46 protein-coding genes are annotated in these 48933 nt (G+C 63.2%); 24 read left to right on the top strand and 22 right to left on the bottom strand.

The annotated features are described in order from the left end of the window. Positions 1-40: 40 nt before the first annotated feature. Both erpA and argC read right to left on the bottom strand, forming a co-directional pair. Positions 41-391 carry an iron-sulfur cluster insertion protein ErpA gene (erpA, locus tag HU729_RS08715; RefSeq protein ID WP_186667571.1) on the bottom strand — a complete coding sequence of 117 codons (351 nt, stop codon included), beginning with the start codon at positions 389-391 and terminating at the stop codon, positions 41-43. Between the two features lie 144 nt (positions 392-535). Then, on the bottom strand, positions 536-1570 hold the full coding sequence (gene argC, locus HU729_RS08710; protein WP_186709561.1) for an N-acetyl-gamma-glutamyl-phosphate reductase: 1035 nt from the start codon (positions 1568-1570) through the stop codon (positions 536-538). 141 nt (positions 1571-1711) lie between these two features. Between argC and hemJ the strand changes: the two genes are divergently transcribed. The 6 genes from hemJ (at position 1712) to HU729_RS08680 (ending at position 6138) form a co-directional block, all read left to right on the top strand. Next, entirely contained in the window at positions 1712-2137 is a 426-nt protein-coding gene (hemJ, locus tag HU729_RS08705) for a protoporphyrinogen oxidase HemJ (RefSeq protein WP_186709560.1), read from the top strand. A gap of 29 nt (positions 2138-2166) precedes the next feature. Then, positions 2167-3114: a nitronate monooxygenase family protein gene (locus HU729_RS08700; RefSeq protein ID WP_186709559.1), complete on the top strand. Its 948-nt coding sequence runs from the start codon at positions 2167-2169 to the stop codon at positions 3112-3114. A gap of 74 nt (positions 3115-3188) precedes the next feature. After that, positions 3189-3971: an SDR family oxidoreductase gene (locus tag HU729_RS08695; RefSeq protein ID WP_186667568.1), complete on the top strand. Its 783-nt coding sequence runs from the start codon at positions 3189-3191 to the stop codon at positions 3969-3971. 64 nt (positions 3972-4035) lie between these two features. Next, a complete protein-coding gene (locus HU729_RS08690; RefSeq protein WP_003255518.1) occupies positions 4036-4374 on the top strand; it encodes a histidine triad nucleotide-binding protein in 339 nt (112 codons plus the stop codon). A 66-nt stretch (positions 4375-4440) separates the two neighbouring features. Beyond that, positions 4441-5088 carry a 2-polyprenyl-3-methyl-6-methoxy-1,4-benzoquinone monooxygenase gene (gene coq7 / locus HU729_RS08685; RefSeq protein WP_112897195.1) on the top strand — a complete coding sequence of 216 codons (648 nt, stop codon included), beginning with the start codon at positions 4441-4443 and terminating at the stop codon, positions 5086-5088. Between the two features lie 9 nt (positions 5089-5097). Next, on the top strand, positions 5098-6138 hold the full coding sequence (locus tag HU729_RS08680; protein WP_186709558.1) for a DUF2157 domain-containing protein: 1041 nt from the start codon (positions 5098-5100) through the stop codon (positions 6136-6138). A gap of 30 nt (positions 6139-6168) precedes the next feature. Here HU729_RS08680 and HU729_RS08675 read toward each other — a convergent pair whose 3' ends face one another. Next, positions 6169-6591, bottom strand: coding sequence for an OsmC family protein (locus tag HU729_RS08675; RefSeq protein WP_028689009.1), 423 nt, complete (start codon positions 6589-6591; stop codon positions 6169-6171). 187 nt (positions 6592-6778) lie between these two features. Here HU729_RS08675 and crp point away from each other — a divergent pair, with 187 nt between their 5' ends. Further along, entirely contained in the window at positions 6779-7423 is a 645-nt protein-coding gene (gene crp / locus HU729_RS08670) for a cAMP-activated global transcriptional regulator CRP (RefSeq protein ID WP_054925379.1), read from the top strand. Here crp and HU729_RS08665 read toward each other — a convergent pair. From HU729_RS08665 to HU729_RS08650, 4 genes are all read right to left on the bottom strand, one after another. Next, positions 7420-8124, bottom strand: a complete 705-nt coding sequence (locus HU729_RS08665; protein WP_186709557.1) for a lipoate--protein ligase family protein — start codon at positions 8122-8124, stop codon at positions 7420-7422. The two genes, crp and HU729_RS08665, sit on opposite strands and share 4 nt — an antisense overlap. Before the next feature lie 92 nt (positions 8125-8216). Beyond that, entirely contained in the window at positions 8217-9050 is an 834-nt protein-coding gene (gene trpC / locus HU729_RS08660; protein WP_186667565.1) for an indole-3-glycerol phosphate synthase TrpC, read from the bottom strand. Continuing rightward, entirely contained in the window at positions 9047-10096 is a 1050-nt protein-coding gene (trpD, locus tag HU729_RS08655) for an anthranilate phosphoribosyltransferase (RefSeq protein WP_186667564.1), read from the bottom strand. Before trpD ends, trpC begins: the two co-directional genes overlap by 4 nt. Before the next feature lie 9 nt (positions 10097-10105). Continuing rightward, the gene (locus HU729_RS08650; RefSeq protein ID WP_186709556.1) at positions 10106-10699 is read right to left on the bottom strand and encodes an aminodeoxychorismate/anthranilate synthase component II; all 594 of its coding nucleotides are present in this window, start codon (positions 10697-10699) and stop codon (positions 10106-10108) included. Positions 10700-11062: 363 nt separating this feature from the next. Between HU729_RS08650 and estP the strand changes: the two genes are divergently transcribed. After that, the gene (gene estP, locus HU729_RS08645; RefSeq protein ID WP_186709554.1) at positions 11063-12952 is read left to right on the top strand and encodes an esterase EstP; all 1890 of its coding nucleotides are present in this window, start codon (positions 11063-11065) and stop codon (positions 12950-12952) included. 145 nt (positions 12953-13097) lie between these two features. On the opposite strand, the gene trpE is transcribed toward estP, so the two are convergent. From trpE to HU729_RS08600, 9 genes are all read right to left on the bottom strand, one after another. Next, positions 13098-14579 (bottom strand): anthranilate synthase component I, encoded by a 1482-nt coding sequence (gene trpE / locus HU729_RS08640; protein ID WP_186709552.1) that lies wholly within the window; start codon positions 14577-14579, stop codon positions 13098-13100. A gap of 70 nt (positions 14580-14649) precedes the next feature. Beyond that, the gene (locus HU729_RS08635) at positions 14650-15468 is read right to left on the bottom strand and encodes a phosphoglycolate phosphatase (protein WP_186667561.1); all 819 of its coding nucleotides are present in this window, start codon (positions 15466-15468) and stop codon (positions 14650-14652) included. Further along, positions 15465-16139, bottom strand: a complete 675-nt coding sequence (rpe, locus tag HU729_RS08630; RefSeq protein ID WP_054892234.1) for a ribulose-phosphate 3-epimerase — start codon at positions 16137-16139, stop codon at positions 15465-15467. Before rpe ends, HU729_RS08635 begins: the two co-directional genes overlap by 4 nt. A gap of 229 nt (positions 16140-16368) precedes the next feature. Continuing rightward, a complete protein-coding gene (locus tag HU729_RS08625; protein WP_054892233.1) occupies positions 16369-17196 on the bottom strand; it encodes an ABC transporter permease in 828 nt (275 codons plus the stop codon). Between the two features lie 11 nt (positions 17197-17207). Next, complete coding sequence (locus tag HU729_RS08620; RefSeq protein WP_186709551.1) at positions 17208-18455, bottom strand: ABC transporter permease; 1248 nt, start codon at positions 18453-18455, stop codon at positions 17208-17210. A 67-nt stretch (positions 18456-18522) separates the two neighbouring features. Next, the gene (locus HU729_RS08615) at positions 18523-19557 is read right to left on the bottom strand and encodes an ABC transporter substrate-binding protein (protein ID WP_054892231.1); all 1035 of its coding nucleotides are present in this window, start codon (positions 19555-19557) and stop codon (positions 18523-18525) included. 40 nt (positions 19558-19597) lie between these two features. Beyond that, positions 19598-20710 (bottom strand): ABC transporter ATP-binding protein, encoded by a 1113-nt coding sequence (locus HU729_RS08610; protein ID WP_186709550.1) that lies wholly within the window; start codon positions 20708-20710, stop codon positions 19598-19600. Positions 20711-20984: 274 nt separating this feature from the next. Continuing rightward, a complete protein-coding gene (locus HU729_RS08605) occupies positions 20985-21614 on the bottom strand; it encodes a response regulator transcription factor (protein WP_054892229.1) in 630 nt (209 codons plus the stop codon). 14 nt (positions 21615-21628) lie between these two features. Next, positions 21629-24013 carry a sensor histidine kinase gene (locus HU729_RS08600; RefSeq protein ID WP_186709549.1) on the bottom strand — a complete coding sequence of 795 codons (2385 nt, stop codon included), beginning with the start codon at positions 24011-24013 and terminating at the stop codon, positions 21629-21631. A 94-nt stretch (positions 24014-24107) separates the two neighbouring features. Between HU729_RS08600 and HU729_RS08595 the strand changes: the two genes are divergently transcribed. Beyond that, on the top strand, positions 24108-25109 hold the full coding sequence (locus HU729_RS08595) for an alpha/beta hydrolase family protein (RefSeq protein WP_186667557.1): 1002 nt from the start codon (positions 24108-24110) through the stop codon (positions 25107-25109). Between the two features lie 42 nt (positions 25110-25151). Here the strand turns inward: HU729_RS08595 and HU729_RS08590 are convergent, their stop codons facing one another. Genes HU729_RS08590 through HU729_RS08580 form a run of 3 tightly spaced genes read right to left on the bottom strand, consistent with a single transcriptional unit; the run spans position 25152 to position 27605 of the window. Then, positions 25152-25916, bottom strand: a complete 765-nt coding sequence (locus tag HU729_RS08590) for a TerB family tellurite resistance protein (RefSeq protein ID WP_186709562.1) — start codon at positions 25914-25916, stop codon at positions 25152-25154. 1 nt (position 25917) lies between these two features. Next, complete coding sequence (gene murU, locus HU729_RS08585; RefSeq protein WP_186709548.1) at positions 25918-26589, bottom strand: N-acetylmuramate alpha-1-phosphate uridylyltransferase MurU; 672 nt, start codon at positions 26587-26589, stop codon at positions 25918-25920. After that, positions 26586-27605, bottom strand: a complete 1020-nt coding sequence (locus HU729_RS08580) for a phosphotransferase (RefSeq protein ID WP_186709546.1) — start codon at positions 27603-27605, stop codon at positions 26586-26588. The genes murU and HU729_RS08580 overlap by 4 nt, the downstream gene beginning before the upstream one ends. Before the next feature lie 131 nt (positions 27606-27736). Here HU729_RS08580 and HU729_RS08575 point away from each other — a divergent pair, with 131 nt between their 5' ends. The 11 genes from HU729_RS08575 to HU729_RS08525 all read left to right on the top strand — a co-directional run bounded on the left by HU729_RS08575 (position 27737) and on the right by HU729_RS08525 (position 41736). Next, positions 27737-30574: an LPS-assembly protein LptD gene (locus HU729_RS08575; RefSeq protein ID WP_186667554.1), complete on the top strand. Its 2838-nt coding sequence runs from the start codon at positions 27737-27739 to the stop codon at positions 30572-30574. Next, a complete protein-coding gene (surA, locus tag HU729_RS08570) occupies positions 30555-31874 on the top strand; it encodes a peptidylprolyl isomerase SurA (RefSeq protein ID WP_186667553.1) in 1320 nt (439 codons plus the stop codon). Before HU729_RS08575 ends, surA begins: the two co-directional genes overlap by 20 nt. Continuing rightward, positions 31871-32860 (top strand): 4-hydroxythreonine-4-phosphate dehydrogenase PdxA, encoded by a 990-nt coding sequence (pdxA, locus tag HU729_RS08565; RefSeq protein WP_186709543.1) that lies wholly within the window; start codon positions 31871-31873, stop codon positions 32858-32860. Before surA ends, pdxA begins: the two co-directional genes overlap by 4 nt. Continuing rightward, positions 32857-33657, top strand: coding sequence for a 16S rRNA (adenine(1518)-N(6)/adenine(1519)-N(6))-dimethyltransferase RsmA (rsmA, locus tag HU729_RS08560; RefSeq protein WP_186709542.1), 801 nt, complete (start codon positions 32857-32859; stop codon positions 33655-33657). Before pdxA ends, rsmA begins: the two co-directional genes overlap by 4 nt. 166 nt (positions 33658-33823) lie before the next feature. Continuing rightward, on the top strand, positions 33824-34204 hold the full coding sequence (gene apaG / locus HU729_RS08555; protein ID WP_186667550.1) for a Co2+/Mg2+ efflux protein ApaG: 381 nt from the start codon (positions 33824-33826) through the stop codon (positions 34202-34204). Beyond that, positions 34204-35070: a symmetrical bis(5'-nucleosyl)-tetraphosphatase gene (locus tag HU729_RS08550; protein WP_186709541.1), complete on the top strand. Its 867-nt coding sequence runs from the start codon at positions 34204-34206 to the stop codon at positions 35068-35070. Before apaG ends, HU729_RS08550 begins: the two co-directional genes overlap by 1 nt. Positions 35071-35084: 14 nt before the next feature. Then, positions 35085-35414: a thiosulfate sulfurtransferase GlpE gene (gene glpE / locus HU729_RS08545; RefSeq protein WP_186667548.1), complete on the top strand. Its 330-nt coding sequence runs from the start codon at positions 35085-35087 to the stop codon at positions 35412-35414. A gap of 284 nt (positions 35415-35698) precedes the next feature. After that, positions 35699-37621, top strand: coding sequence for a PrkA family serine protein kinase (locus HU729_RS08540; protein WP_186667547.1), 1923 nt, complete (start codon positions 35699-35701; stop codon positions 37619-37621). A 129-nt stretch (positions 37622-37750) separates the two neighbouring features. Continuing rightward, positions 37751-39022, top strand: coding sequence for a YeaH/YhbH family protein (locus HU729_RS08535; RefSeq protein ID WP_054892216.1), 1272 nt, complete (start codon positions 37751-37753; stop codon positions 39020-39022). Further along, positions 39019-40587, top strand: a complete 1569-nt coding sequence (locus HU729_RS08530) for a SpoVR family protein (RefSeq protein WP_186667546.1) — start codon at positions 39019-39021, stop codon at positions 40585-40587. The genes HU729_RS08535 and HU729_RS08530 overlap by 4 nt, the downstream gene beginning before the upstream one ends. Positions 40588-40638: 51 nt before the next feature. Further along, positions 40639-41736 (top strand): multifunctional CCA tRNA nucleotidyl transferase/2'3'-cyclic phosphodiesterase/2'nucleotidase/phosphatase, encoded by a 1098-nt coding sequence (locus HU729_RS08525; protein ID WP_186709540.1) that lies wholly within the window; start codon positions 40639-40641, stop codon positions 41734-41736. A gap of 47 nt (positions 41737-41783) precedes the next feature. On the opposite strand, the gene folK is transcribed toward HU729_RS08525, so the two are convergent. Then, on the bottom strand, positions 41784-42293 hold the full coding sequence (gene folK / locus HU729_RS08520) for a 2-amino-4-hydroxy-6-hydroxymethyldihydropteridine diphosphokinase (protein WP_186667544.1): 510 nt from the start codon (positions 42291-42293) through the stop codon (positions 41784-41786). After that, positions 42284-42640, bottom strand: coding sequence for a dihydroneopterin aldolase (gene folB / locus HU729_RS08515; protein ID WP_186667543.1), 357 nt, complete (start codon positions 42638-42640; stop codon positions 42284-42286). Before folB ends, folK begins: the two co-directional genes overlap by 10 nt. Positions 42641-42714: 74 nt before the next feature. Here folB and plsY point away from each other — a divergent pair, with 74 nt between their 5' ends. Further along, positions 42715-43284 (top strand): glycerol-3-phosphate 1-O-acyltransferase PlsY, encoded by a 570-nt coding sequence (gene plsY, locus HU729_RS08510; RefSeq protein ID WP_186667542.1) that lies wholly within the window; start codon positions 42715-42717, stop codon positions 43282-43284. A 24-nt stretch (positions 43285-43308) separates the two neighbouring features. Here plsY and tsaD read toward each other — a convergent pair whose 3' ends face one another. Continuing rightward, positions 43309-44334: a tRNA (adenosine(37)-N6)-threonylcarbamoyltransferase complex transferase subunit TsaD gene (gene tsaD, locus HU729_RS08505; protein ID WP_186709539.1), complete on the bottom strand. Its 1026-nt coding sequence runs from the start codon at positions 44332-44334 to the stop codon at positions 43309-43311. A 204-nt stretch (positions 44335-44538) separates the two neighbouring features. Between tsaD and rpsU the strand changes: the two genes are divergently transcribed. The 3 genes from rpsU to rpoD all read left to right on the top strand — a co-directional run bounded on the left by rpsU (position 44539) and on the right by rpoD (position 48888). After that, the gene (gene rpsU, locus HU729_RS08500; RefSeq protein ID WP_003255575.1) at positions 44539-44754 is read left to right on the top strand and encodes a 30S ribosomal protein S21; all 216 of its coding nucleotides are present in this window, start codon (positions 44539-44541) and stop codon (positions 44752-44754) included. A 230-nt stretch (positions 44755-44984) separates the two neighbouring features. After that, a complete protein-coding gene (dnaG, locus tag HU729_RS08495) occupies positions 44985-46967 on the top strand; it encodes a DNA primase (protein WP_186709537.1) in 1983 nt (660 codons plus the stop codon). 67 nt (positions 46968-47034) lie between these two features. Next, the gene (rpoD, locus tag HU729_RS08490; protein ID WP_054892208.1) at positions 47035-48888 is read left to right on the top strand and encodes an RNA polymerase sigma factor RpoD; all 1854 of its coding nucleotides are present in this window, start codon (positions 47035-47037) and stop codon (positions 48886-48888) included. Positions 48889-48933: the final 45 nt, after the last annotated feature.

The following is a 48933-nucleotide window of genomic DNA, read 5'->3' as shown; positions in this document are numbered from 1 at the left end:
CCCCCGCCGCGGGGGGGGGTTTTTTTCGTTGAAGCCGGACTCAGATCGAGAACGACGAACCGCACCCGCAGGTGGTGGCGGCATTCGGGTTCTTGATCACGAAGCGCGAGCCTTCCAGACCTTCCTGGTAGTCCACTTCAGCACCGGCCAGGTACTGGAAGCTCATTGGATCGACGACCAGCGAAACGCCTTCGCGCTCGACAATGGTGTCGTCATCGGCCACGTCTTCATCGAAAGTGAAGCCGTACTGGAAACCCGAGCAACCGCCGCCTGTGACGAACACACGCAGCTTGAGGCGATCATTGCCTTCCTCGGATACCAGGGTCTTCACCTTGTGCGCAGCCCCTTGGGTAAACTCCAAAGCGGTGGGGGTGAAGGTTTCGACGCTCATGTTGGTTCTCCCGGCGTAAGCCGCCATAAAACTCGATGACGCGCATTATCCGCTTCTCCGAGAAAATTGGTCAAGAATTGTGCGGCTTTGGTCGAGACAAACCAAAAGGCCCGCACGGGGCGGGCCTTTTCACCTGCTTGACGATTAAGGCAGCAGCCCCGCGTGGGAAAGGCCCATGCGCTCATCCAGCCCGAACAGGATGTTCAGGTTCTGCACTGCCTGGCCGGACGCGCCCTTGACCAGATTGTCGATCACCGACAGCACCACCACCAGATCACCACCCTGCGGGCGATGAACGGCAATACGGCAGACGTTGGCGCCGCGCACGCTGCGCGTCTCTGGGTGGCTGCCGGCCGGCATCACGTCGACGAACGGCTCGTTCGCGTAGCGCTTTTCGAACAGCGCCTGCAGGTCGACCGAGGTGTCGACCACATTCGCGTAGAGAGTGGCGTGAATACCGCGGATCATCGGGGTCAGGTGAGGTACGAAGGTCAGGCCGATATCCTTGCCCGCCGCCAGGCGCAGGCCTTGGCTGATTTCCGGCAGGTGACGGTGGCCTTTGACCGCATAGGCCTTCATGCTTTCGCCAGCCTCGCAGAACAGCGAGCCCACTGCAGCACCGCGGCCTGCGCCACTGACACCCGACTTGCAGTCGGCAATCAGGCGCGACGGATCGGCCAGACCCGCTTCGAGCAGTGGCAGGAAACCAAGCTGGGTCGCGGTCGGGTAGCAGCCTGGCACGGCGATCAGACGCGCCTGGCGGATCTTCTCGCGGTTCACTTCAGGCAGGCCGTAGACGGCATCCTTGAGCAGTTCCGGCGCGCCATGCGGCTGGCCGTACCACTTGCCCCACTCGACGGCGTCCTGCAGACGGAAGTCGGCAGACAGGTCGATGACTTTGGTCCCGGCGGCCAGCAGCTCGCCGGCCAGGGCATGGGCAACGCCATGCGGTGTGGCGAAGAACACCACATCACAGGCACCGAGAGCCTTGCTGTCCGGGACGCTGAACTGCAGGCCGTCATAGTGGCCGCGCAGGTTCGGGTACATGTCGGCCACCGCGACACCCGCCTCGGAGCGCGACGTGATGACCGCTACCTCGGCCTGTGGGTGCTGTGCCAGCAGGCGCAACAGTTCGACACCGGTGTAACCCGTGCCGCCGACGATACCGACCTTGATCATAACGCTTGCCCCTCATCAACGAGACCACTGGAAAGCGCACGATAATAGGGTTACGTGACGCCTGTAACAACTCTTGGGTACCCCTTCGCAGTGCCGGACCACTACTATCTGACCACCGTGAAAACCTGAAGGAACTCCCCCATGCTCTATCTCTGGATCAAGGCGCTGCATATCGTCAGCGTGGTCTGCTGGTTCGCCGGCCTGTTCTACCTGCCGCGCCTGTTCGTCTACCACGCCCAGAGCCAGGACAGCATCAGCCAGGAACGCTTCGTCACCATGGAGCGCAAGCTGTACCGCGGCATCATGAACCCGGCGATGATCGCAACCTACGTGTTCGGTATCTGGATGCTCTACCTGACGCCCGGCTGGCTGAGCCAGGGCTGGCTGCACGCCAAGCTGACCCTGGTGATCCTGCTGACCGGCTACCATCACGTATGCGGCGCACAGCGCAAACGCTTCGCCGCCGGACAGAACACCCGCAGCCATGTGTACTACCGCTGGTTCAACGAAGTACCGGTGCTGATCCTGCTGGCCATCGTAATTCTGGTGGTGGTCAAACCGTTCTGAGCATAACCCCTGAGCGAAGGAGCCTTGCCATGTCCCTGCCTGCAACACTCGAACACCGCCTGCGACTGCCCGTGGTCGCCGCGCCGATGTTCCTGATCTCCAATCCGCAGCTGGTACTGGCTTGCTGCGCCAACGGTGTGGTGGGTAGCTTTCCGGCGCTGAACCAGCGCGACAGCGCCGGCTTCAAGGCCTGGCTGGAGGAGATCGAGGCGGGCCTTGCGCAATTGCAGGCACCTGCGCCTTATGCCGTGAACCTGATCGTGCACCCGAGCAACCCGCGCCTGCAGGCCGACCTCGCCCTGTGCGTGGAGCACCGGGTGCCGATCGTGATCACCAGCCTGGGCGCTGCGAAGGAGGTGGTAGACGCGGTGCACGGCTATGGCGGCCTGGTGTTCCACGATGTCACCACCCGTCGTCACGCCGAGAAAGCCGCCGAGGCCGGCGTTGATGGCCTGATCGCCGTGGCTGCGGGTGCCGGCGGTCATGCCGGGACCTGGAGCCCCTTCGCCCTGGTCGCGGAGATTCGCCAGTTCTTCGACAAGACTCTGCTGTTGGCCGGTTGCATCAACCACGGTCACGAAATCCTCGCAGCACGTCTGCTGGGCGCGGACCTCGCCTACATGGGCACACGCTTCATCGCCACTCGCGAGAGCCAAGCCCAGGACGCCTACAAACAAATGCTGCTCGATGCCCACGCCGCCGACATCGTCCACACCCCGGCGGTCTCGGGTGTGCCGGCCAGTTTCCTGCGCCAGAGCCTCGAGCAGGCCGGTTACGACATGGCCGCGCTCAAGCACAACCTGGGCGAGGTGAAGCTCAAACCGCTGGATGAAGAGGCCAAGGCCTGGAAAACCGTGTGGTCGGCGGGCCAGGGCGCGGGCGGTATCCATGACCTGCCCGATACGGCAGCGCTGATCGAGCGCCTGCGTGACGAATACCGAGCCGCCCAGCTTCGCACCGCTGAACTGGCGCGCTGAAGCCCTGCAAAAGACCACAACAGCCCCAGCCAAGCTGTACACTAGGCGCCCTCTTCCGCCCCCAGGAGCCTTGCATGACCCGTTACGCCATGATCACCGGAGCTTCCAGCGGCCTGGGCCTGGCCCTGGCGGAGGCCCTGGCGCGGCGCGGGCGCAACCTGATCCTGGTGGCACGCCACCGCGAAACCCTTGAGCCAATCGCGGTCGAGCTGACCCAGCGCTTCGGCGTCGAGGTCTTGCTGCGCGCCTGCGACCTCAGCCAGCCTTTGCGCCTCTCGGGGTTCGTACTCGAGCTGGAAGAGGGCGAGCGGCGCATCGACCTGCTGGTCAACTGTGCCGGGCAGCGCACCTATGGGCCCTTCCTGGCCCATGAGTGGGCCGACGAACAAGACCTGCTGGAGGTCAATATCCTCGCCCTCACCCGCCTGTGCCACGCCATCGGCAACCTGATGGCGGTGCACGGTGGCGGCCAGATCCTCAACGTGGCGTCACTGGCCAGCGCCGCGCCGGGTCCGTGGATGGCGTGCTACAGCGCCAGCAAGGCCTATGTACTGAATTTCTCGGAAGCCCTGCGCGAAGAACTGCGTCGTACCGGGGTCAAGGTGTCGGTTTTGTGCCCGGGCCCGATCCACTCGGCAAAACGACACATCCCGCGCCTGGAGGGCAGTTCGCGCTGCCTGAGCGCCGAAGAAGTGGCGCTCTACACCGTGCGCGCGCTGGACAAGAACCGCGCCCTGATCATGCCGGGCCGACGCAATCGCTGGCTGGCCTTCGCCCCACGCCTTCTGCCGCGCTGGTTGAGCCGCAAGCTGGCGGGCGTGATCCATCGTCGCTACTGCCCGATCGGCGCCGAATGACCTCTGTCCGAGCAGCGCCTCGCTGAGTACACTGCGCTTCGACCCTCACCAAGGAGCAAGTGACGTGGACGATCTATTCCTCAAGATCATCAACCGGGAAATCCCGGCGGATATCATCTACGAAGACGACCAGATCCTGGCCTTCAAGGATATCGCCCCTGCAGCGCCGGTACATTTTCTGGTCATCCCGAAAAAGCACATCCGGACCCTCAACGACCTGACCGAAGAGGACAAGGCCCTGGCTGGCCACATCCTGTTCACCGCCCAGCGCCTGGCCGTCGAGCAGGGCTGCGAGGAAGGTTTCCGCGTGGTCATGAACTGCAACCCCAAGGGTGGGCAGACGGTCTACCACATTCACATGCACGTGCTCGGCCAGCGTCAGATGAACTGGCCGCCGGGCTGACCCAAGGCAAGCCCATCCGGCATGATTGAGTTAAACTGTCGGGCATCACTTTAGTGGAGGTGCCCGATGGCTACCGAACGTCACTATTCGCCGCTCGACCGCTTGTTGCTGCAGGCTGATACCGCCATGCGCACCCTGCTGCCCTTCAGCGGCCAACCTTCCCGTCCCTCGCCTGCGATCATCCAGCCGGATGCCGAGCTGGACGAGTCCCAGACCCGCCATATTGCCGGCCTGATGCGCATCAACCATACCGGTGAGGTCTGCGCCCAGGCGCTCTACCAAGGTCAGGCCCTGACCGCCAAGCTGCCGCAGGTACGCAAGGCCATGGAGCATGCCGCCGAGGAAGAAATCGACCACCTGGCCTGGTGCGAGCAGCGCATCCGCCAACTGGGCAGCCACCCAAGTGTGCTCAACCCGCTGTTCTACGGCATGTCGTTCGGCATCGGTGCCCTCGCCGGCCTGGTCAGCGACAAGGTCAGCCTGGGCTTCGTCGCCGCCACCGAGCACCAGGTCTGCAAGCACCTGGACGAGCACCTCGAACAGATCCCCGAAGAAGACGAAAAATCCCGCGCCATTCTCGAACAGATGCGCGTCGATGAAGAGCAACACGCCGAATCCGCTCTGGAAGCCGGCGGCTATCGTTTCCCGGCCCCGGTGCGTTTCGGCATGAGCCTGCTGGCCAAGGTGATGACCAAGAGCACCTACCGCATCTAGGCCCCACCGATGACCGAGCGCTTCGATGCCAAGGATCTGGCCAGCGCGGTAAGCGCCGGCGTCCTCCAGCCAGGCCAGGATCGGGCACTGCTCGAATTCCTGCGCCAGCAACCGCAGCAACAGGGCCGGTTCCAGTTGGCCCATGTCGCCTTCTACTTCGGCGCACTGCTGATCATGGCGGCCATGGGCTGGCTGCTCACCGAGGCGTGGATGCGCATTGGTGACTCGGCCCTGCTCGCCATCGCCCTGCTCTATATCGCCAGCCTTACCCTGTTCGCCCTGTCACTCCAGCGTCGCGGGCAGGCCATTGCCGCCGGGGTTCTGGCCGCCGTCGCCGTGAGCATCGTACCGCTGGCAGTGTTCGCCCTCGAACGCCTGCTCGGCTGGTGGCCGCTGGATGACGTGCAGTTCGACTACCACCAGTACTACACATACGTGCAAGGCGGCTGGCTGCTGATGGAAGCGGCAACCGTCGTCGCCGGGCTGGCGATGCTGCGCCTGGTGCCTTTCCCCTTCATCGTGATGCCAATCGCGGTGGCCCTGTGGTTCATGTCCATGGACCTCAGCGAATGGTTCTACGGCGAAGTGTTCAGTTGGGAGCAGCGCCAGAACGTCTCGGTGTGGTTCGGCCTGCTGTTGCTGGCCGCGTTCCTGGCAGTGGACGGTCGCACGCGCCGCGACTACGCCTACTGGGGTTACCTGGCAGGGCTTCTGGCCTTCTGGGGCGGGCTGACTTCGATGAACAGCGACAGTGAAGTGGGCAAGGCGCTCTATTGCCTGATCAACCTTGGCCTGATGGGATGTGCAGTGCTGCTGCGCCGCCCGATGTTCATGGTATTCGGTGCCATGGGCGTGGCTGCGTACCTGGGCTACCTGTCGTATGACGTGTTCGCCGAGTCGCTGCTGTTCCCGGTGGTGATCACATTGATCGGGCTTGGCGTGATCGGCCTAGGCCTGGCCTACCAGAAGCGTCGTGAACGACTGAGTCAATCGTTGCGGGCAAAACTGCCGCAATGGCTACTGGACGCGCTGCCAGCCCTGCGTGACTGAAAACCGGGGCCGCCAGGCGGCCCCACAGTCTCAACCCAGCTCCACGATCTCGTAGCCATGGGTGATTTCCACGCCCGCCCGATCAAGCATGATCGAGGCCGAGCAATATTTCTCGGCCGACAGCTCCACTGCCCGCTTGACCTGCGCTTCCTTCAGCCCGCGGCCTTTGACCACGAAATTCAGGTGGATCTTGGTGAACACCTTCGGATCTTCGCTGGCTCGCTCGGCCTCAAGGAAGGCTTCGCAGCTTTCCACCGCCTGTCGGGACTTCTTCAGGATGCTGACCACATCGAAACTGCTGCAGCCACCCAGGCCGAGCAGCAGCATCTCCATCGGGCGGACGCCCAGGTTACGACCGCCAGCCTCGGGAGGACCGTCCATGACCACGACATGCCCACTCCCCGACTCACCGAGGAACATGGCCTCACCGGCCCACTGGATGCGCGCCTTCATCTATCCGGACTCCTGATTTCGTAAAAGGCCGTCAGCTTAGACCTTGTAGCGCCGTCGGAAAAGCTCAAGACGTTAGGGTTTCATGCCGATAAACCCAAAGTGTCTGATAAGCTGACGCCAAATCACTGGCGCCCCTGTCAGTAACCTCCTACAAAATGCCTCTGCGTCGCTCGAACAGGATTTCGTGATGGTAGCCTCAGCACTCCCTGCCAAGATCAAGAATATCGACAAGCTGCTGGTGCACTGCCAACGCCGCCGCTATGCCGCCAAGAGCAACATCATCTGCGCCGGCGACCGAGCCGAGACGCTGTCGTTCATCGTCAAGGGTTCGGTGACCATCCTGATCGAGGACGACGAAGGTCACGAGATGATCATCGCCTACCTCAACAATGGTGATTTCTTCGGTGAGCTGGGGTTGTTCGAACCGGCGGGCCCCGAACAGCAGCGCAGTGCCTGGGTACGGGCCAAGACCGAATGCGAGGTGGCCGAGATCAGCTACGACAAGTTCCGCGAGCTGGCCCGCCACGATCCGGACATTCTCTACGCCCTTGGCAGCCAGATGGCCCAGCGCCTGCGCAACACCACGCGCAAGGTCGGCGACCTGGCCTTCTTCGACGTCACCGGCCGCGTCGCTCGTTGCCTGCTCGACCTGTGCAAGCAGCCAGATGCCATGACCCACCCCGACGGTATGCAGATCAAGATCACCCGTCAGGAAATCGGTCGGATCGTCGGCTGCTCGCGCGAGATGGTCGGCCGCGTGCTCAAGGATCTCGAGGAACGCAGCCTGGTGCAGGTCAAGGGCAAGACCATGGTGGTCTACGGCACCCGTTAATCCTCGGGCAGCGCCGCGATCACCTCGGCGTAGGCCTGGGACAGCCGTTCGAACCAAGGGACTGCGGGCGCCACTTCATGCAAGGCAATATGGCTGTCGGCACGGCAGCGTTGCTCCAGCCCACAACATTCGTTGAAACGATTGACCGCCGCCACCATCGACTCACGCTCGTTGTCCAGCAGCAGCGCCCCATGCACCAGCACCACCGGGCGCTTGCCGCCCAGCCCCTGGCGCCAGCGCTGGGCAGTGCCGACCAGCTTGCGGCCGTTGAGATTGACGTTGTAGCGACCATCGCAGAACGCACCTTCGATCTCCCCGACCGACGCCACACCACCCCATTCGCGCAAGACATCGCACAGCGGCAGGCACAAGCGCTCGTATGCGTTCTCGATGCGTCCGTGATCGCCTTCGCTGCGCGGTGCGACGTAGACCAGCGCCACGTTCACCGTCGAATGGGATTGCGGCACGGGTTCACCACCGGTTTCACGCAGCAGCACGGGCCAGCCGGCAATCGCCAGCTCCGCACAGGCAGCTTCGAAATTATCGACCCGGCTCATGCGCCGTGGCATGACCAGCGCATGGTCGGTGGGGCGCCAGAAGAGCACACCAGATTCACGCTCGCCACGGCAGACGGCGGCGAGCAGCTCCTGTTCGGCGTGCAGGCCCTGCTCGACGGTGAGGGCCAGGGGTTGATCGGTCATTGATCCACCTTGGAAGTTAGGTCCACTTGCCCACGAAAGGGCCAGAACAGGCATACAAAAAAGCCGGCATCAAGCCGGCTTCCGTATCTTGATCAGTCCAGAGGCTGAACAGTCTTCTTCACCTGATCCGGGAAGAACAGCCGCTGCAGTTCCAAGCCCGGCTGCTCGGCCCGCATGAAGGCCTCGCCCACCAGGAACGAATACACTTCGTTGATTTCCATCAGCTCCACGTCGGCGCGGTTGAGGATACCGCTCTCGGTGATCGCCAGGCGGTCACGCGGAATGCGCGGCAGCAGGTCGAGTGTGGTATCCAGGCTGACCTCGAAGGTGTGCAGGTTGCGGTTGTTGACCCCCACCAGCGGCGTGTCGAGGGTTTTCAGCGCGCGCTCCAGCTCATCGCCATCGTGCACCTCCACCAGCACATCGAGACCGACATCCTTGGCAGTGGCGGCAAGCTCGGCCATCTTCACATCGTCCAGTGCCGAGACGATCAGCAGCACGCAGTCGGCGCCCAGGGCGCGGGCTTCGACGATCTGGTAGGGATCGACCATGAAGTCCTTGCGAATCACCGGCAGCGACACGGCGGCGCGGGCCTGTTGCAGGTATTCGTCAGCGCCCTGGAAGTAATCCACGTCGGTGAGTACCGACAGGCAGGTCGCGCCGCCCTTCTCGTAGCTGACCGCGATTTCCGCAGGCACGAAGTGCTCGCGGATCACGCCCTTGCTCGGCGAGGCCTTCTTGATTTCAGCGATGACCGCCGGCTGCTTGCGCTTGGCCTGTTCGATCAAGGCGTTGGCAAAGCCGCGCGGAGCATCGGCGACCTTGGCCAGACGCTCCAGCTCGGCGAGGCTCACGCGCGCGCTGCGCTCGGCCACTTCCTGAAACTTGCGGGCGATGATTCTTTCCAGTACCGTCGGTACGCTCATGCTCCGTTCTCCTGCTTGAATACCGCGGTAAAGGCGCCCAGCTCCTGGAGTTTTTCCCAGGCAAGGCCGGTGTGCAGTACATCGTGGGCGAGTTCGACGCCCGATTTCAGGCTCATCGCGTGGTCGGCGGCATACAGCGCGGCGCCGGCGTTGAGCACGATCATTTCGGCAGCTTTCTGGCCATTTTCGGTCTTGCGGCGGCCCAGGGCGTCACGGATCAGCGCCAGCGAAGCCTGCGGATCCTCGACCGCCAGGCCGTGCAGGCTCTGGCTCTTCATGCCAAGGTCTTCCGGTTCTACCCAGTACTCGGTGATCTCACCGTTCTTCAGTTCCGCAACGAAGGTCGGTGCGGCCAGGCTGAATTCGTCCAGGCCATCCTTGGAGTGCACCACCAGCACATGCTTGCTGCCCAGGCGCTGCAACACTTCGGCCAGCGGGCGGCACAGGGCCTGGGTGAACACGCCAACCACCTGGTGCTTCACACCGGCCGGATTCGTAAGCGGGCCGAGCATGTTGAAGAGCGTGCGCAGGCCCAGGTCGCGGCGCGGGCCAGCGGCATGCTTCATTGCGCTGTGGTGAGTCTGGGCGAACATGAAACCGATCCCCAGGCTATCGATGCAGCGGGCCACCTGTACCGGCGTAAGGTTCAGGTAGATACCGGCCGCCTCCAGCAGGTCGGCGCTGCCGCTCTTGCCGGACACCGCCCGGTTGCCGTGCTTGGCCACCGGGCAACCGGCCGCGGCGAGCACAAAGGCCGAGGCCGTGGATACGTTGAAGATGTTGGCCCCGTCGCCGCCGGTGCCGACAATGTCGACCACGCCGTCGAGGCTCTTGAGCTCGACCTTGTCGGCCAGCTCACGCATGACCGAAACAGCACCGACGATCTCGTCGATGCTCTCGCTCTTCATGCGCATGCCCATCAGGAAGGCGCCGATCTGCGCCTCGGTGCATTGTCCTGTCATGATCTGACGCATGACATCGCGCATTTCTTCTGTGGACAGGTCCAGGTGGCCGACGATGCGGCTCAGCGCGCTCTTGATATCCATGATCGGTCCTTAGCGGCGGCCGCCGGTCTGCTTGAGGAAATTGGCGAACAGCTCGTGACCCTGCTCGGTGAGGATGGACTCGGGGTGGAACTGCACCCCTTCGATGTTCAGGGTTTTGTGACGCAAGCCCATGATCTCGTCGACCGAACCGTCTTCATGGGCAGTCCAGGCGGTAACTTCGAGGCAGTCCGGCAGGGTTTCGCGCTTGACCACCAGCGAATGGTAGCGGGTCACGGTCAACGGGTTGTTCAGGCCGGCGAACACGCCCAGGTCGCGGTGTAACACTGGGCTGGTCTTGCCGTGCATTACCTGGCGGGCCCGCACCACGTCACCGCCGTACGCCTGGCCGATGGACTGGTGACCCAGGCACACGCCGAGGATCGGCAGCTTGCCGGCAAAGTGCAGGATGGCCTCGATGGAAACGCCTGCCTCACTGGGCGTGCAAGGGCCGGGCGAGACGACGATGCGCTCCGGGTTGAGGGCTTCGATCTGGGCGATGGTCAGTTCGTCGTTGCGAATGACCTTGACCTCGGCACCCAACTCGCCGAGGTACTGGACGACGTTGTAGGTGAAGGAGTCGTAATTGTCGATCATCAGTAACATCTGGGGGCAACCTCTTGAATCTACTGACTGTGCTTTCGAACCTTCCTGCGTCGGCCATGGGCGCGGTTCTGCCGCGACGGCGAAACTGGAACGACAGGAGGGCAAACGGGGACGGGCCGGACAGGACCGGCAGGAGAAAGAGTCAGGCGCGCCAACGCCAACGGGCGTGAGCCTTGATAACGCGCATCAGGAGTTTGCTGACGATCAACACGGGGTAGTTCTCGCTCATACGTCCCGGCACAGTAGCCTACCGCGACGAGAGGCGCAATACGCCGTAAATACCGGGAAACGAACGGACCGCGCGCTTTTTTGCTAAGGTCTTCGGGCTTGTCTCCATAAAAACAATGAAAAGGAACTTCACACATGCGACAGCCACCTTTCCTGCGCACGGCCCTGTGCCTGCTCACCCTCGCCTGCAGCCAGGCCATGGCAGCACCCTCGCCATACTCTTCGCTGATCGTGTTCGGCGACAGCCTCAGCGATGCCGGGCAGTTCCCTGACCTCACCGGTGGCACCGAGGGCCGACGCTTCACCAATCGTGATGCCAATGGCAACTTCGCCCCGGTATCGCCAATGATCCTCGGCGGGCGCCTCGGCATCGACCCGGACCAGCTCAACCCGTCGACCTCCCTGGGAATTCGTCCGGACGGCAACAACTGGGCAGTCGGCGGCTACCGGACCGACCAGATCCTCGACTCCATCACCGACTCTTCCGAGCTGATCGTACCGCCGGGCAACCAGGGAGCCGGGACCGTCCTGCGCGAACGCCCGGGCTACCTGGCCAATGGCCTGCAGGCCGATCCGAATGCCCTTTATTACATCACCGGCGGCGGCAACGACTTCCTTCAAGGCCGCGTCAACAGCGCCGCCGATGCAGCCGCCGCAGGTGCGCGCCTCGCCGCCAGCGCCCAGGCCCTGCAACAGGGCGGGGCGCGCTACATCATGGTGTGGCTGCTGCCCGACCTGGGGCAGACCCCGAACTTCAGCGGTACACCACAGCAGGGGCCGCTGTCGCAGCTCTCGGGCGTGTTCAACCAGTCGCTACTCAACCAATTGCGCCAGATCGATGCCGAAATCATCCCGCTGAACATCCCCACCTTGCTCGGCGAAGCACTGCGCAGCCCGGCGGAGTTCGGCCTGGCCGCAGACCAGAATCTGGTCGGCACTTGCTACAGCGGCGACAGCTGCGTGCAAAACCCGGTCTATGGCGCCAACGGCAGCAACCCCGACCCAACCCGGCTGCTGTTCAACGACTCGGTACATCCAACCATTGCTGGCCAGCAACTGATCGCCGACTACGCCTACTCCATCCTCGCCGCCCCTTGGGAACTGACGCTGCTTCCGGAAATGGCCCACGCCAGCTTGCGTGCTCACCAGGATGAGCTGCGCAACCAGCGGCAGACACCCTGGCAGGCGGTCGGCCAGTGGCAAGCCTTCGTCGCCACCGGCGCCCAGGACCTGGATTTCGGCAGCCAGCGCAGTTCGGCAAGTGGCGATGGCCGCGGCTACAACCTGACCCTCGGCGGCAGCTACCGGCTCGATGATGCCTGGCGCGTCGGTCTGGCAGCGGGCGTCTACAGACAGAAACTGGAGGCAGGCCAACAGGACTCGGACTACAAGCTCGACAGCTACCTGGCCAGTGCCTTCGCCCAGTTCCGCCAGAACCGCTGGTGGGCCGATACGACGCTGACTGCCGGCCACCTGGACTACAGCGACCTCAAGCGCAGCTTTGCCCTCGGCGCCAGCGAACGCACCGAGAAAGGCGACACCGATGGCGAGGCCTGGGCCATCAGTGGACGGCTGGGCTACAACCTGGCCGCCGACGAGAGCCGTTGGCAACTGGCTCCGTTCATCAGCGCCGACTATGCACGGGTCAAGGTCGATGGTTATGACGAGAAGAGCGGTCGCTCGACGGCCCTGAGCTTCGATGATCAGGAGCGCAAGTCCCGCCGACTGGGCGCGGGCCTGCTGGGCACTGTGCAGGTGCTGCCAAGCACGCGGTTGTTCGCCGAGGTCGCGCGCGAGCACGAGTTCGAGGATGACCGCCAGGACCTGACCATGCACCTGACCACCCTGCCGGGCAACGACTTCACCCTGGCCGGCTACACGCCGCACAGCAACCTGACCCGGGCAAGCCTGGGCCTCAGCCATGAACTGGTGCCGGGGGTGAACCTGCGGGGGAACTACAACTGGCGCAAGAGTGATGAGCTGCGTCAGCAGGGCGTCAGCCTGGCGGTGAGCCTGGACTTTTGAGGGTTAACCCATCGCGTGGCCAGCCCGCTCCTACAGAAATTGCAGTGAACCTGTAGGAGCGGGCTGGCCCCGCGATGGGCTGCACAGCAGCCCCCTCACACCACCAAAAAAAACGGCGCTCACCAGAGCGCCGTTTCTTCATCCATCAGCCGCGCGGCGTCTGCTCGGCAAGCGCCACGGCCCGGAACATCGCCCGCCGCTTGTTGATTGTCTCTTCCCACTCCAGTGCCGGCACCGAGTCGGCAACGATACCGCCACCGGCTTGTACGTGCAGCTCGCCGTCCTTGATCACCGCAGTACGGATGGCAATGGCGGTGTCCATGTTGCCGTTCCAGGCAAAGTAACCCACTGCACCACCATAGACACCCCGCTTGACCGGCTCCAGCTCGTCGATGATCTCCATCGCCCGGATCTTCGGCGCGCCCGACAAGGTGCCGGCCGGCAGGATCGCTCGCAGTGCGTCCATCGCCGTCAGCCCCTCGGCCAGCTCGCCGGTGACGTTCGAGACGATATGCATGACGTTCGAATAACGCTCGATCACCATTTTCTCGGTCAGGCGCACGCTGCCCGTGGACGACACACGCCCCACATCGTTGCGCCCCAGGTCGATCAGCATCAGGTGCTCGGCGATTTCCTTGTCGTCCGACAGCAAGTCGTCTTCCAGCGCGCGGTCGGCCTCCTCGTTGGCGCCGCGTGGGCGGGTGCCGGCGATCGGACGTACGGTGACCAGATTGTCCTCGACCCGCACCAGCACTTCCGGCGAGCTGCCGACCACATGGAAGTCGCCGAAGTTGAAGAAGTACATGTAGGGCGTCGGGTTGAAGCAGCGCAGCGCCCGGTACAGGTCGATGGGCGCAGCCTTGAAGTCGATGGACATGCGCTGCGACGGCACGACCTGCATGCAGTCGCCAGCGAGGATGTACTCCTTGATCCGCCCGACCGCATTCTCGTAGTCGTCCCGGGTGTAGCTGGAGCGGAATTCAGGCTCAGCGGCCATCGGCCCGCTGAGGTCCAGTCCCCGACGCGGAGTGATCGGCTGACGCAGCGTGTCGAGCAAGCCCTCCAGACGCGCCTTGCCCTGCTCGAAGGCCTGCTCCTCAGACGGGTCGACCAGCACGATCGCATGCATCTTGCCGGCCAGGTTGTCGAACACCACCACGGCGTCGGAGACCATCAGCAGGATGTCCGGCACCCCCAGCGGATCCGGGTTCGGGCAGGCGCCCAGGCGCTTCTCGACATAGCGCACGCAGTCATAGCCGAAATAGCCGACCAGGCCACCATTGAAGCGCGGCAGGCCTTGAATGTCGGCGACCTTGTAGCGGTCCTTGAACGACTCGACGAATGCCAGTGGATCTTCGACCTCGTGGCTCTCTACCTCGACGCCATCGTGCAGGATGCTCACACGGTAGCCGTGCACGCGCATCACCGTGCGCGAAGGCAAACCGATCATCGAGTAGCGCCCCCACTTCTCCCCGCCCTGCACGGACTCGAGCAGATAAGAGTTGGCCTGGTCGGCAAGCTTCAGGTAGATCGACAGCGGCGTATCGAAGTCGGCCAGGGTTTCACAGGCCAGGGGAATGCGGTTGTAGCCGGCAGCGGCCAGGCGCAGGAATTCTTCGCGGGTCATGGGTAGCCTCGTGGCAAGCAGCAATGGGTTCGGGCAAGCGGACGGGCCGGCAGGCGCCGGCGAGCGGGAGTCAGGCGCGCCAGCGCCAACGGGCCAGGGCCTTGATGACTTTCATCCAGAATTTGCCGGTAACACCCACAGTGGAGTCTCTGTCTTGGGAGGCTTGAAGGTCCGCCCACGTTATCCCAGTGTCGGTGACTAAGCAACCGGGCAGCAGCAGGCGCAGATCGTCGAGTACCAGGCTCGGTGATTCCTCGTCGATCGGCCGGCCGTGGTTGTAGCCGTAGGTCAGGCCGACGCTCTTGACCCCCGCGGCCCTGGCCGCCTGCACGTCACTGCGCGAGTCGCCGACGAACAGCGACTGCTCGGGTGCGATGCCGGCCATCTTCATGACGAACAGCAGCGCCGCCGGGTCGGGCTTTTTCTGTGGCAGGGTGTCGCCACCGATGATCCAGCGGAAATAGCGACCAATCTTCATCTGGTCCAGCAACGGCCCGACAAAGCGTTCGGGCTTGTTGGTGATCAGGGCCATCTCCACGCCCTGCTTGCGCAACCAGCGCAAGGTGTCGCGCACGCCCGGGTAGACCACGGTCAGCTCATGGCTTTCACCATAAGCTTCCATGAACAGTGCCAGCGCACGCTCGGCCAGTTGCGCATCGACAGCGTCGTGCTCGATGCCGCCGGCCAGGGCGCGGCGCACCAGCACCTCGGCACCGTTGCCCACCCACTGGCGCACGGCATCCAGCCCTGCGGGCGGGCGCCCGAGTTCGAGCAGCATGCGGTCCACGGCGGCGGCCAGGTCCGGTACCGAATCGATCAACGTACCGTCCAGATCGAACATCACCAGCCTGGGCAGCGTCCCCGGGAACAGCTGCTCGAAGCCACTCATGGGCGGGCCTGGGCCAGTTCGGCACGCATCTTGGCGATCACTTCCTGGTAGTCCGGGGCGTTGAAGATCGCCGAACCGGCCACGAAGGTGTCGGCGCCAGCAGCGGCGATTTCGCGGATGTTGCCGACGTTGACGCCGCCATCGATCTCCAGGCGGATATCACGTCCGCTGGCATCGATCAGGGCGCGGGCCTCGCGCAGCTTGTCGAGGGTGCCGGGGATGAACTTCTGCCCGCCGAAGCCTGGGTTGACGCTCATCAGCAGGACCATGTCGACCTTGTCCATCACGTATTTCAGTGCGTCCAGGCTGGTGGCCGGGTTGAATACCAGGCCGGCCTTGCAGCCGCCGTCCTTGATCAGTTGCAGCGAACGGTCGATGTGTTGCGACGCTTCCGGGTGGAAGGTGATGTAGGTCGCGCCGGCCTCGATGAAGTCGCCGATGATGCGGTCGACCGGGCTGACCATCAGGTGCACATCGATCGGCGCGGTCACGCCGTACTTGCGCAGTGCCGTGCAGACCATCGGGCCGATGGTCAGGTTAGGCACGTAGTGGTTGTCCATGACATCGAAGTGAACGATGTCGGCCCCGGCGGCCAGAACCTTGTCGACGTCCTCACCCAGGCGGGCGAAATCGGCGGAAAGAATGGAGGGGGCAATAGCGTAGGGCTGCATGGCGCACCTATGTGGTGGAAATCACGGTGGCGCGCATTGTAACTCAGGGAAGTGGACGGGGGCTGATTGGTATCAATTGGTGTCGAGCAGTGCCCGAAATCGGCAACGGTTGCACTGGCCTCTTCGCGGGCAAGCCCGCTCCTACCAGTACAACGCTGCCCTCATGAGCAGCGGGGCAACCGTGGGAGCGGGCTTGTCCCGCGATGAGGCCGGTGCAGCCGCCGCAGGATCAGGCCGGCTGCTGGGTCCGCAACTTCTCGCTGCGTCCGCGCAACCACTCCAGGGTCAGCAGCAGGATCACCGAAAACGCAATCAGCAACGTGGCCGCCGCCGCAATGGTCGGGCTGAGGTTCTCGCGGATACCGCTGAACATCTGCCGCGGCAGGGTCGCCTGCTCGGGCCCGGCGAGGAACAACGTCACCACCACTTCATCGAACGAGGTGGCGAAGGCGAACAGCGCCCCGGAGATCACTCCCGGTGCAATCAGCGGCAAGGTCACCCGACGGAAGGTCAGCAAGGGCGAGGCGCCGAGGCTGGCTGCGGCGCGCACCAGGTTGTAGTTGAAGCCCTGAAGCGTCGCCGACACGGTGATGATCACGAACGGCACACCGAGCACCGCGTGCACCAGGATCAACGAAATGAAGCTGTTACCCATCCCCAGCGGCGCGAAGAACAAGTAGCTGGCCACACCGATGATCACCACCGGCACCACCATCGGCGAAATCACCAGCGCCATCACCAGCGACTTGCCGGGGAAGTCGCCGCGGGTCAGGCCGATCGCGGCCAGGGTGCCGAACACCATGGCCAGTACCGTGGCCGCCGGAGCGACGATGATGCTGTTCTTCAGCGCGCGCATCCATTCGGCAGAGGCGAAGAAGTCCTGGTACCACTGCAGCGAAAAGCCTTGCAGCGGGTACACCAGGAAGCTGCCGCTGTTGAACGACAGCGGAATGATCACCAGCACCGGCAAGACCAGGAACAACAGGATCAGGCCGCAGAGAATGCGCAGGCTGTAGAACCAGACCCGCTCCACGGGCGACATGTAAGGGCTCAGCATGACAAGGCTCCTCAGCTCAGGCGCAGGCGGCTGGCGCCGACCAGCCAGCTATAGATCAGGTACAGCAGCACGGTTGCCAGCAACAGCAAGCCGCCCAGGGCCGTGGCCATGCCCCAGTTGATGCTGGTGTTGGTATAGAAGGCGACGAAATAGCTGACCATCTGGTCGTTCGGGCTGCCCAGCAGGGCCGGGGTGATGTAGTAGCCGATGGCAAGGATGAACACCAATAGGCAGCCGGCGCCGACACCAGCGTAGGTCTGCGGGAAATACACTCGCCAGAAGCTGGCGAACGGATGACAGCCCAGCGAAATCGCCGCCCGCATGTAGCTCGGCGAAATGCCCTTCATCACGCTGTACAACGGCAGGATCATGAACGGCAACAGGATGTGCACCATGGAGATGTAGACCCCGGTGCGGTTGAACACTAGCTCCAGCGGCTGATCGATGATGCCAATGGCCATCAGCGCGCTATTGATCAGGCCGCCAGACTGCAACAGCACGATCCACGCCGCCACCCGCACCAGGATCGAAGTCCAGAACGGCAGCAGCACCAGGATCATCAACAGGTTGCTCTGCCGGGTCGGCAGGTTGGCCAGCAGGTAGGCGAGCGGATAGGCCAGCACCAGGCAGATCACGGTGATCACCACCCCCATCCACAGGGTGCGGGCAAAAATGTCCAGATAAATGGCCTGGTCAGGGGTGGTCTTGGCCAGTTCGCCCAGATCATCGATGCGGTGATCCAGCGAGGCCAGCAGGTAGAAAGGTGTCACCTCGCTGGTGTTACGGCGAATTGCCTGCCAGTAGGCCGGGTCGCCCCAGCGCTCATCAAGGGCTTGCAGGGCTTCTTTATAGGAAGCCGGTTCGGTCTTGAACGGCAGTGCACGTGCTGTCTTGGACAGCAGGCTGCGGTAGCCGGCCAGTTCCATGTTCAAGCGCTTGGAAAGCTCGCCCAGGGTCTGGTTCTTGCGCGATTCGGCCAGGTCCTCGCTGAGGGCCTTGTATACCGCCTCGTCGGGCAGGCTCTTGCCGTCCCACTGCAACACGGCTTCAACGGTGCGCGGCAGGCCTGCGACCACCTCGGGGTTTTCGACGCTCTTGTACAAAAGTGCGGCGATCGGTACGAGGAACACCAGCAGCAGGAACAGCGCCAGCGGCGCGATCAACGCCTGGGCCTTCCAGCGGTTGACCCGTTCGGCGCGCTTGAGGCGCTGTTTTAGACTTGGACCTGCGCCTTCATTCAGGGGCACTGCAATGGCCATGGCGAACTCCGAAAAACACAGAAAACGAGGGAGCGCCGATCAAACCCCGGCGCTCCTTTGAGGCGCGTTACTTCTTCGCAGCCCAGGCGTTGAAGCGTTGCTCCAACTGCTCGCTGTTGTCGGCCCAGAAGGCCACGTCGATCTGCACCTGGTTGGCGATGTTCTCGGGCGTGGTCGGCATGTCCTTCTTCACATCGTCCGACAGCAGTTCGATGGCCTTGGAGTTGGCAGGCCCGTAGGCGATGTTCTCGGAGTAGATCTTCTGCTGTGCCGGTTGCACGGTATAGGCGATGAACTTCTTCGCCTCTTCCACGTTCTTCGCACCCTTCGGAATGGCCCAGGCGTCGAAGTCGTAGATCCCGCCGTTCCACACCACCTTCAGGTTGCTGTCCTTCTGTACCGCAGCGATCCGGCCGTTGTAGGCCGAGCTCATGACCACGTCACCCGAGGCCAGGTACTGCGGCGGCTGGGCGCCGGCTTCCCACCACTGGATGTTCGGCTTGAGCTCGTCGAGCTTCTTGAAGGCGCGGTCTACACCGGCTTTGGTCTGCAGCACCGAGTACACATCCTTGGGCGCTACGCCGTCGGCCATCAGGGCGAATTCCAAGGTGTACTTGGCGCCCTTGCGCAGGCCGCGCTTGCCGGGGAATTTCTTGGTGTCCCAGAAATCGGCCCAACTGGTGGGCGCGGTCTGGAGTTTGTCGGCGTTGTAGGCCAGCACCGTGGACCACACGAAGAAGCCTACGCCGCAGCCCTGGATCGCACCGGGTACGTAGTCGGCCGCGTTGCCGAACGGCGCGGGGTCGAGCTCCTCGAACAGGCCTTCCTGGCAACCGCGCTCCAGCTCTGGCGACTCCACCTCCACCAGGTCCCACGACACGCTCTTGGTATCGACCATGGCTTTGACCTTGGCCATCTCGCCGTTGTACTCACCAGCGACGATCTTGCCCTTGCCGGCCTTCTCCCATGGCTCGTAGAACGCCTTGACCTGGGCTGCCTTGTTGGCGCCGCCGAAAGACACCACGGTGAGGTCCGCGGCCAGGGCCTGGCCCGCGGTGAACAGCCCCAGGGCCAGGGCGGTCAGTTTCAACTGCTTGCGCATTATTATTCTCTCCACAGTACAGGGTTGGTGAAGCAATCGATCAGTGGGCTTCGGCAATCGGATCGAGCGCGCGGGCGTGCTCCACCTCCCAGCCAAGCGGTACCACATCGCCCACGGCCAGGGCCGGGTCGAGCTCGGCGATTGGCTGCTTCACGAAGAAGTCGGCCTTGCCGCAGACTTCCAGGCGCACCCGCACGTGGTCGCCCAGGTAGATGAACTCGGCCACGCGGCCGGAGAAGCGGTTGACGCAATGCTCGCTGTGGCCGTTGAGGCGCACGCGCTCGGGGCGGATCGAGAGGGTCACCGGCTCGCCGGCCTGGCCGACGTTCACCGCCAGCGCCTCGACCTTCTCGCCACGTGCCAGTTGCACCTGGCAGCGCTCACCGTTGCGCGCCAGCAAGGTGCCGTTGATGCGGTTGTTCTCGCCGATGAAGTTGGCGACGAAGGTGTTGGCGGGCTCTTCGTAGAGGGTGCGCGGGTCGGCGATCTGCTGGATCTCACCCTGGTGGAACACCGCCACGCGGTCGGACATGGTCAGCGCCTCGCCCTGGTCGTGGGTGACATAGACCACGGTCACGCCCAGGCGCTGGTGGATATGCTTGATCTCCATCTGCATGTGTTCGCGCAACTGCTTGTCGAGCGCACCGAGCGGCTCGTCCATCAGCACCAGCTGCGGCTGGAACACCAGTGCCCGCGCCAGCGCCACACGCTGCTGCTGGCCGCCGGAAAGCTGGCCGGGGTAGCGCTTGGCGAAGCTGTCGAGCTGGACCATGTTGAGCACACGCTTGACCCGCTCGCTGATGTCGGTCTTGCTCAGGTTGCGTACGCTCAGGGGGAATGCCAGGTTCTCGGCGACGGTCATGTGCGGGAACAGCGCATAGTTCTGGAACACCATGCCGATGTCACGCTTGTGCGGTGGCACGTTGTTGATCGAGCGACCGGCCAGCTGGATCTCACCGGCGGTTGGGGTCTCGAAGCCGGCCAGCATCATCAGGCTGGTGGTCTTGCCCGAACCGGAAGGGCCGAGCAGGGTGAGGAACTCGCCCTTGCGGATGTCGAGGTTGAGGTCCTTGACGATCAGCGATTCGCCGTCGTAGCTCTTCTGCACACCACGGAAGCTGACCAGCGTCTCGTTCGAATTCGCCTCGCTCATGCCCTGCACCTTCTTGTTGGAATGACTGCGTAGGCAAAAGACTAGAAGAACGGCAAAGCCCCGGAAATCGGGGGTACTGAGAGAATGCCATCATCCGGATGGAAGAGTTGTTGTAGGGATTGCCCTACACGAATGACGCGATTGGAACACTCCTCATCCCGACACCTTCAACCGGTGTAGGAGCGGGCTTGCCCGCGAAAAAGACACCGCGCTGCCTGGCACGGGCTACGCCCGTGTTCGCGGGCAAGCACGCTCCCACAGATGCATGTCGCAATCAGACCAGCTTGTGCTCCATGGCGTACTTCACCAGTTCGGCCAGCGAGTTGACCTTGAGCTTCTGCATCAACCGCGCCTTGTGGGTACTGATGGTCTTGCTCGACAGCGCCAGCTGCTGGGCGATGTCGTTGACGTTGGCACCCTGGGCCAGACGTTCGAACACCGAGAACTCACGCTCCGACAGCAGCGTGTGCAGCGGCCGGGTCTCGGTCAGCCCCACCTCGAAGACCATGCGGTCGGCCAGCACCGGGTCGATGTAACGCCCACCTCCGGCGACGCGGCGGATCGCAGTCAGCAGCAACGCCGGGTCGCTATCCTTGGTCGCATAGCCTGCCGCCCCCGCCTTGAGCGCGCGTGCCGCCATCTGCGCTTCGTCGTGCATCGACAGCACCAGGATGGCCGGCGGACTGTTCAGCGCGCGGATTCGCGGAATCGCCTCCAGACCATTGACGCCCGGCATCGAGATATCCAGCAGCACCACCTCGCAGGGTGTATGGCGCAGGGTTTCGAGCAACTGCTCGCCATTGCCGGCCTCGCCCGCTACCAGCATGTCCTTGGCCAGGCCGATCAATTGCTTGATGCCTTCACGAACAATGGTGTGGTCTTCGGCCACCAGCACTCGAATCACGGTGTTTCTCCTAACTAAAGAGGGATGGCCACGCTCAGGCTGGTGCCCTCGCCCGGCTCGCTTTCCAGGGTCACGCTGCCACCGAGCATCAGCACCCGCTCACGCATGCCGACCAGGCCGAAGGAGGTGGGGCGTGGCTGATCGGGACTGAAACCGGCGCCATCGTCGATCACTGTCATGCGTAGCCAGTCATTTTCATGCTTGAGCTCGATCTGCACCGTATGCGCCCTGGCATGGCGCATGACATTGGTCAGCGCCTCCTGCAGGATGCGGAACAGCCCCGTGGCCTTGGCATCGCTCAATGCTGGCAGATTATCCGGCACTTGCACCAGGCAAGGAATCTGCGTGCGCGCCTCGAAGCGCCGGGCCTGCCATTCGATGGCCGAGGCGATCCCGGCATCGAGGATCGGCGGGCGCAACGCCGTGGCCACATCGCGCACCAGCTGGAACAACTGGGCGATCAGGCGCTTCATGCTGGTGAGTCGCTCGTTGAGCCCCGGGTCGAGCTCGGCGAACGCCAGTTCGCACATCGACACCTCCAGCTTGAGCACGGTGAGCATCTGCCCGAGCTCATCGTGCACTTCCCGGGCGATCCGCGCCTTCTCTTCCTCACGCACGCTCTCCAGGTGCGCCGACAGCTCACGCAGTTGCTCCTGGGAGCGCGCCAGCTCCAACTCGACCCGTTTGCTCTGGGTGATATCCCAGACAATGCCGTCCCACACCACCCGGCCATCGGCCTGGCGCCGGGCGCTGGCCTTGATGTCGGCCCAGCGCTGCAGGCCTTCGCGGGTGACAATACGGCCTTGCCAGGACCAGTCGCGATCACTGGCCAGCGCCAGGTCCTGGACCCGGTGATAGTCGGCGCGGTCATCGGGGTGGACCAGATTGCGCAGCCCCATGTCCGCCTGCTGGATCTGCGTGGGGGCATAGCCGACCAGCGCCTCGCTGCCCTCACTGACATAGGGAAACTCAGGCTCGCCCTCGGCGGGATCACGTTCCAGGCGAAAGACAAGCCCCGGCACGTTGCCCGCGATGCCCTTGAGCCGCGCCTCACTCTCGCGCAGGGCCGCCAGGGCGCGGCGGCGCTCGGTGATATCGGTGATGAACACCACTAGGTATTCGGCATCGCGAAAACGCAGGAAGCTCAGTGACAGCTCCACCGGCAGCACGCTGCCATCGGCACGACGACACAGGGTTTCGAACGCTTGCGCCCCACTGTCACCCGTGCGGGCGCGCTTCCACAATTCAAGCCAGCGGTCCATGTGCAGGCTCGGCTCGATATCGATCAGCGGTCGCTCGAGCAATTCGCCCTCGCCATGGCCAAGCATGCGTTCGGCAGCATGATTGGCGTAGCGCACGTGGCTGTCCCAATGCACCCAGAGGATGCCGACGGTGCTCTGGTCGATGGAGAACTGGCTCAGCCGCAGTGCCTCTTCGCGGGTCTGGCGTTCGAGCAGGCTCTCACGCGCACTCAGCAGGCTTCGCTCGAGCTGGCGCTGCCGACGACGCTGCATCGCCAAAGTGGCCATCGCGCAGAGCAGCAACAAGCCGAACAACAGCGCAAGGTTCTGCCAGAACCCCGCCGACTCGCTCAGGCGCGGGTACTTCGGTTGCAACCAACGCTGGTGCAACTGCTCCAGTTCCTTGGCCGGCATCGCCTGCAGACCGCGCCCCAGCACGTCGGCCAACAGCGGCCAGTCGCGGCGCGAGCCGATACGCAGCAATTGCGGCAGGCCAATATCGCCCACGACCACCAGATCACCGAACTCGCTCTCGCGCGACAGGCGGCTGAACTGCGCCTCGTCGAGCACGGCGTAGCGGGCCTGTGCACCCAGCACCAGTTGCAGCGCCTCGCGCTCATTGGGCACACCCTGCAGGTTGAGATTGGCGAAGTTGCCACGCAGGTAATCGGCCAGGCTGCCAGGCATGCGCACGGCCACCCGGTCACTGGCGCCGAGCTGCTCCAGATCGACCGCCAGCGCACCACTGCGCAGGCCGACCAGCAACTGCGGCACACGCATGTAGGGGTCGCTGAACAGCCACAGGCGCAGGCTCGCCGGGGTTTGCACGAGGCCCGGGGCAAAGTCGATCTCGCCAGCCTGCAACGCATGCTCCAGGTCGGCCTGGTCAGGGAAGTTGCGCCAGGTCAGGTCAAGGTTCAGGGCACGCCCCAGCCAGCTGACCAGCTCGACGTTAGCCCCGTACAACTGCTGCAGGCGCCGGTCGAACTGGGCATAGGGTGCTTGCAGCACCAGGCCCACGCGCAGGCTGCGATGGCTGTCGAGCCATTGCTGCTGCGCAGGCTCGAGCGCCACCGACGGGGGCACCGGGGCTTTGGCCAGGGCGATCAAGGGCAGGCACAACCAGCCGATAACCAACAGGCAACGCATTCGCTTCATCGATACGCTCGTCTTGGCAATGACGGCCACCTGCGTGGCCGTCGCGGGCAAATACTATTAGGCTGCCGGTATCATTCTGGCCTTGGGTTGATCCATGTTCATACTTTATCGCACGACGCTGGCCATGTTCTGCCTGGCCTCGGCCCTACCGCTCGCGGCCCACGCCGCCGACTCCGAGAAACCCACCGCCGCGGCCGAAACGACTGCCGTGCGCGCGCCCCTGGCCGAACGCAGCCAGGAAGACGCCCTGGCCCTGGAGCGACTGGTGCCCAAGGCCGAACAGAAGACCTTGCAGGCCGACGGCGAAAACTTCCTGGCGCTGTGGAAACCGGCCAACGACAGCGACCCGAAAGGCGCCGTGATCATCGTTCCCGGTGCCGGCGAAACCGCCGACTGGCCCAATGCCGTCGGCCCGCTGCGCAATAAGTTTCCCGATGTCGGCTGGCACAGCCTGAGCCTCAGCCTGCCCGACCTGCTGGCCGACAGCCCGCAGGCGCGCAGCGCAGACACACCTGCGGCGAAGCCGGTCAAGGATGAGGGCAAGGGTGCCAGTGCACCGGCCAAGGATACGCCGGACGACGCCAACGCCAACGTTGCCCAAGCCACGGCCGCCGACGCTGATACCGCGCAGGGCACAGACGCCGTGCAGGCCGACGAGCAGAGCGACTCGGCCGACGCCACCCGCATCTTCGCCCGCCTCGATGCTGCCGTGGCCTTCGCCCAGCAGCAGAATGCCCATAGCATCGTACTGATCGGCCATGGCAGCGGGGCCTACTGGGCCGCGCGCTATGTGAGCGAGAAGCAGCCGCCACAGGTGCAGAAGCTGGCACTGATCTCGGCGCAGACACCGGCACGGGTCGAGCACGACCTCGAAGCCCTGGTGCCGACGCTTAAGGTGCCGACCGCCGATATCTACTTCGTGACCCGCACCCGCGACCAGAACGCCGCCAAGCTGCGCCTGCAGGCCAGCAAGCGCGAGAAGGACAGTCAGTATCGGCAGTTGTCGCTGATTGCCATGCCGGGTGACAAGGCGGCAGAGCAGGAGCAGTTGTTCCGGCGGGTGCGGGGATGGTTGATGCCGCAGGCGTCGGAGTAAGGGGCTGAGTGCCGCGAAGAATCCACCACCGCACGCTGCCCCTCAGATCCCCCGCCGCTTGCGAATCAGGGCATAGGCCTGGTGCAACTCCCGCGTCCGCTCGGTCGCCTCGCGCACCCGGGCCTCGCTCGCACCGCTTCCGACCAGCTTGTCCGGGTGATGCCGGCTCACCAGTCGGCGATAGGCTTGCTTGATCCGATCGCCGTCGGTATCGGCCTCGACACCCAGCAGCCGCAGCGCCGCGGCATAGGTCATCACCCCGCCCCCGACCGCAGAACGGCTCGGCTCATACTCTTGTGACAAGGCCTGCACCTGGTTACGGCTCATGCCCAATTGCTGGCCCCAGTCCAGCAACAGCTCACGCTCGTGCCGCCCCGCCTTGCCATCGGCCCAGACCATGCGCCAGCACGCCCGCAGCGTACCCTCCGCGCCGTGGGGCTGCTGGCCGATACGGCGCAGATACTGCCCCAGGCGGTCCTTGCCCGACTTGCCGCGGTTGAATGCCGCAATCGCCCGCAAGCGGGCGGGCTCTGCAAGGTCCAGCCGGGTCATTTCCTGACGAGCCTGGTAGATATGCCCTTCCGCGACTCGCCCATCACTCTTGGCCAGGCGCCCCAGCAACACGAACAGCAACTCTTCGTCGCGCAAGGCCGGACGCCCGCCCAGGCGCTCGCGCACATCATCCCATCCCTGCAGGCGCAGACGCCGGTCCATGGCCTGCCCCAACAAGGCGCCCAGCAAGGCGCCGGGAATGCTGGCCACGGCAAAACCGGCTCCGGCACCAATCACTGTGCTCGGCCACCACATGTCAGGCACGCTCGCCGATCAGGCGCTCGACCTCGGCCAGGCGCTCGAGGGTGCCGACGTCGATCCACTGTCCAGGATAATGCTCACCAGTCACCTGCCCGGCGGCCATTGCCTGGCGCAGCAGCGGTGCGAGCTTGAAGGCACCGGGCTGGCAGCTTTCGAACAGCTTCGGGTCGAGCACCGACAGGCCGCTGAAAGTCAGGGTGCCGGGGGTATCGTCGCCATCGACGACGCGTGTGCCATCGAGGCGGAAGTCGCCACGCCCGTGATGCCCCGGATTGTCCACCAGCACCAGGTGCGCAAGGCCCTGAAGCGGTTGGCACAGGCGCTTGAAGTCGTAGTCGGTCCAGACGTCACCGTTGACCAGCAGGAACGGCGCATCCCCCAGCAGCGGCAGCGCCTTGAAGATGCCGCCGCCGGTCTCCAGCGGCTCGCCCTCGGGCGAATAGCGGATCTTCAGGCCAAAGCGGCTGCCGTCACCCAGGTGATCCTCGATCTGCTGCCCGAGCCAGGCATGGTTGATCACCACGTCGCGCACCCCCGCCCTGGCCAGGGCCTCGAGGTGGTACTCGATCAGCGGCTTGCCCGCCGCAGGCACCAGGGGCTTGGGAGTGTGCAAGGTCAGCGGGCGCATGCGCTCGCCCTTGCCTGCCGCCAGGATCATCGCTTTCATGGGTGTGCCCCGGCCTTGAGTTCGCCAATCAGTTGACCAAGCTCGGCCAGTTCCGGGCGACGGGCGATCACTTCATCTATATAGGCGAAGAAACGCGGCACGTCGGTGAGGTAGCGCGGTTTGCCATCGCGGTGGCAGATGCGGGCGAAGATGCCGATCACCTTGAGATGGCGCTGCACGCCCATCAGGTCGCTGGCACGCTGGAACTCTTTGAACTCAGGCTGCACCGCAATCCCTGCGGCCCGCGCCTTGTCCCAATAATCCCGCAACCAGCCATCGACACGCGCCTGCGGCCAGCTGAGGAAGGCATCCTTGAACAGGCAGGTGATGTCGTAGGTTACCGGGCCGTAGACGGCGTCCTGGAAGTCCAGCACGCCTGGATTGGGGGTGCTTTGCATGAGGTTGCGCGGCATGTAGTCGCGGTGCACCAGCACCTTGGGCTGGGCCAGGGCGCTGTCGATCAGTTGCTGGCTGATACGCTGCCAGCTGGCCTGCTGCGCTTCGGTGAAGGCCAGCTTCAGTTCACGCCCCACATACCACTCGGGAAACAGCTCCAGTTCGCGGCGCAGCAGCGCGGTGTCGTAGCTCGGCAGCGGCGCTTGCATCGGCAGTTGCTGCTGGGCCAGCAACCCATCGATGGCATCGGCGAACAGGCTATCGGCGTTGTCGTCACCGATGATTTCCAGATAAGTCTTACGCCCCAGGTCGCTCAACAGCAGGAAGCCGCGCTCCAGATCCTGGGCATGGATCGCCGGCACATTGATACCGGCGCTGGCCAGCAAATGGTCGATAGCGACGAAAGGTGCGCAATTTTCCTGCGGCGGTGGCGCATCCATGATCACGAAGCTGTGTCCGCCGCCTTCCCAACGGAAGTAGCGGCGAAAGCTCGCGTCGCTGCTGGCTGCGGTCAGACTGCCCGCGGGCACGTCGCCCCAGGCGTTTTCGCGAAAAAGATTCTGTAACTGTTCTTCGAGCCACACAGTCAGCTGTTGCAGGCGTACATCATGATCAGGCATTACAAGGGTCTCCGACGGCCCCTAGCCGTCAAGCGGGTCATGCTTTATTATCCAGCATCTTTTTCAGACCATCGAGAGGCGTGCGGCCCCACACGCGGGCAGATGGCACGCAGGAAGCCCGGACTAATAAGATGGCATTGAAATCCCCCGCGTTTCGTAGAAAGTTTCCGTTGCTGGTCACTGGCGGTCTGCTGGCCCTGCAACCTCTGGCCACGTCGTACGTGGTGGCTGCCGAGCAGTTCGACTGCCAAGTGTCCGCCTCCGGTGGTTGGGACTGCAAGCCCAAGACTGCAGCCAGCAACTTGCCGCCACGCCCTGTGCACGATGGCGCCGCGCTCAGTGGCGGCACCGAGGCCCAGACCGCCGAGGCGGCTGGCAGTGCCGAGCCCAAGCCGGTACTGGTCACCGAGAGCAAGGGCCGCGGCCTGAAATCGCGCAGCGAAGACTACAGCCATCTGGACTGGGTCCCCCGCGAGAAGCTCACTGCTGCCCAGTTGGCCGAGACCGGCCCGTATTGCGGCGGCGCGTACGTCGAGCCGATCCGTCCGGGCATGAACGACTCCACGCCCAAGGACGAGTCGCCGACCTACCTCAACGCCAAGGTCTCCAAGTACCAGCAGGAGCAGCAGATCGCTACTCTGGCCGGTGACGTGGTCATGCGCCAGGGCAGCATGCAGGCCGAAGCCGACGAAGCCAACCTCTACCAGGCCGAGAACCGTGGCGAGCTCAAGGGCAACGTCAAGATTCGCGACAACGGTACGCTGGTGGTGGGCGACCAGGCCGAGGTCCAGCTCGATACTGGCGAAGCCAAGGTCGACAACGCCGAATACGTGATGCACAAGTCGCACATCCGCGGCTCGGCCCTGTACGCCAAGCGTGCAGAAAACGCCATCATCCGCCTCAAGGACGGTACCTATACCACCTGTGAGCCGGGCAGCAACGCATGGCAGCTCAAGGGCAACAACATCACCCTGAACCCGGCCACCGGCTTCGGTACCGGCACCAACGTCACCCTTCGGGTCAAGGATATTCCGGTGTTCTACACACCGTACATCTACTTCCCGATCGACGACCGTCGCCAGTCCGGCTTCCTGCCGCCGTCGTTCAGCACCAGCAGCGACACCGGCTTCATGCTGGTCACGCCGTACTACTTCAACCTGGCGCCGAACTACGACGCCACCTTGTATCCGCGCTACATGGCCAAGCGCGGCTTGTTGATGGAAGGCGAATTCCGCTACCTGACCAAGTCGAGCGAAGGTCAGTTCGGCGGCGCGTACCTCAACGACGAGGACGACGACCGCAAGCTGCAGACGGACTACAAGAAAGAACGCTGGATGGTCAACTGGCAGCACAAGGGCGGCCTGGATGAGCGCCTGATGACCGAGGTGGACTACACCGACATCAGCGACCCGTTCTACTTCCAGGACCTGGAGTCCGACCAGATCGGCGTGCAGAAGCGTGACTTCATCAACCAGCGCGGCGCCCTGACCTATCGTGGCGACGGTTACACCGCGGGCCTGGCACTGCATGCCTTCGAAATGGCGACCATTTCGCAGATCACTCCGTATGACCGCCTGCCTCAGGTCACCCTGGACGGAGTACTGCCTTTCAATCCGGCTGGACTGCAGTTCACCTACAACACCGAAGCGGTGCGATTCGATCGTGATCTGAAGAACGATCTGGTGTTCAACAAGGACGGGCAGGCAGATGGCTCGCTTGGCTATGTGTTCGACCCAGCGGGCAATATCATTGGGGGCCGTCGTATCGACGAAAGCGTCAGCGGCATCGCCCGCGCCAACGGCACCCGCCTGAATATCGCCCCAGCGATGAGCCTGCCGATGGAAGCCAGCTATGGCTACATCACGCCGAAGCTCAAGTACGCTTACACCAGCTACGATCTCGATCTAGACAGCCAAGGCAAAGCCCAGGCAATCGCTCAGTCGGCAAACCCTGCGTACGGCAGCTACCACAGCTCGCTGAACCGCGACATCCCGATCTTCAGCGTCGACAGCGGCCTGTATTTCGACCGCAATACCTCGTTGTTCGGCACCAACTATCGCCAGACCCTCGAACCACGTCTGTTCTACCTCTATGTCCCTAACAAGGACCAGAAGGACATCCCGCTGTTCGACTCCGGCGAAACCCTGTTCAGCTACGACTCGCTGTTCCGCGATAACCGCTTCAGCGGTATCGACCGTATCGGCGACGAGAACAAGCTGTCGCTGGGCGTGACTACGCGCTGGATCGAGGAAAACGGCTTCGAGCGCCAGCGCTTCAGCATCGGCCAGGCCTACTACTTCGAAGACCGCAAGGTGCAGTTGCCGGGTATCGACTACCGCACCCGCGACGACGCCAAGTCCAATGTTTCGCCCTACGCTCTGGTGTATCAGTACGCCTTCAACCGCGACTGGCGCTTCAACTCGGACTTCAACTGGGATCCGGACAGCCGCAGCACCCGTTCGGGCAGCGCGATGTTCCACTACCAGCCTGAAGACAACCCGAACAAGGTGGTCAACCTCGGTTATCGCTACCGCAACGACACTATTTCGTACGACTCGCTTACCGGCACCTGGAAGGTCGGCGGCGGCGACTACGGCACACCGGGCGATCCGAATTACATCAAGGACTACTACAAGATCCAGCAGCACGATTTCTCGGTCATCTGGCCGATCGTGCCGCAATGGAGCGTCATTGCCCGCTGGCAGCACGACTACAACCGCAACCGCACCCTCGAAGCGATGGGCGGTTTCGAGTACGACAGCTGCTGCTGGAAGCTGCGTCTGATCAACCGCTACTGGCTCGACACCGACGACTTCAGTCAGGCCCTGCCGCAGAACGAAAAGGGCGACCACGGCGTATTCCTGCAGATCGTCCTCAAAGGCCTCGGCGGCGTCGTGGGCAACAAGGTCGAATCGTTCCTGGACCAAGGCATTCAAGGTTACCGTACCCGTGAAGAGCAAGCTTATTGATCGTCTGCGCCCGCTGATGCTGGGCGCCGTAATGCTGAGCGGTGCGGTGCATGCCGCGCCGCAACCCCTGGACCGCGTGGTGGCCATCGTCGACAACGACGTGGTCATGCAAAGCCAGCTGGACCAGCGCGTCCACGAAGTGCAGCAGACCATCGCCAAGCGCGGCGGTGGCGTGCCGCCTGCCGGCGCCCTGGAACAGCAGGTACTGGAACGCCTGATCGTCGAGAACCTGCAACTGCAGATCGGCGAGCGCTCGGGCATTCGCATCACCGACGAAGAACTCAACCAGGCCATCAGCACCATCGCCCAGCGCAACGGCATGTCGCTGGATCAGTTCCGTGCAGCCCTCGCTCACGATGGTCTGTCGTTCGACGACGCCCGTGATCAGGTCAAGCGCGAGATGATCATCAGCCGCGTCCGCCAGCGTCGCGTGGCCGAGCGCATCCAGGTGTCCGAGCAGGAAGTGAAGAACTTCCTTAACTCCGACCTGGGCAAGATGCAGATGTCCGAAGAATACCGCCTGGCCAACATCCTGATCCCGACCCCGGAAAGCGCCAATTCGGACGCCATCCAGGCCGCGGCACGCAGGGCTGGCGAGGTCTACCAGCAACTGCGCCAGGGCGCCGACTTCGGCCAGTTGGCCATCGCCCGCTCGGCCAGCGAAAACGCCCTGGAAGGCGGCGAGATGGGCTGGCGCAAGGCCGGCCAACTGCCACCTGACTTCGCCAAGATGCTCAGCAGCATGGCCATCGGTGACATCACCCAGCCGATTCGCATCCCCAACGGCTTCATCATCCTCAAGCTCGAGGAGAAGCGCGGTGGCAGCGAAAGCGTACTGCGCGACGAAGTCCATGTCCGTCACATCCTGATCAAGCCCAGCGAGATCCGCAGCGATGCGGCGACCGAGCAACTGGCCGAACGCCTGTACGATCGCATCAAGAACGGCGAAGACTTCGCCCAACTGGCGAAAAGCTTCTCGGAAGATCCAGGTTCCGCACTCAACGGCGGCGACCTGAACTGGGTCGACCCGAACAGCCTGGTACCGGAATTCCGCGAGCAGATGGCCAACGCCCAGCAAGGCGTAGTGACCAAACCGTTCCGCACCCAGTACGGCTGGCATGTTCTGGAAGTACTCGGCCGTCGCGCCACCGACAGTACCGAACAGGCCCGCGAGCAGCAGGCGCTGAACGTACTGCGCAACCGTAAATACGACGAAGAGCTGCAGACCTGGCTGCGCCAGATCCGCGACGAAGCCTACGTTGAGATCAAGCTGCCTGGCGCCGACCAGGCGACCCAGTGAAGCCCCTGCGCTTCGCCGTCACCCCCGGTGAGCCAGCCGGCATAGGTCCAGACCTGTGCCTGCTGCTCGCCGCAGAGCCTCAGCCGCACCCCCTGATCGCCATCACCAGCCGTGACCTGCTCGCCGAGCGGGCCGCGCAGCTGGGGCTGGCGGTTGTGCTGCTGCCGGTCTCGCCGGATGCCTGGCCAGACCGACCAGCACCCGCAGGCAGTCTTTACGTGTGGGACACACCGCTCGCAACGCCTGTAACTGCCGGCCAACTGGACTCACGCAACGCAGCCTTCGTCCTGCAGACCCTGACCCGCGCGGGCCAAGGTTGCCTGGACGGCGACTTCGCCGGGATGATCACCGCCCCGGTACACAAGGGCGTGATCAACGAGAGCGGTATCGCCTTCTCCGGGCATACCGAATTCCTCGCCGACCTCACCCAGACAGCCCAGGTGGTGATGATGCTCGCCACCCACGGTCTGCGTGTTGCGCTGGTAACGACGCACCTGCCGCTGCGCGACATCGCCGACGCTATCACCGCCGAACGCCTGGAGCGCGTCACGCGCATCCTGCATGCCGACCTGCACGACAAGTTCGGCATCACCCAACCACGCATCCTGGTCTGCGGCCTCAACCCGCATGCCGGCGAAGGCGGCCACCTTGGCCGCGAAGAAATCGACATCATCGAGCCCGCGCTCGAGCGCCTGCGCGCCGAGGGCATGGACCTGCGCGGTCCGTTGCCGGCCGATACCCTGTTTACCCCCAAATATCTGGAGCACTGCGACGCAGTGCTGGCGATGTACCACGACCAAGGCCTGCCCGTACTCAAGTACAAGGGCTTCGGCGCCGCAGTCAACGTGACGCTTGGCCTGCCGATCATCCGCACCTCGGTCGATCACGGCACCGCCCTGGACCTGGCCGGCAGCGGCAAGGTCGACACCGGCAGCCTGCGCGTCGCCCTGGAAACCGCCTACCAGATGGCCGAGAACCGACCATGAACGAGCACTACCAACACCGGGCGCGCAAGCGCTTCGGCCAGAACTTCCTGCACGACGCCGGCATCATCGACCGCATCCTGCGGGCGATCAACGCCAAGGCTGGCGAGCACCTGCTGGAGATCGGCCCGGGCCAGGGCGCCCTGACCGAGGGCCTGCTGGGCAGCGGCGCGCAACTCGACGTGGTCGAGCTGGACAAGGACCTGGTCCCCATCCTCCAGCACAAGTTCGCCGATCGCGACAATTTCCGCCTGCATCAAGGCGATGCCCTGAAGTTCGACTTCAATACCCTGGGCGTGCCGCCGCGCAGCCTGAAAGTGGTCGGCAACCTGCCCTACAACATCTCCACGCCACTGATCTTCCACCTGCTGGCTCACGCCGGACTGATCGGCGACATGCATTTCATGCTGCAGAAAGAAGTGGTCGAGCGCATGGCCGCAGGCCCGGGCGGCGGGGACTGGGGGCGCCTGTCGATCATGGTGCAGTACCACTGCCGTGTGGAACACCTGTTCAATGTGGGCCCTGGCGCGTTCAATCCGCCACCGAAAGTGGACTCGGCCATTGTCCGCCTGGTGCCGCACGAAGTGCTGCCGCACCCGGCCAAGGATCCGAAACTGCTCGAGCAAGTGGTGCGCGAAGCCTTCAACCAGCGCCGCAAGACCCTGCGCAACACACTCAAGGGGTTGCTCGACAGCCAAGCCATCGAAGCGGCTGGCGTCGATGGCAGCCTGCGCCCAGAACAGCTGGACCTGGCGGCCTTCGTGCGTCTGGCTGATCAACTGGCACTGCAGCAAGGCTGACCCGGCCTTTTCTGCCCCTTCGCGGGCAACCCGTCCCCCTCGTGGGAGCGGGTTTACCCGCGAAGCACCCAACACCGATGACAGTGCCCACCGCTGGCTCTCTCCCCTCTCAATGGCCTAGACTGCGACAATCGCGTTAATGCTCCCGTTCGCCCAAGGCCCTTGCATGTCCGACCCCCGCTACCAGATCGACGTCAGCGTCGTGACCCGCTTCCTCAAAGAGCAATCCGACCCCGATAACAACCGTTTCGCTTTCGCCTACACCATCACGGTGTCGAACAACGGCACACTCAAGGCCAAGCTGATGGCCCGCCACTGGCTGATCACCAATGGTGACGGCACTGTCGAGGAAGTCCGCGGCGATGGCGTCATCGGCCAACAACCGACCATCGCCCCCGGGCAAAGCCATACCTACAGCAGCGGCGCAGTCATCAGCACCCGTGTCGGCACCATGCAGGGCAGCTATCAGATGTTCGCCGAAGACGGTAAGCGCTTCGACGCCGAGATCGCACCGTTCCGCCTGGCCGTGCCTGGAGCCCTGCACTGATGGCCACCTACGCCGTCGGTGACCTGCAAGGCTGCCTGCAACCGCTCAAATGCCTGCTCGAACGCGTCAACTTCGATCCCAAGGCCGATCGCCTGTGGCTGGTGGGCGACCTGGTCAACCGCGGCCCGGAATCGCTCGAAACCCTGCGCTACCTCCATGCGATCCGCGGGTCGCTGGTTTGCGTACTCGGCAACCATGACCTGCACTTGCTCGCAGCCTGGCAGAACATCGAGCGCCTGAAGAAAAGCGACACCCTGCGCGAGATCATCGAAGCGCCAGACGCCGACCAGTTGCTTGACTGGCTGCGTCGGCAGAAGCTGCTGCATTACGACGAGGCCCGGGGCATCGCCATGGCCCACGCCGGCATCCCACCCCAGTGGACACTGGGCAAGGCCCTGGAACTGGCAGCAGAGGTGGAAGAGGTGCTGCGCGACGACAACCGGCTCAAGCTCTACCTCGACGGCATGTATGGCAACGAACCGAACAAGTGGAGCAAGAACCTCAGCGGCGTCGAGCGCCTGCGGGTCATCACCAACTACTTCACCCGCATGCGTTTCTGCACCGCCGACGGCAAGCTCGACCTCAAGAGCAAGGAAGGCCTGGACAGCGCCCCCAAAGGCTACAAGCCCTGGTACGCCCACAAGGATCGTCGCTCGCGCCACGTGAAGATCATCTTCGGCCATTGGGCCGCCCTCGAAGGCAAGGTCGACGAGCCGGGCGTCATCGCCCTGGACACCGGTTGCGTGTGGGGCGGCGCCATGACCCTGTACAACCTGGACAGCGGCGAATACCACCGCTGCGACTGCACCGACGAAGGCACCGTACGTACGGCGCCTGAAACCACTAGAATCAACGATCAAACCTGAAGGAAAGCGTACCCATGAGCGAATTCAAGCGCATCCCCCCGGAACAGGCCCTGGCCTTGCGTGCACAAGGTGCGGTGGTGGTCGACATTCGCGATCCCCAGGCCTTCGCTGCCGGCCACATCACCGGTGCCCGGCACCTGGACAACCACTCGGTGGCCGACTTCATCCGCAACGCCGACCTCGACGCCCCGACGCTGGTGGTCTGCTATCACGGTAATTCCAGCCAGAGTGCCGCCGCCTACCTGGTAGGCCAGGGCTTCTCGGACGTCTACAGCGTCGACGGCGGCTTCGAGCTGTGGCGCGCCACCTATCCGGCCGAAACCGCCCAAGGCAGCGCCGAATAATTTTTTTCATTTCCCCTCAAGCCCGCGCAACCAGCGGGCTTGCGCCTTACCTGACGAACGGTCGAAAGCAACTTCTCGGCCCCTCGCCCTTGACCTTGCGTATTACCAACTATCCTTAAGCGCAGGCCATCCAAAAAAGGGGAGAGCCGGTACACCGGCGTGCGGGTCATCGGTAGCGTTCCAAGGTGTTCTGGGGGGTAAACAGCAATCGGTGAAAGCCGCTTGCATGCCAGCATCAGCTGACTGATCCGGCGTCGTCTCCACGTATCGAGCGAGGTGACGTCATGAGCATTTTTAGCCACTTCCAACAACGTTTCGAGTCAACGCGCCAGGAAGAACTCTCGCTGCAGGAGTACCTCGAGCTGTGCAAAGAGGATCGCAGTGCCTACGCATCGGCCGCTGAACGGCTGTTGCTGGCAATCGGTGAGCCGGAACTGATCGACACCTCAAGCAACTCCAGACTGTCGCGCATCTTCTCCAACAAGGTGATCCGCCGGTATCCGGCCTTTGCCGACTTCCATGGCATGGAAGAGTGCATCGACCAGATCGTGTCCTACTTCCGCCACGCCGCCCAAGGCCTGGAAGAGAAGAAACAGATCCTCTATCTGCTGGGCCCGGTAGGTGGCGGTAAATCATCGCTGGCCGAAAAACTCAAGCAGCTGATGGAGAAAGTGCCGTTCTACGCCATCAAGGACTCGCCCGTGTTCGAGTCGCCATTGGGCCTATTCAATGCCACCGAAGACGGCGCCATTCTCGAAGAGGAGTACGGCATCTCGCGGCGCTACCTGAACACCATCATGTCGCCCTGGGCAACCAAGCGCCTGCAGGAGTTCGGCGGCGACATCAGCAAGTTCAAGGTAGTCAAGCTCTACCCTTCGATCCTCAACCAGATCGCCATCGCCAAGACCGAACCCGGCGACGAGAACAACCAGGACATCTCGGCGCTGGTCGGCAAGGTGGATATCCGCAAGCTCGAAGAATTCCCGCAGAACGACGCCGACGCCTACAGCTACTCGGGTGCGCTGTGCCGGGCCAACCAGGGCCTGATGGAGTTCGTCGAGATGTTCAAGGCACCGATCAAGGTCCTGCACCCCTTGCTCACCGCCACCCAGGAAGGCAACTACAACAGCACCGAGGGCCTTGGGGCGATCCCCTATTCCGGCATCCTGCTGGCCCACTCCAACGAGTCGGAATGGCATACCTTCCGCAACAACAAGAACAACGAGGCGTTCATCGACCGGATCTACATCGTCAAGGTGCCCTACTGCCTGCGGGTCAGCGACGAGATCAAGATCTACGACAAGCTACTGGTCAACAGCTCGCTGTCCAAGGCCCATTGCGCGCCAGACACCCTCAAGATGCTCGCCCAGTTCACCGTACTCTCGCGCCTGAAAGAGCCGGAAAACTCGAATATCTACTCGAAAATGCGCGTGTATGACGGCGAAAACCTCAAGGACACCGATCCCAAGGCCAAGTCGATCCAGGAGTACCGCGATGCCGCTGGCGTCGACGAAGGCATGAATGGCCTGTCGACCCGCTTCGCGTTCAAGATCCTTTCCAAGGTGTTCAACTTCGACCCGCACGAAGTGGCGGCCAACCCGGTGCACCTGCTCTATGTGCTCGAGCAGCAGATCGAACAGGAGCAATTCCCGGCCGAAGTACGCGAACGCTACCTGCGTTATCTCAAGGAGTACCTGGCGCCGCGCTACATCGAGTTCATCGGCAAGGAAATCCAGACTGCCTACCTGGAGTCCTACAGCGAATACGGCCAGAACATCTTCGACCGCTACGTGCTGTACGCCGACTTCTGGATCCAGGACCAGGAATACCGCGACCCGGAAACCGGCGAAATCCTCAACCGCATCGCCCTCAACGAAGAACTGGAGAAGATCGAGAAACCGGCCGGCATCAGCAATCCGAAGGACTTCCGCAACGAGATCGTCAACTTCGTGCTGCGCGCCCGCGCCAACAACAATGGCAAGAACCCAAGCTGGCTGAGCTACGAGAAACTGCGGGTGGTGATCGAGAAGAAAATGTTCTCCAACACCGAAGACCTGCTGCCAGTCATCAGCTTCAACGCCAAGGCAAGCAAGGAAGACCAGAAGAAGCACAACGACTTCGTCACCCGGATGGTGGAACGTGGCTACACCGACAAACAGGTTCGCCTGCTGTCGGAATGGTACCTGCGGGTCAGGAAATCGCAATAAAGCGACAAGCTGTCAGCCACAGGCTGCAAGCTGCATGGCGCAACCGTCAGGTCTGCGCCTCGGCTTGCGGTGCTGGTGGCTGTTTTGTCTCGCAGCTTGACGCTTGCAGCTGCTCTTAGCGGAGGCACCATGAGCTACGTAATCGACCGACGCCTGAACGGCAAGAACAAGAGCACGGTCAACCGCCAGCGTTTTTTGCGCCGGTACCGTGAGCACATCAAGAAGGCCGTCGAAGAGGCGGTGAGCCGCCGCTCCATCATGGACATGGAGCATGGTGAGCAGATCAGCATCCCCGGGCGCGATATCGACGAACCGGTGCTGCACCACGGCCGTGGCGGCAAGCAGACCATCGTTCATCCGGGCAACAAGGAATTCACAGCAGGCGAACATATCGCTCGTCCGCAAGGCGGTGGTGGCGGTGGCGGGCGCGGCAAGGCCGGTAATTCCGGCGAGGGCATGGACGAATTCGTCTTCCAGATCACCCAGGAAGAGTTCCTCGAATTCATGTTCGAAGACCTGGAGCTGCCCAACCTGGTCAAGCGTCACCTGACCGGCGCCGACACCTTCAAGACCGTACGCGCGGGTATCGCCAACGAGGGCAACCCGTCACGCATCAACATCGTGCGCACACTGCGCTCGGCCCATGCCCGACGCATCGCCCTGACCGGCAGCAGCCGCGGCCTGCTGCGCGCAGCGCAAAAGGAACTGGAGCGGCTGAAAGTCGAGGAACCCGACAATTTCACCGACATCCAGGAGGTCGAGGCCGAGATCGTACGCCTCAAGGCGCGCATCAACCGCCTGCCCTTCCTCGACACCTTCGACCTGAAATACAACCTGCTGGTCAAGCAGCCCAACCCCAGTTCCAAGGCAGTGATGTTCTGCCTGATGGACGTCTCGGGCTCCATGACCCAGGCCACCAAGGATATCGCCAAGCGGTTCTTCATCCTCCTGTACCTGTTCCTCAAGCGCAACTACGAACGCATCGAGGTGGTGTTCATACGCCATCACACCAGCGCCCGCGAAGTGGATGAAGAAGAGTTCTTCTATTCGCGCGAGACCGGCGGCACCATCGTCTCCAGCGCCCTGAAGATGATGCAGGAGATCATGGCCGAGCGTTATCCGGCCAGCGACTGGAACATCTATGCCGCCCAGGCGTCGGATGGCGACAACTGGAACGACGACTCCCCCATCTGCCGCGATATCCTGACCAAGCAGATCATGCCGCACGTGCAGTACTACACTTATGTCGAGATCACCCCCCGTGAGCATCAGGCACTGTGGTACGAGTACGAACGTATCGGCGAAGCGTTTCCCGACACCTTCGCCCAGCAACAGTTGGTCTCGGCCGGTGACATCTACCCGGTCTTCCGTGAACTCTTCCAGCGCAGGTTAGCCACATGACCGCCAGAGCACAGAGACGCCAACCCATTTCCACCGGCTCGGAATGGACCTTCGAGCTGATCCAGACCTACGACCGGGAAATCAGCCGCCTGGCCGCGCGCTATGCGCTGGATACCTATCCCAACCAGATCGAGGTGATCACTGCCGAACAGATGATGGACGCCTACGCCTCGGTGGGCATGCCGTTGGGGTATCACCACTGGTCCTACGGCAAACAATTCCTCAGCACCGAAAAGTCCTACAGCCGTGGACAGATGGGCCTGGCCTACGAAATCGTCATCAACTCCGACCCCTGCATCGCCTACCTGATGGAAGAAAACACCATCTGCATGCAGGCGCTGGTGATCGCCCACGCCTGCTACGGGCACAACAGCTTCTTCAAGGGCAACTACCTGTTCCGCACCTGGACCGACGCCAGCTCGATCATCGACTACCTGGTGTTTGCCAAGCAGTACATCGCCCAGTGCGAGGAACGCCACGGCATCGATGCCGTGGAAGACCTCATCGACTCCTGCCATGCCCTGATGAACTACGGCGTCGACCGCTACAAGCGGCCCTACCCCATCTCCGCCGAGGAAGAACGCCGGCGCCAGAAGGAGCGCGAGGAACACCTGCAGCGGCAGATCAACGACCTGTGGCGCACCATCCCCAAGGGCACGGAAAAGGGCAGCGACAGGGACGACGCGCGTTTCCCCGCCGAACCCCAGGAAAACATCCTGTACTTCATCGAGAAACACGCGCCATTGCTCGAGCCCTGGCAGCGTGAGGTCGTGAGAATCGTGCGCAAGATCGCACAGTACTTCTACCCGCAGCGCCAGACCCAGGTGATGAACGAAGGCTGGGCGACCTTCTGGCACTACACCCTGATGAACGACCTGTACGACGAAGGCCTGGTCACTGACGGTTTCATGATGGAGTTCCTGCAGTCGCACACCAGCGTGGTGTTCCAGCCCGGCTTCGACAGCCCCTACTACAGCGGCATCAACCCCTATGCCCTGGGCTTTGCCATGTACACGGACATTCGCCGCATGTGCGAGCACCCGACGGAAGAAGATCGTCGCTGGTTCCCGGAAATCGCCGGCAGCGATTGGTTGTCGACCATCAAATTCGCCATGAGCAGCTTCAAGGACGAGAGCTTCATCCTTCAGTACCTTTCCCCCAAGGTGATCCGCGACCTCAAGCTGTTCAGCATTCTCGACGACGACCAACGCGACGACCTGCTGGTGCCAGCGATTCACGACGAGGCAGGCTATCGCACCATCCGCGAACAACTCGCGGCGCAGTACAACCTGGGCAACCGCGAGCCCAACGTGCAGATCTGGAGCATCGATCGCCGTGGCGATCGCTCGCTCACCCTGCGCCACCAGCAGCACAACCGCAAACCGCTGGGCGACTCCACCGAGGAAGTGCTCAAGCACCTGCACCGCCTGTGGGGCTTCGACATCCACCTGGAAACCGTACAGGGCGATCAGGTGATGAAGACCCACCACATGCCGCCCCGCGGCGAGCATGGAGAGCCAGGCGACTACGGCCGCATGGACCTCGCCGTCATCCACCACCTCTGAGACCTCGTGACTGCCGACAAGGTATGCTGTCGGCAGTCACGGAGGTTGTACATGCACATCTATAAAGTTGGCGGCGCGGTTCGCGACCGTCTGCTCGGGCGCCCGGTCAGCGATATCGACTGGCTGGTGGTCGGCGCTACGGTCGAAGAGATGCAGGCTCAGGGCTTTCGCCCGGTAGGCGCGGATTTCCCCGTCTTCATCCACCCGAAAACCGGCGAGGAATACGCCCTGGCGCGCACCGAGCGCAAGAGCGGTCGCGGCTATGGCGGATTCACCTTTCACGCCAGCCCCGAAGTCACACTCGAGGAAGATCTGATACGCCGCGACCTGACCATCAATGCGATGGCCGAGGATGACCAAGGCAACCTGTACGACCCCTACCATGGCAAAGTTGATCTGGATAAGCGCATTCTTCGCCATGTTTCCCCGGCGTTTGCCGAAGATCCTCTGCGCGTACTGCGCGTTGCCCGCTTTGCCGCCCGCTATGCGCCGCTCGGTTTTCAGGTTGCCGACGACACCCTCGAGCTCATGCGCCAGATCACCGAGTCAGGTGAGCTGCAGGCATTGACGGCCGAACGCAGCTGGAAGGAGATCGAACGGGCGTTACTGGAAAGCGAGCCGCAGGTGTTTATCCAGGTGCTGCGTGAATGTGGCGCCCTGAAGGAGCTCATGCCCGAACTGGAGCATAACGCGGGCACGTTGGCGGCGCTGCGCCAGGCAGCCCGGCATCAGCAGCCTTTGGCCGTGCGCTGGGCATGCCTGTTGCGCGGCCTGGAGCCAGCGCAGATCAAGGCGCTGAACCAACGCTTCAAGGCGCCGCGGGAATGCCAGGAACTGGCCGTGCTGGTAGGGGAATTTGCCAGGCAGGCTGACGACGCCTTGCAGCTAACGCCTGTGGAACTGCTGGAGATGTTGCAGAAGTTCGACGTTTATCGAAGGCCACAGCGGTTCGAGGACTTCATCGCTGCGTGTGCGATGTCGCAGGGTGATACGGATTATCCACAGGCCGATTATCTGCGCGGGGCTGCGGCAGCAGCGCGGTCGGTGGATGTGAAGCCGCTGGTGGAGGCGGGGCTCACCGGCCAGGGCCTGGGGGAGGCACTCAAAGGCCAACGCCTGAAAGCGCTCGTGGCTTACCGAGCCAGCTGACTCGACCGGCCTTCTCGCGGGTTTGCCCGCGAAGAGGTCGGCAAGGCTTACGCAGGCGTCAGTTGCAACCCACGCCACTCGAAGTCGATCGGCGCCAACACCTGATCGATCTGCGCTTCCTGCCACAACTGCGCCATGCTTTTCCCCGCCCCCGGATGCACCAGCTCCGGCGCCAGCAACGACAGCGGCCACAGCACGAAGGCATTCTTCAGGATCTCGGCCCGAGGCAACACCAGCCCATCGAACGTGCCGTGCAGATCGTCATACATCAATACGTCTATATCCAGCGGCAAGCCCTTGCGCCCCGGGGCATAGCGCCCGTTGTCCGCCTCGATGAACTTGAGTCGGCGATCCAGCTCCATCAGGGGCAGGTCGGTCTTGCCCGTGACCACGAAGTTGATGAACGGCCCGCTCTTGATCCCCACCGCCTGGCTCTCGAACGCCGGCGAACAGCGCATGTCACCAAGAAAGAGCGCCAGCGCATCGAGCCCGGCGCACAGATGCCGGTAGCGGTCGATATTGCTGCCCAGCCCCAGGTAAACCGTGCTCAGAGACATCCGCGCTCGATCTCCACGCCCACGCCACCCCGGGCCGCAGGTACGGCACCGGGCTTGGTCAGTTTCAACCGCATCCACGGAATGTCGAACTCTTCCATCAAGGTCGCCGCCAGGCGCTCGGCAAAGGTTTCCACCAGCTCGAAGCGCGACTGTTCGGCAAAGGCCTGGATACGTGCCGAGACACTGGCGTAGTCCAACGCCAGGCTGAGGTCGTCACCGGCCGCCGCCGGGCGGTTGTCCCAGGCAAAACTCAGGTCCAGGCGCAGGCACTGGCGAATATCCCGCTCCCAGTCATAGGCACCGATGACGGTATCGACTTCCAGTCCCTCGATGAACACTCTGTCCAAGCACTTCTCTCCACAGCACGACAAGGGCGACTGGCGCCGTTAGAATCAGGGCGTCCCCGCCCGGAATAGTTAGCATGTTTTGGTTATTGGCGCTGCTCGCCTACCTGCTCGGCTCGCTGTCCTTCGCCATTGTCCTGAGCCGCCTCAGTGGCAACCCCGACCCGCGCTCCAGCGGCTCGGGCAACGCCGGCGCGACCAACATGCTGCGCCTGGCAGGCCGCAAGCTGGCCATCCTCACCTTGCTCGGCGACCTGTGCAAGGGTTTGCTGCCCGTGCTGCTGGCGAGCCTTGCCGGCCTGAGCCTGCAGGCCCAGGCCTGGATAGGCCTGTGCGCCGTGATCGGCCACCTGTTTCCGCTGTACTTCCGCTTCCAGGGCGGCAAGGGCGTCGCCACTGCGGCGGGCATGCTCATGGGCCTGTACTTCCCCGCCGCGCTGCTGGCGATCGGCGCCTGGCTGCTGACCTTCTACCTCACCCGCACCAGCTCGCTGGCGGCCTTGATCGCCACGCCGCTGACCCTGCCGCTGCTGGCCTGGCGCGAACCGGCCGCGCTGCTGCCAATGACGGTGCTGACAGTACTTATAGTCTGGCGACACCGTAGCAACCTGCGCGACCTGTTTGCCGGCCGCGAACGACATTTCTGAATCACTCGCGGGAAAAACTCTGCCTCACAGCGGCGGCAACTGCTCCATGGGCCAACGCGCCTGCACACTGATCGCCAGATCCTGCTGCTGCCCGGCCAACAGGCGCTGGCAGCCGGCGTAGGCAATCATCGCGCCGTTGTCGGTGCAGAACTTCGGACGCGCGTAATACACATTGCCCTTGATGCTCGCGAGCATGTCCTCGAGCGATGCCCGCAGCGCCTTGTTGGCGCTCACGCCACCGGCGATGACCAGGCGCTTGAGGCCAGTCTGCTTGAGGGCACGCTTGCACTTGATGGTCAGAGTCTCCACCACCGCCTGCTGGAATGCCAGCGACAGGTCGCAACGGGTTTGCTCGCTGTCGTCACCGGCATTGCGGCACTGCTGCCAGGTGTTCAGGGCGAAGGTCTTGAGGCCACTGAAGCTGAACTCAAGCCCCGGGCGATCGGTCATCGGCCGCGGGAATACGAAGCGTCCGGGCGTACCTTGCTCGGCCAGGCGAGCGATCTCGGGGCCGCCGGGATAATTCAGACCGATCAGCTTGGCCGTCTTGTCGAAGGCCTCGCCTGCCGCGTCATCCAGGCTTTCACCCAGAAGCGCGTACTGGCCGATGCCATCGACCTGCACCAACTGCGTGTGACCACCGGATACCAGCAAGGCGACGAACGGGAACTGCGGCGGCTGCTCTTCGAGCATCGGCGCCAGCAGGTGGCCTTCCATATGGTGAACGCCAATTGCCGGAATGTCCCAGGCGAACGCCAGCGCCTGTGCACAGGAGGCGCCAACCAGCAGCGCACCGACCAGGCCGGGGCCTGCGGTGTAGGCAATGGCGTCGATGTCGGCGGCGATGCAGCCGGCTTCATCCAGCACTTCGCGAATCAACGGCAGCATGCGCTTGACGTGATCGCGCGAGGCGAGCTCGGGCACCACGCCGCCGTAGACGCGGTGCAGGTCGATCTGGCTGAACAGCGCATCGGCCAGCAGGCCGCGCTCACTGTCGTATAATGCGACGCCAGTTTCGTCGCAGGATGTTTCCAATCCCAGTACTAGCATGGGTCCGTGCCTTGTGGAGGCTGAATTCGAAGCCGCGCATTCTAGTCCCCGTGCAGAGTGCCGACCAGCGGTTTTCGATCAGAGGCTTTGCATTCCGCCACGCTAAGGGTTAACATCCGCAACCCTTGAAAACCGACGTTCTCCAGCACACCTTTGTTTTGCCAGGAGCACGTCTACCCCGGTAATGAATTAAGGTAGCCCTGGATGCCAGCCGTCAAAGTTAAAGAGAACGAACCCTTCGACGTAGCTCTGCGTCGTTTCAAGCGCTCCTGCGAAAAAGCCGGTGTACTGGCTGAAGTTCGTAGCCGCGAGTTTTACGAGAAGCCGACCGCCGAGCGTAAGCGCAAAGCTGCTGCCGCTGTTAAGCGTCACGCCAAGAAAGTTCAGCGCGAACAGCGCCGCGCCGTTCGTCTGTACTAATACAGACGTTCTACGCAAAGCTTCTGCCCAGCCCGGCCTAGTGCCGGGCTAATGGCAGTTGTCGCTTCACTCCCTCGGTCATGTGCCTTGGGCGCCCCGGCAAACGCCCATGGGCAGAATTCACACGCCTCACCAGAATGCCCGATGCGGCAGGTGAAACGCAGACACGCATCTCCCTTGTTGCTCTCTCCAGCGATTAGACTTGCCAGTAGCCAGATAACGAGACTGCCATGGCCGGGCTGATTCCCCAGAGTTTCATCGACGACCTCCTCAACCGCACCGACATTGTCGACGTGGTGAGTTCGCGCATCCAACTGAAGAAGACCGGCAAGAACCACTCGGCCTGCTGCCCGTTCCACAAGGAAAAGACGCCGTCCTTCACCGTCAGCCCCGACAAGCAGTTCTACTACTGCTTCGGCTGTGGCGCCGGGGGCAACGCCCTGGGCTTCATCATGGACCACGACAACCTGGACTTCCCCCAGGCGGTCGAGGAACTGGCCCGCGCCGCAGGCATGGAAGTGCCGCGCGAAGAGGGACGACGCGGACAAAAGCCGCGCCAGCCCACTGATTCGCCGCTGTACCCGCTGCTCGAAGCGGCTGCAGAGTTCTATCGCCAGGCGCTGCGCAACCATCCGACACGCAAGGCAGCGGTCGAGTACCTGAAGGGCCGCGGCCTGTCTGGCGAAATTGCCCGTGATTTCGGCCTGGGTTTCGCCCCGCCGGGCTGGGACAACCTGTTCAAGCACCTTGGCGCCGACACCCTGCAACAGAAGGTGATGATCGACGCCGGCCTGCTGATCGAGAACGCCGAGACCGGCAAGCGCTACGATCGCTTCCGCGATCGGGTCATGTTCCCGATCCGCGACAGTCGAGGCCGGGTGATCGCCTTCGGCGGGCGCGTGCTGGGCGATGACAAGCCCAAGTACCTGAACTCCCCGGAAACCCCGGTGTTCCACAAGGGCCAGGAACTGTACGGGCTGTTCGAGGCACGCAAGCACAACCGCAACCTCGACGAAATCATCGTGGTCGAGGGCTACATGGATGTGATCGCCCTCGCCCAGCAAGGCCTGCGCAACGCCGTGGCCACCCTTGGCACCGCGACCAGCGAAGAGCACCTCAAACGCCTGTTCCGCGTGGTGCCCAACGTGCTGTTCTGCTTCGACGGCGACCAGGCCGGGCGCAAGGCGGCCTGGCGCGCACTGGAGGCCACCCTGGCGAACCTGCAGGATGGCAGGCGTGCGCGCTTCCTGTTCCTGCCCGAAGGGGAAGATCCGGATACGCTGGTCCGCGCCGAAGGCACCGACGCCTTCCAGGCCCGCATCCATCAGCACGCCCAGCCGCTCGCCGACTATTTCTTCGAGCAACTGGCCAGCGAAGCCGACCCACGCTCGCTGGAAGGCAAGGCCCACATGGCGACCCTGGCTGCACCGTTGATCGAAAAGATTCCGGGCGCCAATCTGCGTCAGTTAATGCGCAATCGCTTGAAGGAAATTACTGGTCTTGATGTCCAACAAATGGAGCAGTTGGCGCAGAATACGCCCGCACCCAGCGTACCGGACTATGATCCAGGCTATGACTACGATGCCATGGCCAGCTACACGCCGGACTTCAGTGAACAGCATTACGACTACGCCCCCACCCAGCAGGAGCAGCGCCCCTGGACACCCAACAAGGGGGGTGGCAAGAAGCCCTGGGATGGCAATGGCAAGCCTTGGGACAAGAACCGCAAGGGCGGCAAGGGCTGGCAGCGCGACGAAGCGCCTCCACGCACACCGGCACCGGTCGAACCCCCGGCGCTCGCGGCCTTGCGCACATTGCTGCACCATCCGCTGCTGGCCGGAAAGGTCGAGGACGCGAGCCATTTCGCCGACGAAGAACATCTTTACAGCCAGTTGCTGGTGGCCCTGATCGAAGCCGTGCAGAAGAATCCTGGGCTAAGCTCCATGCAGCTGATCGCACGCTGGCACGGCACCGAACAGGGGCGTCTGTTGCGGGCGCTGGCAGAGAAGGAATGGCTGATCGATGCCGATAACCTTGAACAACAGTTTTTCGACACCATAACTAGCTTGTCAGCCCGCCAGCGCGAGCGAAGCTTGGAACATCTGCTCAGGAAAGCACGTCAAAGTGAGTTGAGCACCGAGGAAAAATCCCAGTTGCTCGCCCTGCTCAGCAGGAATGTTCCCGCACAAACCCCGACCTCATCTGGCGCGTGAGGTCCATGCTCGGGTATAATCCTCGGCTTGTTTTTTGCCCGCCAAGACCTTCAGTGGATAGGGTGTTATGTCCGGAAAAGCGCAACAGCAATCTCGTATCAAAGAGTTGATCACCCGCGGTCGTGAGCAGGGCTACCTGACTTACGCGGAGGTCAACGACCACCTGCCTGAGGATATTTCAGATCCGGAACAGGTGGAAGACATCATCCGCATGATCAACGACATGGGGATCAACGTATTCGAGAGTGCTCCGGATGCGGATGCCCTGTTGTTGGCGGAAGCCGACACCGACGAAGCCGCAGCCGAAGAAGCCGCCGCAGCGTTGGCGGCCGTTGAAACCGATATCGGCCGCACGACCGACCCGGTACGCATGTACATGCGTGAAATGGGTACCGTCGAGCTCCTGACCCGCGAAGGCGAGATCGAAATCGCCAAGCGCATCGAGGAAGGTATCCGCGAAGTCATGGGCGCCATCGCCCACTTCCCGGGCACCGTCGATCACATTCTCGGCGAGTACGACCGTGTAACGACCGAAGGCGGCCGTCTGTCGGACGTTCTCAGCGGCTACATCGACCCTGACGACAATATCGCCGCGCCTACCGAAGAAGTACCGATCCCAGGCGCCAAGACTGCAGCGGCGAAGGAAGAGTCGGAGGACGAAGAAGAAGGCGACGAAAACAGCGACGACAGCGAGGAAGAGGGCGAAAGCGGCCCCGATCCAGAAGTTGCCCGTCAGCGTTTCGGCGCCGTCTCCGATCAGCTCCAGGCCACCAACAAGGTCTTGAAGAAGCATGGTCGCAGTGGCAAGGAAAGCGTTGCGGCGCTCCAGGCCCTGGCCGATCTGTTCATGCCGATCAAGCTGGTGCCCAAGCAGTTCGACGTGCTCGTCGAGCGTGTCCGCGGTGCCCTTGACCGCCTGCGTCAGCAGGAGCGCGCGATCATGCAACTGTGCGTGCGTGATGCCCGCATGCCGCGTGCCGACTTCCTGCGCCTGTTCCCGAGCAACGAGACCGACCAGACCTGGAGCGGTGACCTCGCCAAGCGCAGCACCAAGTGGGCCGCCGCCCTGGGTGAGAAGGACGCCGCGATCGTCGCCTGCCAGCAGAAGCTGATCGACCTTGAGACCGAGACCGGCCTGACCGTCGCGGAAATCAAAGAGATCAACCGTCGCATGTCGATCGGCGAGGCGAAAGCCCGTCGCGCCAAGAAAGAAATGGTCGAGGCGAACCTGCGTCTGGTGATCTCCATCGCCAAGAAGTACACCAACCGCGGCCTGCAGTTCCTCGACCTGATCCAGGAAGGCAACATCGGCCTGATGAAGGCGGTGGACAAGTTCGAATACCGTCGTGGCTACAAGTTCTCGACCTACGCCACCTGGTGGATCCGCCAGGCGATCACCCGTTCGATCGCCGACCAGGCGCGCACCATCCGGATTCCGGTGCACATGATCGAGACGATCAACAAGCTCAACCGTATTTCCCGGCAGATGCTGCAGGAAATGGGTCGCGAACCGACCCCGGAAGAGCTGGGTGAGCGCATGGAAATGCCTGAGGACAAGATCCGCAAGGTATTGAAGATCGCCAAAGAGCCGATCTCCATGGAAACCCCGATCGGCGACGACGAAGATTCGCATCTGGGCGACTTCATCGAGGACTCCACCATGCAGTCCCCGATCGACGTGGCCACGGTCGAAAGCCTCAAGGAAGCCACTCGCGACGTGCTCTCGGGCCTGACCGCACGCGAAGCCAAGGTGCTGCGCATGCGTTTCGGTATCGACATGAACACCGACCACACACTTGAAGAAGTCGGCAAACAGTTCGACGTGACCCGCGAGCGGATCCGTCAGATTGAAGCCAAGGCGTTGCGCAAGCTGCGCCACCCGACGCGAAGCGAGCATCTTCGCTCCTTCCTCGACGAGTGATGACGAACCCCGGCCCAGGCCGGGGGTTTTCATGGGCGACAAAAA

Origin of the sequence: Pseudomonas sp. RW10S2, assembly GCF_014268985.1 — a bacterium.
GTDB lineage: Bacteria > Pseudomonadota > Gammaproteobacteria > Pseudomonadales > Pseudomonadaceae > Aquipseudomonas > Aquipseudomonas wayambapalatensis.
Note: the sequence above shows the minus strand (reverse complement) of the source record. Positions and strands in the feature narration are given on the sequence as shown.

What these genes read in the sequence shown, in the direction of transcription:
- HU729_RS08595 (WP_186667557.1), top strand. Translation starts at nt 24,108, where the DNA reads ATGTTCATACTTTATCGCACGACGCTGGCCATGTTCTGCCTGGCCTCG.
- rpe (WP_054892234.1), bottom strand. Translation starts at nt 16,139, where the DNA reads ATGCAGCCCTACGCTATTGCCCCCTCCATTCTTTCCGCCGATTTCGCC.
- tsaD (WP_186709539.1), bottom strand. Translation starts at nt 44,334, where the DNA reads ATGCTAGTACTGGGATTGGAAACATCCTGCGACGAAACTGGCGTCGCA.
- HU729_RS08610 (WP_186709550.1), bottom strand. Translation starts at nt 20,710, where the DNA reads ATGAGCGAGGCGAATTCGAACGAGACGCTGGTCAGCTTCCGTGGTGTG.
- HU729_RS08695 (WP_186667568.1), top strand. Translation starts at nt 3,189, where the DNA reads ATGACCCGTTACGCCATGATCACCGGAGCTTCCAGCGGCCTGGGCCTG.
- HU729_RS08615 (WP_054892231.1), bottom strand. Translation starts at nt 19,557, where the DNA reads ATGCGCAAGCAGTTGAAACTGACCGCCCTGGCCCTGGGGCTGTTCACC.
- HU729_RS08620 (WP_186709551.1), bottom strand. Translation starts at nt 18,455, where the DNA reads ATGGCCATTGCAGTGCCCCTGAATGAAGGCGCAGGTCCAAGTCTAAAA.
- HU729_RS08635 (WP_186667561.1), bottom strand. Translation starts at nt 15,468, where the DNA reads ATGAGTGGCTTCGAGCAGCTGTTCCCGGGGACGCTGCCCAGGCTGGTG.
- crp (WP_054925379.1), top strand. Translation starts at nt 6,779, where the DNA reads ATGGTAGCCTCAGCACTCCCTGCCAAGATCAAGAATATCGACAAGCTG.
- HU729_RS08625 (WP_054892233.1), bottom strand. Translation starts at nt 17,196, where the DNA reads ATGCTGAGCCCTTACATGTCGCCCGTGGAGCGGGTCTGGTTCTACAGC.
- apaG (WP_186667550.1), top strand. Translation starts at nt 33,824, where the DNA reads ATGTCCGACCCCCGCTACCAGATCGACGTCAGCGTCGTGACCCGCTTC.
- estP (WP_186709554.1), top strand. Translation starts at nt 11,063, where the DNA reads ATGCGACAGCCACCTTTCCTGCGCACGGCCCTGTGCCTGCTCACCCTC.
- trpD (WP_186667564.1), bottom strand. Translation starts at nt 10,096, where the DNA reads ATGGATATCAAGAGCGCGCTGAGCCGCATCGTCGGCCACCTGGACCTG.
- HU729_RS08530 (WP_186667546.1), top strand. Translation starts at nt 39,019, where the DNA reads ATGACCGCCAGAGCACAGAGACGCCAACCCATTTCCACCGGCTCGGAA.
- HU729_RS08535 (WP_054892216.1), top strand. Translation starts at nt 37,751, where the DNA reads ATGAGCTACGTAATCGACCGACGCCTGAACGGCAAGAACAAGAGCACG.
- hemJ (WP_186709560.1), top strand. Translation starts at nt 1,712, where the DNA reads ATGCTCTATCTCTGGATCAAGGCGCTGCATATCGTCAGCGTGGTCTGC.
- erpA (WP_186667571.1), bottom strand. Translation starts at nt 391, where the DNA reads ATGAGCGTCGAAACCTTCACCCCCACCGCTTTGGAGTTTACCCAAGGG.
- trpE (WP_186709552.1), bottom strand. Translation starts at nt 14,579, where the DNA reads ATGACCCGCGAAGAATTCCTGCGCCTGGCCGCTGCCGGCTACAACCGC.
- HU729_RS08675 (WP_028689009.1), bottom strand. Translation starts at nt 6,591, where the DNA reads ATGAAGGCGCGCATCCAGTGGGCCGGTGAGGCCATGTTCCTCGGTGAG.
- HU729_RS08665 (WP_186709557.1), bottom strand. Translation starts at nt 8,124, where the DNA reads ATGACCGATCAACCCCTGGCCCTCACCGTCGAGCAGGGCCTGCACGCC.
- HU729_RS08650 (WP_186709556.1), bottom strand. Translation starts at nt 10,699, where the DNA reads ATGTTACTGATGATCGACAATTACGACTCCTTCACCTACAACGTCGTC.
- rpoD (WP_054892208.1), top strand. Translation starts at nt 47,035, where the DNA reads ATGTCCGGAAAAGCGCAACAGCAATCTCGTATCAAAGAGTTGATCACC.
- coq7 (WP_112897195.1), top strand. Translation starts at nt 4,441, where the DNA reads ATGGCTACCGAACGTCACTATTCGCCGCTCGACCGCTTGTTGCTGCAG.
- plsY (WP_186667542.1), top strand. Translation starts at nt 42,715, where the DNA reads ATGTTTTGGTTATTGGCGCTGCTCGCCTACCTGCTCGGCTCGCTGTCC.
- rpsU (WP_003255575.1), top strand. Translation starts at nt 44,539, where the DNA reads ATGCCAGCCGTCAAAGTTAAAGAGAACGAACCCTTCGACGTAGCTCTG.
- HU729_RS08590 (WP_186709562.1), bottom strand. Translation starts at nt 25,916, where the DNA reads ATGTGGTGGCCGAGCACAGTGATTGGTGCCGGAGCCGGTTTTGCCGTG.
- dnaG (WP_186709537.1), top strand. Translation starts at nt 44,985, where the DNA reads ATGGCCGGGCTGATTCCCCAGAGTTTCATCGACGACCTCCTCAACCGC.
- HU729_RS08700 (WP_186709559.1), top strand. Translation starts at nt 2,167, where the DNA reads ATGTCCCTGCCTGCAACACTCGAACACCGCCTGCGACTGCCCGTGGTC.
- rsmA (WP_186709542.1), top strand. Translation starts at nt 32,857, where the DNA reads ATGAACGAGCACTACCAACACCGGGCGCGCAAGCGCTTCGGCCAGAAC.
- HU729_RS08580 (WP_186709546.1), bottom strand. Translation starts at nt 27,605, where the DNA reads ATGCCTGATCATGATGTACGCCTGCAACAGCTGACTGTGTGGCTCGAA.
- HU729_RS08525 (WP_186709540.1), top strand. Translation starts at nt 40,639, where the DNA reads ATGCACATCTATAAAGTTGGCGGCGCGGTTCGCGACCGTCTGCTCGGG.
- glpE (WP_186667548.1), top strand. Translation starts at nt 35,085, where the DNA reads ATGAGCGAATTCAAGCGCATCCCCCCGGAACAGGCCCTGGCCTTGCGT.
- HU729_RS08680 (WP_186709558.1), top strand. Translation starts at nt 5,098, where the DNA reads ATGACCGAGCGCTTCGATGCCAAGGATCTGGCCAGCGCGGTAAGCGCC.
- HU729_RS08550 (WP_186709541.1), top strand. Translation starts at nt 34,204, where the DNA reads ATGGCCACCTACGCCGTCGGTGACCTGCAAGGCTGCCTGCAACCGCTC.
- murU (WP_186709548.1), bottom strand. Translation starts at nt 26,589, where the DNA reads ATGAAAGCGATGATCCTGGCGGCAGGCAAGGGCGAGCGCATGCGCCCG.
- folK (WP_186667544.1), bottom strand. Translation starts at nt 42,293, where the DNA reads ATGTCTCTGAGCACGGTTTACCTGGGGCTGGGCAGCAATATCGACCGC.
- HU729_RS08600 (WP_186709549.1), bottom strand. Translation starts at nt 24,013, where the DNA reads ATGAAGCGAATGCGTTGCCTGTTGGTTATCGGCTGGTTGTGCCTGCCC.
- HU729_RS08540 (WP_186667547.1), top strand. Translation starts at nt 35,699, where the DNA reads ATGAGCATTTTTAGCCACTTCCAACAACGTTTCGAGTCAACGCGCCAG.
- trpC (WP_186667565.1), bottom strand. Translation starts at nt 9,050, where the DNA reads ATGAGCGTACCGACGGTACTGGAAAGAATCATCGCCCGCAAGTTTCAG.
- HU729_RS08575 (WP_186667554.1), top strand. Translation starts at nt 27,737, where the DNA reads ATGGCATTGAAATCCCCCGCGTTTCGTAGAAAGTTTCCGTTGCTGGTC.
- argC (WP_186709561.1), bottom strand. Translation starts at nt 1,570, where the DNA reads ATGATCAAGGTCGGTATCGTCGGCGGCACGGGTTACACCGGTGTCGAA.